Annotated in this window: 50 protein-coding genes, 1 rRNA gene and 1 pseudogene (1 of these 52 cut by a window edge); 29 read left to right on the top strand and 23 right to left on the bottom strand. The window is 69.8% G+C overall.

All coding sequences use genetic code 11. From position 1 onward, the window contains the following. The 3 genes from JGU66_29590 to JGU66_29580 form a co-directional block, all read right to left on the bottom strand. Positions 1-142, bottom strand: partial view of an aminopeptidase P family protein gene (locus JGU66_29590; GenBank protein MBJ6764937.1) — the beginning only. 1,295 nt of this gene lie to the left of the window's left edge; 142 of the gene's 1,437 nt are visible here — the first part of the coding sequence; the start codon lies at positions 140-142; its stop codon lies off the left edge, out of view. Between the two features lie 204 nt (positions 143-346). Then, entirely contained in the window at positions 347-1,564 is a 1,218-nt protein-coding gene (locus tag JGU66_29585; protein ID MBJ6764936.1) for a galactose oxidase, read from the bottom strand. A gap of 150 nt (positions 1,565-1,714) precedes the next feature. Beyond that, entirely contained in the window at positions 1,715-2,032 is a 318-nt protein-coding gene (locus tag JGU66_29580) for a DUF2171 domain-containing protein (GenBank protein ID MBJ6764935.1), read from the bottom strand. A gap of 280 nt (positions 2,033-2,312) precedes the next feature. Between JGU66_29580 and JGU66_29575 the strand changes: the two genes are divergently transcribed. Then, positions 2,313-2,510: a hypothetical protein gene (locus JGU66_29575; protein MBJ6764934.1), complete on the top strand. Its 198-nt coding sequence runs from the start codon at positions 2,313-2,315 to the stop codon at positions 2,508-2,510. A 15-nt stretch (positions 2,511-2,525) separates the two neighbouring features. On the opposite strand, the gene JGU66_29570 is transcribed toward JGU66_29575, so the two are convergent. After that, the gene (locus JGU66_29570) at positions 2,526-2,819 is read right to left on the bottom strand and encodes a hypothetical protein (protein ID MBJ6764933.1); all 294 of its coding nucleotides are present in this window, start codon (positions 2,817-2,819) and stop codon (positions 2,526-2,528) included. A gap of 162 nt (positions 2,820-2,981) precedes the next feature. On the opposite strand from JGU66_29570, the gene JGU66_29565 reads away from it, so the two are divergent. The 4 genes and pseudogenes from JGU66_29565 to JGU66_29550 all read left to right on the top strand — a co-directional run bounded on the left by JGU66_29565 (position 2,982) and on the right by JGU66_29550 (position 8,330). Then, positions 2,982-4,031 (top strand): NAD(P)-dependent alcohol dehydrogenase, encoded by a 1,050-nt coding sequence (locus JGU66_29565; GenBank protein MBJ6764932.1) that lies wholly within the window; start codon positions 2,982-2,984, stop codon positions 4,029-4,031. A gap of 52 nt (positions 4,032-4,083) precedes the next feature. Next, on the top strand, positions 4,084-5,010 hold the full coding sequence (locus JGU66_29560; GenBank protein ID MBJ6764931.1) for a LysR family transcriptional regulator: 927 nt from the start codon (positions 4,084-4,086) through the stop codon (positions 5,008-5,010). Between the two features lie 100 nt (positions 5,011-5,110). After that, positions 5,111-5,341: pseudogene (locus JGU66_29555) on the top strand (ATPase). An 82-nt stretch (positions 5,342-5,423) separates the two neighbouring features. Then, entirely contained in the window at positions 5,424-8,330 is a 2,907-nt protein-coding gene (locus JGU66_29550; protein ID MBJ6764930.1) for a HEAT repeat domain-containing protein, read from the top strand. Position 8,331: 1 nt separating this feature from the next. Here JGU66_29550 and JGU66_29545 read toward each other — a convergent pair whose 3' ends face one another. From JGU66_29545 to JGU66_29525, 5 genes are all read right to left on the bottom strand, one after another. Further along, positions 8,332-8,616: a DUF427 domain-containing protein gene (locus tag JGU66_29545; protein ID MBJ6764929.1), complete on the bottom strand. Its 285-nt coding sequence runs from the start codon at positions 8,614-8,616 to the stop codon at positions 8,332-8,334. Between the two features lie 122 nt (positions 8,617-8,738). Next, positions 8,739-9,218 carry a hypothetical protein gene (locus tag JGU66_29540; GenBank protein ID MBJ6764928.1) on the bottom strand — a complete coding sequence of 160 codons (480 nt, stop codon included), beginning with the start codon at positions 9,216-9,218 and terminating at the stop codon, positions 8,739-8,741. Positions 9,219-9,291: 73 nt separating this feature from the next. Further along, on the bottom strand, positions 9,292-10,392 hold the full coding sequence (locus JGU66_29535) for a phosphotransferase family protein (protein ID MBJ6764927.1): 1,101 nt from the start codon (positions 10,390-10,392) through the stop codon (positions 9,292-9,294). A gap of 68 nt (positions 10,393-10,460) precedes the next feature. Beyond that, positions 10,461-11,168, bottom strand: coding sequence for a histidine phosphatase family protein (locus JGU66_29530; protein MBJ6764926.1), 708 nt, complete (start codon positions 11,166-11,168; stop codon positions 10,461-10,463). Positions 11,169-11,221: 53 nt separating this feature from the next. Next, complete coding sequence (locus tag JGU66_29525; GenBank protein ID MBJ6764925.1) at positions 11,222-12,049, bottom strand: alpha/beta fold hydrolase; 828 nt, start codon at positions 12,047-12,049, stop codon at positions 11,222-11,224. 126 nt (positions 12,050-12,175) lie between these two features. Here JGU66_29525 and JGU66_29520 point away from each other — a divergent pair, with 126 nt between their 5' ends. The 11 genes from JGU66_29520 to JGU66_29470 all read left to right on the top strand — a co-directional run bounded on the left by JGU66_29520 (position 12,176) and on the right by JGU66_29470 (position 27,719). Continuing rightward, positions 12,176-12,769 (top strand): hypothetical protein, encoded by a 594-nt coding sequence (locus JGU66_29520; GenBank protein MBJ6764924.1) that lies wholly within the window; start codon positions 12,176-12,178, stop codon positions 12,767-12,769. 74 nt (positions 12,770-12,843) lie between these two features. After that, positions 12,844-14,907 (top strand): HEAT repeat domain-containing protein, encoded by a 2,064-nt coding sequence (locus tag JGU66_29515; protein MBJ6764923.1) that lies wholly within the window; start codon positions 12,844-12,846, stop codon positions 14,905-14,907. Between the two features lie 136 nt (positions 14,908-15,043). After that, positions 15,044-16,552: a TolC family protein gene (locus JGU66_29510; GenBank protein ID MBJ6764922.1), complete on the top strand. Its 1,509-nt coding sequence runs from the start codon at positions 15,044-15,046 to the stop codon at positions 16,550-16,552. Continuing rightward, positions 16,540-17,682, top strand: coding sequence for an efflux RND transporter periplasmic adaptor subunit (locus JGU66_29505; GenBank protein ID MBJ6764921.1), 1,143 nt, complete (start codon positions 16,540-16,542; stop codon positions 17,680-17,682). Before JGU66_29510 ends, JGU66_29505 begins: the two co-directional genes overlap by 13 nt. A 9-nt stretch (positions 17,683-17,691) precedes the next feature. After that, positions 17,692-20,862, top strand: a complete 3,171-nt coding sequence (locus tag JGU66_29500; GenBank protein MBJ6764920.1) for a multidrug efflux RND transporter permease subunit — start codon at positions 17,692-17,694, stop codon at positions 20,860-20,862. A 74-nt stretch (positions 20,863-20,936) separates the two neighbouring features. Next, entirely contained in the window at positions 20,937-22,886 is a 1,950-nt protein-coding gene (locus JGU66_29495) for a patatin-like phospholipase family protein (GenBank protein ID MBJ6764919.1), read from the top strand. Continuing rightward, positions 22,883-23,851, top strand: a complete 969-nt coding sequence (locus JGU66_29490; protein MBJ6764918.1) for a ketoacyl-ACP synthase III — start codon at positions 22,883-22,885, stop codon at positions 23,849-23,851. The genes JGU66_29495 and JGU66_29490 overlap by 4 nt, the downstream gene beginning before the upstream one ends. Beyond that, a complete protein-coding gene (locus tag JGU66_29485; protein MBJ6764917.1) occupies positions 23,848-24,621 on the top strand; it encodes an acyltransferase family protein in 774 nt (257 codons plus the stop codon). The genes JGU66_29490 and JGU66_29485 overlap by 4 nt, the downstream gene beginning before the upstream one ends. After that, a complete protein-coding gene (locus tag JGU66_29480) occupies positions 24,618-25,442 on the top strand; it encodes an SDR family oxidoreductase (GenBank protein ID MBJ6764916.1) in 825 nt (274 codons plus the stop codon). The genes JGU66_29485 and JGU66_29480 overlap by 4 nt, the downstream gene beginning before the upstream one ends. A 555-nt stretch (positions 25,443-25,997) precedes the next feature. Then, the gene (locus JGU66_29475; GenBank protein ID MBJ6764915.1) at positions 25,998-26,480 is read left to right on the top strand and encodes a hypothetical protein; all 483 of its coding nucleotides are present in this window, start codon (positions 25,998-26,000) and stop codon (positions 26,478-26,480) included. A 492-nt stretch (positions 26,481-26,972) separates the two neighbouring features. After that, a complete protein-coding gene (locus JGU66_29470) occupies positions 26,973-27,719 on the top strand; it encodes a hypothetical protein (protein ID MBJ6764914.1) in 747 nt (248 codons plus the stop codon). Positions 27,720-27,745: 26 nt separating this feature from the next. On the opposite strand, the gene JGU66_29465 is transcribed toward JGU66_29470, so the two are convergent. The 5 genes from JGU66_29465 to trxA all read right to left on the bottom strand — a co-directional run bounded on the left by JGU66_29465 (position 27,746) and on the right by trxA (position 36,124). Further along, positions 27,746-30,184 (bottom strand): hypothetical protein, encoded by a 2,439-nt coding sequence (locus JGU66_29465; GenBank protein ID MBJ6764913.1) that lies wholly within the window; start codon positions 30,182-30,184, stop codon positions 27,746-27,748. Positions 30,185-30,222: 38 nt separating this feature from the next. Beyond that, complete coding sequence (locus JGU66_29460; GenBank protein MBJ6764912.1) at positions 30,223-30,672, bottom strand: peptidoglycan-binding protein; 450 nt, start codon at positions 30,670-30,672, stop codon at positions 30,223-30,225. A 206-nt stretch (positions 30,673-30,878) separates the two neighbouring features. Further along, positions 30,879-31,796 (bottom strand): methyltransferase domain-containing protein, encoded by a 918-nt coding sequence (locus tag JGU66_29455; GenBank protein ID MBJ6764911.1) that lies wholly within the window; start codon positions 31,794-31,796, stop codon positions 30,879-30,881. Further along, on the bottom strand, positions 31,793-35,353 hold the full coding sequence (locus JGU66_29450) for an AAA family ATPase (GenBank protein ID MBJ6764910.1): 3,561 nt from the start codon (positions 35,351-35,353) through the stop codon (positions 31,793-31,795). Before JGU66_29450 ends, JGU66_29455 begins: the two co-directional genes overlap by 4 nt. A gap of 444 nt (positions 35,354-35,797) precedes the next feature. Then, positions 35,798-36,124, bottom strand: coding sequence for a thioredoxin (gene trxA, locus JGU66_29445; GenBank protein ID MBJ6764909.1), 327 nt, complete (start codon positions 36,122-36,124; stop codon positions 35,798-35,800). Positions 36,125-36,338: 214 nt separating this feature from the next. Between trxA and JGU66_29440 the strand changes: the two genes are divergently transcribed. After that, positions 36,339-36,992: an SDR family oxidoreductase gene (locus tag JGU66_29440; protein MBJ6764908.1), complete on the top strand. Its 654-nt coding sequence runs from the start codon at positions 36,339-36,341 to the stop codon at positions 36,990-36,992. A 9-nt stretch (positions 36,993-37,001) separates the two neighbouring features. On the opposite strand, the gene JGU66_29435 is transcribed toward JGU66_29440, so the two are convergent. Continuing rightward, positions 37,002-37,940, bottom strand: coding sequence for a DUF4846 domain-containing protein (locus tag JGU66_29435; GenBank protein ID MBJ6764907.1), 939 nt, complete (start codon positions 37,938-37,940; stop codon positions 37,002-37,004). Positions 37,941-38,160: 220 nt separating this feature from the next. On the opposite strand from JGU66_29435, the gene JGU66_29430 reads away from it, so the two are divergent. Beyond that, positions 38,161-38,754 (top strand): CDP-alcohol phosphatidyltransferase family protein, encoded by a 594-nt coding sequence (locus JGU66_29430; GenBank protein ID MBJ6764906.1) that lies wholly within the window; start codon positions 38,161-38,163, stop codon positions 38,752-38,754. A 21-nt stretch (positions 38,755-38,775) separates the two neighbouring features. Here JGU66_29430 and JGU66_29425 read toward each other — a convergent pair whose 3' ends face one another. Both JGU66_29425 and JGU66_29420 read right to left on the bottom strand, forming a co-directional pair. Then, positions 38,776-39,030, bottom strand: coding sequence for a hypothetical protein (locus JGU66_29425; GenBank protein MBJ6764905.1), 255 nt, complete (start codon positions 39,028-39,030; stop codon positions 38,776-38,778). Between the two features lie 32 nt (positions 39,031-39,062). Beyond that, positions 39,063-39,788: a hypothetical protein gene (locus JGU66_29420; protein MBJ6764904.1), complete on the bottom strand. Its 726-nt coding sequence runs from the start codon at positions 39,786-39,788 to the stop codon at positions 39,063-39,065. Positions 39,789-40,008: 220 nt separating this feature from the next. Here JGU66_29420 and JGU66_29415 point away from each other — a divergent pair, with 220 nt between their 5' ends. From JGU66_29415 to JGU66_29405, 3 genes are all read left to right on the top strand, one after another. Further along, positions 40,009-41,322 carry a thioredoxin domain-containing protein gene (locus tag JGU66_29415; GenBank protein ID MBJ6764903.1) on the top strand — a complete coding sequence of 438 codons (1,314 nt, stop codon included), beginning with the start codon at positions 40,009-40,011 and terminating at the stop codon, positions 41,320-41,322. A gap of 75 nt (positions 41,323-41,397) precedes the next feature. After that, the gene (locus JGU66_29410) at positions 41,398-42,015 is read left to right on the top strand and encodes an RNA polymerase sigma factor (GenBank protein ID MBJ6764902.1); all 618 of its coding nucleotides are present in this window, start codon (positions 41,398-41,400) and stop codon (positions 42,013-42,015) included. After that, positions 42,012-42,506 (top strand): zf-HC2 domain-containing protein, encoded by a 495-nt coding sequence (locus tag JGU66_29405; protein MBJ6764901.1) that lies wholly within the window; start codon positions 42,012-42,014, stop codon positions 42,504-42,506. The genes JGU66_29410 and JGU66_29405 overlap by 4 nt, the downstream gene beginning before the upstream one ends. Positions 42,507-42,596: 90 nt before the next feature. Here JGU66_29405 and JGU66_29400 read toward each other — a convergent pair whose 3' ends face one another. Further along, positions 42,597-44,402: a S8 family serine peptidase gene (locus JGU66_29400; protein MBJ6764900.1), complete on the bottom strand. Its 1,806-nt coding sequence runs from the start codon at positions 44,400-44,402 to the stop codon at positions 42,597-42,599. A 227-nt stretch (positions 44,403-44,629) separates the two neighbouring features. Further along, entirely contained in the window at positions 44,630-46,333 is a 1,704-nt protein-coding gene (gene glpD, locus JGU66_29395) for a glycerol-3-phosphate dehydrogenase (GenBank protein ID MBJ6764899.1), read from the bottom strand. Between the two features lie 190 nt (positions 46,334-46,523). On the opposite strand from glpD, the gene JGU66_29390 reads away from it, so the two are divergent. From JGU66_29390 to JGU66_29370, 5 genes are all read left to right on the top strand, one after another. Further along, positions 46,524-46,913, top strand: coding sequence for a hypothetical protein (locus JGU66_29390; protein ID MBJ6764898.1), 390 nt, complete (start codon positions 46,524-46,526; stop codon positions 46,911-46,913). A 202-nt stretch (positions 46,914-47,115) separates the two neighbouring features. Then, positions 47,116-49,329 carry a TonB-dependent receptor gene (locus JGU66_29385; GenBank protein ID MBJ6764897.1) on the top strand — a complete coding sequence of 738 codons (2,214 nt, stop codon included), beginning with the start codon at positions 47,116-47,118 and terminating at the stop codon, positions 49,327-49,329. Beyond that, positions 49,326-50,087 (top strand): hypothetical protein, encoded by a 762-nt coding sequence (locus JGU66_29380; protein MBJ6764896.1) that lies wholly within the window; start codon positions 49,326-49,328, stop codon positions 50,085-50,087. Before JGU66_29385 ends, JGU66_29380 begins: the two co-directional genes overlap by 4 nt. Beyond that, complete coding sequence (locus JGU66_29375) at positions 50,084-50,914, top strand: hypothetical protein (protein MBJ6764895.1); 831 nt, start codon at positions 50,084-50,086, stop codon at positions 50,912-50,914. The genes JGU66_29380 and JGU66_29375 overlap by 4 nt, the downstream gene beginning before the upstream one ends. A gap of 501 nt (positions 50,915-51,415) precedes the next feature. After that, on the top strand, positions 51,416-51,838 hold the full coding sequence (locus JGU66_29370) for a hypothetical protein (GenBank protein ID MBJ6764894.1): 423 nt from the start codon (positions 51,416-51,418) through the stop codon (positions 51,836-51,838). Between the two features lie 18 nt (positions 51,839-51,856). On the opposite strand, the gene JGU66_29365 is transcribed toward JGU66_29370, so the two are convergent. After that, entirely contained in the window at positions 51,857-53,440 is a 1,584-nt protein-coding gene (locus JGU66_29365) for a PAS domain-containing protein (protein ID MBJ6764893.1), read from the bottom strand. A gap of 603 nt (positions 53,441-54,043) precedes the next feature. Between JGU66_29365 and JGU66_29360 the strand changes: the two genes are divergently transcribed. Together JGU66_29360 and JGU66_29355 are read left to right on the top strand one after the other, a co-directional pair. After that, complete coding sequence (locus JGU66_29360; protein ID MBJ6764892.1) at positions 54,044-54,388, top strand: DUF2007 domain-containing protein; 345 nt, start codon at positions 54,044-54,046, stop codon at positions 54,386-54,388. 57 nt (positions 54,389-54,445) lie between these two features. Continuing rightward, positions 54,446-55,411 (top strand): tetratricopeptide repeat protein, encoded by a 966-nt coding sequence (locus tag JGU66_29355; protein MBJ6764891.1) that lies wholly within the window; start codon positions 54,446-54,448, stop codon positions 55,409-55,411. A 51-nt stretch (positions 55,412-55,462) separates the two neighbouring features. On the opposite strand, the gene JGU66_29350 is transcribed toward JGU66_29355, so the two are convergent. Beyond that, on the bottom strand, positions 55,463-55,762 hold the full coding sequence (locus JGU66_29350; protein MBJ6764890.1) for a hypothetical protein: 300 nt from the start codon (positions 55,760-55,762) through the stop codon (positions 55,463-55,465). A gap of 65 nt (positions 55,763-55,827) precedes the next feature. On the opposite strand from JGU66_29350, the gene JGU66_29345 reads away from it, so the two are divergent. Continuing rightward, positions 55,828-56,028: a SlyX family protein gene (locus JGU66_29345; GenBank protein ID MBJ6764889.1), complete on the top strand. Its 201-nt coding sequence runs from the start codon at positions 55,828-55,830 to the stop codon at positions 56,026-56,028. A gap of 11 nt (positions 56,029-56,039) precedes the next feature. Here the strand turns inward: JGU66_29345 and JGU66_29340 are convergent, their stop codons facing one another. Together JGU66_29340 and rrf are read right to left on the bottom strand one after the other, a co-directional pair. Then, on the bottom strand, positions 56,040-56,477 hold the full coding sequence (locus JGU66_29340; protein MBJ6764888.1) for a hypothetical protein: 438 nt from the start codon (positions 56,475-56,477) through the stop codon (positions 56,040-56,042). Between the two features lie 120 nt (positions 56,478-56,597). Next, positions 56,598-56,714: ribosomal RNA gene (gene rrf, locus JGU66_29335) — 5S ribosomal RNA — on the bottom strand. Between the last annotated feature and the right edge of the window lie 143 nt (positions 56,715-56,857).

The raw sequence follows: 56,857 nt of genomic DNA, 5'->3' as shown, positions 1-56,857 counted from the left end.
CGGCGCGGGCAACTGGAGCTGACGCGGCCGGAGCGGCCGTCGGCGCGGGCGAAGCAACGGCCGGCGATGCGGCGGTGTTCGCGGTGGCGCAAGCGGTGGACCAGACAAGCGGAAGGAAGAGGAACCGTTTCCAAGTGCGCATGGCGCGCAGTCTGGCACGCGAGGACTTCGCATGCCGCTGCGATGCAGGGCCTTCGGGGCCGTGGCGCTCTCTCGGCTGGACACCAGTCCCGGAAACTCGGCGCGATGCGCGGACTTCGCGCCGAATCCAAGACCCCGCGCGGCATGGACCGCTTCGCTCCGGCATTGAGTGCCGGAGCAAAGCGACACGCAACGTCTCCGCGCGCTACGGACCGCTGCGCTCCGGCACCGTGCACGGTCCGCAGTCGAGCACGCGCCCGCAGCCGTCCTGCACAGCGCCGCACGTGCCCACTCGCGTCGCGCACGTGGCGGGCACGCAGCTGTCCGGCACGTACGCCTCGCTGAGCGCGAGCGTTCCCAACTCGTTCCAACCGCCCGCCAGGACCACCGTCTCGTCCGGCAGCAGCAACGCGGTGGCGCCCTCTCGCGCGTCGTGGAGCGCGGGCGAGGAGGACCACGTGTCCGTCGTCGGCTCAAAGCGCTCCACCGAGGCGAGCGCGCCCGTGGTGTAGTGCTCTCCGCCCATCACCAGCACCGCGCCCTCGGACGTCACCACCGTGGTGTGGTGGTCACGCGGCACCATGGGCGACGGCAACAACGTCCACGCGCCCGTCACCGGAGAGAACACCTCCGCCGTCTCCGCCGCGCGCTGGGTGATGCCACCCACCACGAGCACGCGCCCGTCTGGCAGCAACGTCACCGTGTGCCCCAGTCGATGCGTGCCCGCCGCGCCGCCCACCAGGCCCGCCTTCTCCCAGTGGCCCGTGGTCGCGTCGTACAGCTCTGACTGGAGACCGCTGGCGAAGAGCGCTCGACCATCACGCAGCAGCACGGCCGTGCGCGCCCCACCTCGCGCGAACGCGGGTGGCTCGGCCGGAGACCACGTGCCCGTCGTCGGATCAAACAGCTCCGCCGAGCGCAACACGCGGCGATCCACGTCCGTGCCGCCCGCCACCAGCACGCGCCCATCCGCCAGCAACACCATCGCCGGATCATTGCGCGGCTCATGCATGGGCGACACCTCCGCCCACGTGCCCGTGGCGGGCGTGAAGACCTCCGCGCTCGCCAGCGCGCCCATCGCCAGACCGTTGGTGCCACCCACCACCAGCACGCGCCCATCCGCGAGCCGCACCGTCGCGTGATTGCGCCGCCCCGTGTGCAGCGCGCCCGTGGCGTGCCACTCGCCGGTCTCGGGCTCGAACACCTCGCACGCCGTCAACGTGCGGTGCCCGTCATGCCCTCCGGCCGCCAACACGCGCCCGTCCTCCAACTGGACGAAGGGCAGCAACCGCCGAGGCGTGAGCAGCGCGCCGGGCACGCCATCAAGCTCCGCCTCCCCCGTGTCCGCGCGCGGACCCGGGCTGCAAGAGAAGACCACCGTGAAGAGCGCCACCGTGACGCAAGAAGCCGAAAGCCGTCGCATGTCCCCCACCTGGACGTCGGGTCGAAGGGCGAGGTCTAACCTGACGGTCTGACATGCCTTGTCGGCTTTACCTGAATGATTTCAGACGGTTGCCCCGCCTGGCAGGTTGGAATTCCCCTCCTTCCCAGCGAGCAGCGCGCGGCGCGTCACTCAGGAGGGTGAGGCAATCCCCGGCGTCTCATTGCTGGGCTCCGCGTCCAGGCTGCCGCTGTTGCGCGGAGGCAAGGCGCCGCCGTCATCGTCGACCTCCAGGGTGAGCAGCGGATGGTCCGCCTGCTTCAAGAAGACCTCGCGCCCGCGCACCACATCCACGTCGCCGTAGTCGATGAGGTAGTCGCGACGCGGGATGGGCACCAGGTGCTTCTCCAGCTCGAAGTGGGTGTCGCCCACGCCCACGACGTGCCCCACCTTGTGTCCATCCGCGGCGCGCACCGTCATACCCTCGCGCACGCTTCCCAGCTTCACCATCGGGAGCCTCCTTCGCGTCATCGGCCATCGGAGTGGCCGGGGCGCCGGGGATTCGTTCGCGCCCCCTGGGCTCAAGATGAAGACGCGGACGCGGCGACGCGGGAAGGAGGCGGGCACGCGGTGCGGCGAACGCTCCCTGGTGGCGCTGAAGCACGGCGCATTCCCGCGCGAGAGCAGGGAGCGGAGGGGGCGCCTGGAGCGCCTCGCGGCCGAGCCCCGGGCGGCCCTCGCGCGGTCTCACGCGAGCGGGTGCCTAACGTTGAGACAGGAGGGCTCCGCCATGCTGCTGGAACTGTCGGACGAGGACGCGCGCGAGCTGAAGCAGGCCCTGGACGCGGCGCTGCGCGTGCTGCTGGAGGAGATTGCTCACGCGGAGCAGCACGCCTACCGGGACATGCTGCGCGAGCGCTACGAGCGCCTGGACCAGGTGAACCGCCGCGTGGCCATGGCTACCGAGAGCGCGGAAATCTACGCGTGACGCGCGCCGCGAGCGCTAGAGCTTGTCGAGCGACTCGCGGCCGATGCCGGGCACCCACGGCAGCAGCTCGTACTGGGCGACACCCGCCTGGGTGAACGGGTCCTCGTCGCGGATGCGCGAGAGCGTGGCGTGTGCGTCCGCGTCCGGAACACGCAGCAGCACCGCGCCACCGCTGCGCGGATCCAACGGGCCCGAGGCCAACACCACCCCGCGCGCGTGCAGCGCGCCCAGGTACGCGCGATGCGCGTCGACGTGGGGCAGCACCTCTTCGAGCGGACGGCGATAACGGACGATGGCGAGCGCGTACATGCCCCCGTCTTAGTCAGCCCGGCGCGCGCGGACAACGCGCGACAGGGCTCCTCGGGGAACGTGAAGTTTTCCTACACGGGCCATGCACACTCCTCGTGTTTCCCGAACGATGGTTCAGGGACATATCTGGGCGCCTTCGACACACCGACTGGAGACCTGGACATGAAGACCTCTGCCTACGCCGCCGCCACGCCCCATGCGCCCCTGGCGCCCACCACCATCGAGCGCCGCGAGCCCGGCGCTCACGACGTGGTGCTCGACGTCCTGTACTGCGGCATCTGCCACTCCGACATCCACCAGGCCCGCGACGAGTGGGGCGGCGGCCTCTTCCCCATGGTCCCGGGGCACGAGATTGTCGGTCGCGTGCAGCGCGTGGGCTCGGGCGTCACGAAGTTCAAGGTGGGAGACCTGGTGGGCGTGGGCTGCACCGTGGACTCGTGCCGGACGTGCGCGCAGTGCCGCGATGGCGCGGAGCAGTTCTGCGAGCAGGGCACCGCGTTCACGTACAACGGCACGGAGCTGGACCGGAAGACGCCCACCTACGGCGGCTACTCGGCGCGGATGGTCGTCACCGAGCACTTCGTGGTGCGCATCCCCGCGGGGCTGGACCCGGCCAAGGCCGCGCCGCTGCTGTGCGCTGGCATCACCACGTACTCGCCCCTGCGTCAGTGGAACTGCAAGCCGGGAGACCGCGTGGGCGTGGTGGGCCTGGGCGGACTGGGCCACATGGCGGTGAAGCTCGCGGCCGCGATGGGCGCCGAGGTGACGCTGCTCAGCACGTCCACGCGCAAGCAGGACGACGCGCGCCGGATGGGTGCCCAGGGCTTCGCCCTCACGACGGACCCCACCACGTTCGCGCGGCTGGCGAACCACTTCGACCTCATCATCGACACCGTCTCGGCCGAGCACGACTACAACGCGTACCTGGGCATGCTGCGCCCGCGCGGCACCATGGTGCTGGTGGGCGCGCCGCCGACGCCGACGCCCGTGGGCGCGTTCTCGCTCATCAACGGGAACAAGCGGCTGGTCGGCTCGATGATTGGCGGCATCGCGGAGACGCAGGAGATGCTCGACTTCTGCGCCGCGCGAGGCATCGCATCCGACGTGGAGATCATCCCCATTCAGCAGGTCAACGCGGCCTACGAGCGGATGATGAAGGGCGACGTGCGCTACCGCTTCGTCATCGACATGGCCAGCCTGCCGCGGGAGTGATGGGCGCTGCCGACTGGCGCGAGCGGAGCGGGGCCGATAGGACAGCGACACGATGGCCACCACTCCGCTCAACGCGCTGAATGCCTTCCTCGCGGTCGCGCGCCGACGCAGCTTCGCGGCGGCCGCGGCGGACCTGGCGCTCTCCCCGTCCGCGCTCAGCCAGGCCGTGCGCCATCTGGAGGCACGGCTGGGCGTCACCCTCCTCACGCGCACCTCGCGCAGCGTAGCGCTCACGGACGCGGGGCGTCGCCTGCTGGAGGACGCGGGGCCCGCGGTGGACCAGGCGATGGAGGCGCTCAAGCTGGCCACCGCCAGGCCCGGCGAGGTGACGGGCCGCGTGCGCCTCACCGTGCCCACCATGGCCGTGCCGGTGTTCCTCGCGCCGCTGCTGCCGGTGTTCCTCGCGCGCCACCCGAAGGTCGAGGTGCACGTGCGCGCCGAGAACCGCATGGTGGACATCGTCGAGGAGGAGTTGGACGCGGGCATCCGCCTGAGCGAATCCATCGAGCGGGACATGGTGCAGCTCCGCCTGTCGACGGAGCGGCGGTTCCTCGTGGTGGGCGCGCCGGCGTATCTGGCGCGACGGGGCACGCCCCAGAAGCCCGAGGACCTCCTGAAACACGATTGCATCTGTATCCAGTCGGAAACCTCTGGCTCGCGCTACGCATGGGAGCTGGAGCGGGGCCGCCGGAACTGGCGCGTCCCGGTGGCCGGGCCAGTGACGACCACCGACAGCGCGCTGATGCTGACGCTGGCCGAAGCAGGCGTGGGGCTGGCGTACGCGTTCGAGCCGTTGGTGGCGACCCAGCTCGCGAACGGCACGCTGCGCGCGGTGCTCGAGCCCTACGCGCCCGTCGTCCCGGGGTTGTTCCTCTACTTCCCCAGCCGCGCGCGAATGTCCCCGGCCCTGCGAGCCTTCGCGGACGTGGCGCGAGAGTTCTCCGGGCTCCAGAAGCGCTCGGGCCCCAAGACCTCCTGAGCTGCCCACGGCTTCACGCTGGGCCTTCGGAACGCGCCCCTCCTCCCTGGGTTTCCTCCCGCATTGCGGGACGTCAGAGGCTCTGGATAGCGTTCGCTGGATGCCGGACATCCGCCTGCCCGCTGAGCCCCAGTACAAGGCCGAGCTGGACGCACTCGCGGCGCATGACGACCGTCCTCGCCCACCGGGTTGGAAGCTGTCTCCGCGCGCGGTGGAGACATCCATCCTGGGCGGTGACACGCCCGTGGGCGGTGTGACGATTTCCCCCAAGGACGTGGGCGACCGGAGCCGCGTGCAGGTGTGCAGCGCCACGCTCGCCTCGGACCGGGCGCCCCTGCCTCAGCTGCACCTGTTCCCGGTGCGCCCCCCAGACCTGACGCCGCGCATGGCGTCCACCGAGCAAGGGGCAACGCGTGGCTGAGGTACGACGGTTCACGGGGGGCACCGCGGCGCTGTCGGCGCTCATCACGGACGCGAGCGAGCTGGCGAAGGGCATGGCGCTGGTCGACAGCGAGCACCTGTCGGAGCTGGCGTGTCACGAGAACCAGCTCCTCGGACGGGCTCAAGGCTCGGGCGCGGCGAAGTACCAGGTCACCGTGACGTTCGGCGAGGACGAGACGGACGTGTCCGGGGTGTGCTCGTGTCCCGCGGCGCGCTCGCGGCCCTTCTGCAAGCACGCGGCGGGGCTGCTCGTCGCCTGGTCCCGGATGCCCGAGGCGTTCGCCACCACGACAGCGCCCACTCCTCCCGCCGACGTGCCCGAGATGAAGCGCGGCGTGAAGAAGGGAACGACAGACTCGGCGGAGCTGCGTCAGGCGGGCGTGGAGCAGGTGCTCTCGCTGGTGAAGGAGCTGTGCTTGTCAGGCGTGGCGTCGCTGGCCTTGGAGCGCCCGGGACAGGTGGGCGAGGTGGCCATGGCCCTGCGAGCCAATGGCCTGCCTCGGATGGCCGAGCGGACCCAGGCGTTGGCGAAGTGCCTGGCGGCCCTCCACTCGAGCAACGGCCCCGTCTTCGAGCCCGCCGAGTTCACCGAACAGCTCGTCCAGATGCACCTCGCGGCGCGCAAGCTCCAGAGGCACCTGGACGGAGAGCCGATGGATGCGCCCCTCGTCGAGGCGCTCATCGACCAAGAGTCGACGAAGACGGAGCAGATGCCGGTCTCCGGGCTGCGCCTGCTGGGGTACGGGTTCCAGTACCACCCCGATGGCGACTCTGCCGACACCTACAGCAGCGAGCGGCGCTACGTGGACGTGGGCTCGGGGAGGCACTACCGCGAACGGGTGCCCGGCAGACCCAATGAGCGGCCGAGGCCCACCGACGAAGGCTATGTGCTGCACGACACGACGGGGAGCCAGTACGCGGGCTTCGCGCCCCACCGCGTGGAGGTGGAGTCGCGCACGCGTCTGGCCGTGGAGCATGAGGACCTGAAAGCGCTGCTGGCGGTGGCACATCCGAACGTGGCCTCGGCGGTGACGGCATTCATCCAACAGCGCCAGACCCCGTTCACTCCGGACGCGCTTCCCGCGGTGGTCCGCGCGCAGACGCTGCGCATTGGAAAGGGCCGCGCGCACCTGACGGACGAGGACGGACAGGCGCTGTTCTTCCCCACGCACGAGAAGCTGGAGGAGCTCCTGCATGTCGCGCTGGAGAGCGTGACGCTCCGGGCGGTCATCGGAGACGTGCGGATGAGAGAAGCGCTGCCCACGCTCCAGCCCCTGGCCCTGGTGGTGGAGACGGCGGACGCGCTGGAGTTCATCCCCCTCGTGAAGGGGGGAATCCTGGAGCCCAGCACGCTGTCCCGGACCGAGCGGACGGACGCGGCGCGGGAGGTGGGAGCGTCCACCGCGGCGCTCGCCTTGGTCGAGACGCGCGACACGCTCGCCGACCTGTTCTCTCATGGCCTGGCCGCGCTGGAGCCTCGCGAGGTGGCGCCGCTGGCCGCGCGGCTGAAGGAGCTCGGCCTGGAGAAGCCAGGGTCGCTGCTGGAGGCGCTGGCCGGGCGCACCGAGCCACTGGAGCGCCTGGACGACTTCATGAAGGTGTTCCAGGGGGTGAGCCTCGCGGTGACGAGGCTCGCCGCGCAGGTACAGGTCGCGCCGGCGGCGCTCGCGCCCGTGGCCACGCGGCCCAGTCTCTGGGCCTATGAACCCGAAATCCTGCTGTCGCCCAAGAAGCGCTGGCGGAAACAAGCGGAGCGGGAGTTGCCCCCGCACCAGGCCGCGGCGCAGGAGGCCTGGTCCGCCGCCCGGCTGAATGCGGAAGCCCTGCTGTGCGGCTACTACCCCCATTGGAGCGACGCCGTGGCGAGCCAGCGGATCCCCGAGCTGCTCGCGTCGCACGGGGAGCGGGCACTCCAGGCGGCCCGAGGCGCGCTCGCCGCCGAGCACAGCCGATTGGTGCGCCACACGGGACTGCGCGTGCTGGGCGCCCTGGGAGGACCGGAGGCTCGGCGCGAGTTGGAGGCCGCGCAGCAGCGGGAGGAGGACTTCTATTTGAAGCGGTTCGCCGCGGCGACGCTCCAGGACCTGCTCGCTCGCGAGGCCGGCGACGCGGAGGTGGCGCGACTGAAGCGCCAGCGCCGGGACGCGGCCGCACATCTGGCCGCGGTGGTGCGCATGCAGCCCGTGAAGCCGTGGCTCATGGAGCCCGACCCCGACTACCCGCGCCCTGGCCCCACGGAAGAAGAACGCCAGCGGGCGATGAATCAACTGGCGGAGCAGAACAACGCCGAGGTGATGCCCGTGCTTCGCCAGGCGGTGAGAAGCGCCGGCTCCCTGGATACGGACACCGCCATGAAGCTCGCGCTGCTGAATGACGGCACGGGCTGCTGGCGACTCCTCTCGCTCGCGCTCTTCGCCGTCCCGACGCCCGGCGTGGCGGACCACCCGGGGACCTATGGCGTGAGTGTGCTGGGCGACATCCACTGCGCCGCGCTGGTGGCGGACGCGTGCCTGGAGGGCAGGCCACCGGACCGGCTCGCGGAGGCCTGGAGCATGTTCAATCTGGCGGGGCTCCACGTCCTGATGGACCTGGCGGAGCACCGCCCCGAGGCCCTGGAGCGAAAATCCCTGCGCGAGCACATGAAGCCCGGTGCGTTCATGGAGCAGTTCGAGCCGGCCATCATCGCCCGTGAGCTCTCCGCGCGGCTCGAAGCGATTCAGCAGGCGTCGGACTTCGCGGAGCGCGCGGAGGGGCTGCTCCGACTGGCGGGACAGATTCCGCTCGCGGCGAAGCAGATCGCCGAGGCGGTCCTGCGCCTCCCCGCCGTGGCGAACCACCCCGTGCTGCAGAAGCAGGCGCAGCAGCTGCGCGCGGCGTGAGTCAGCCTTCGACGGAGACGCCCCGCCAGAAGGCCACGTAGTCCTTGATGTTGGCGGCGGCGTCCTTGGGCGCGGGATAGAACCAGGCGGCGTCCTTGTTGCGCTGCCCGTTCACCACGACGTCGAAGTAGCTCGCGGTGCCCTTCCAGGCGCAGTTCGTCTGCGTCTGGCTCGGCTGGAAGTGCTCGCGGCGGATGGCGTGCGGCGGGAAGTACCAGTTGCCTTCCACCTTCTCGCACTCGTCACTCTCCGCGAGGACGACGCCGTTCCACTTCGCGACGGGCATAGCGGCTCCTTGGCGCGGGCGCCGGCCCGCCGCGCCGACTTAAGACATGGACGTCCAAGGCGCGCAGCCCGCGCGCGCCCCAGACGTCCACCACTCCACGAATGCCCGTCCAGGCACTCGGCCTACTTGCAGTTCGCCGGCTCGTTGCAGGAGTACGTCACGGAGAGCGACTGGCGGAAGCCATCCGTGCGGCTCGGGCCGACCGGCACGCACTCAGGAATCGTCAGCTCGGAGCGGTTGCAGGCCCCCGCCGGGCACTTCACGAGGAGCGCCGCGTTGAGCTGCGACAGGGCCTGCTGGAAGGCCAGGCCGCACGTGGTCGCCTGGGCGGCGCGCGCGGTCGTGTACCGCGTGGTGCCGCAGGTACACGCGGGCGGGCAGTAGGTGCGCGCACCGTCACACTCCACCCAGCCACCGTTGTCCGCGCCGGAGGTGCACACGCCGCTCGCGGACGAGCACGTCACGCGCACCCCGTTCGCACAGTCCTGGAACACGTCACAGGACAGCGCGGACTCGGACGTGCCGAGCGCGGCGTCCTCGCCCTCCACGCCGCCCGCGCACGCGGACAGCGCCAGGACCATGACCGCCAACACACCTCGCATCGCACCGCTCTTGAGTGGGTTCATCCCATGAAGACTAGAACTCACAGCGAAACGCGCAAACGCGGACATTTCACTACAGACTGGCGGGGGGCTTCACGCCACCGCTCTCGATGGCCTTGGCCGCCAGTCGTCCCAACACTGCGACGGCGAAGATGAGGCCGGCGAAGCGCTCGTCCTTCGTGTAGCCGCGCTTGAAGCGCGCGTAGATCTGCTGGGCAATCACCGCGACCTTGAACAGCGCGAGCACGAAGTAGAACGAGAGGTGGTGCACGCGGCGCCCGCTCTTCTCTTCGTAGCGAGCCACCAACTCCTCGCGGCTGAGGTTGCCGGGCTGGGACGTCAGGCCAATGCCCAACGAGCGCAGCACCTCCGGGTCATTGGGCTCAATCCAATACGCCAGCGCCATGCCCAGGTCCGACAGCGGATCCGCCACCGTGGCCATCTCCCAGTCGAGCACCGCGCGGATGCGCGAGAGGTCGTCGGGGTCCAACACCAGGTTGTCGTATTTGTAGTCGTTGTGGATGAACGTGGCGCCCGCGCCCGTGTCCGGCGGGAGGTTCGCCGCGAGCCACGTCGCCACCTCCTCCATCTCCGGCAAATCATCCGTCTTCGACTTCTGGTAGCGCTCGGTCCAGCCCTGCACCTGCCGCCCCAGATAGCCCTCGGGCTTGCCGAGCGAGGCCAACCCGGAGGCCTGAAGGTCCACCGCGTGCAGCGCCACGAGGTTGTCCACGAAGGACTCGGACAGGCGGCGGTAGTCCGCTTCGCCCAGCGACAGGCCCTTGGGGGGACGGCCTCGGAGGATGACGCCGCGCACGCGCTCCATCACGTAGAAGGGCGCGCCGAGCGGAGAGCCGTCCTCGGGACAGAACACCAGCGGCTTGGGCACGCGCGGGAATACGGGCATCAAGTGGGACAGGATGCGGTACTCGCGCTCCATGTCGTGCCCGGCCTTGATGTTCTTCGCGCCGAAGGGCGGACGGCGCAGGACCATCTCGCGCTCGCCCACGCGCAAGAGGTACGTGAGATTCGAGTGGCCGCCGGGGAACTGCTCCACCCCGAGCGGGCCGCTCAGCTCCGGCAGCTTCTCCTTGAGGAAGCGCTCCAGCCACGCCGCGTCGAGCTCCTCGCCCTGCCGCACCTCGCGCGTCTTGTCCTGCCATTCCGCCGTCATCGCCGCTGTCCTCCGTCGCGTGGCGCCGCGGCCACGCCTGGAAATGGTCGCCGCGCCGGGCAGCTGCGTCAGCGCAACGTGCGGGCCTCGCCCGTCAGATGAGCCACGTCATTGAAGCCCTGGAGCGACAGCCGATCCCCCGCGAAGAGGAAGTCCGTGCAGGACACGTTGCGCACGGACAGGCTCAGCGTGAAGACGCGCTCGCCCGTCGCGCCCAGCGACCATCCCGTGGCCACCGCCGTGGGCCCCGCCGAGGTGAACGCCGCCACCGTGGCGCCTCGCCCCGCGTCGCGCAGGATGCGCAGGAGCGCGCCCTCCACTCGCGCGACAAACTCGCCCCAGCGCTCCACCGAGGCGTGGGTCAGCTCATCCCGCGCCCACCCCAGGCCCAGCGGCTCCAACAGGCGGAACAACAGCCGCTCACCGTCGTCGCCTTCGGCGCGCTGCTCCAGCAGGGCGCGTGCGCGCGCATCGCGCTGAGCCAGCTCCGGCAGCAGCACGCGGAAGAGGCGCTCCGCGGGGTACTCGTCCAGGCCGGGCAGCTCCACCGGCGTGGGGAAGGACAGGCCCGCCTCGCGATACGCGGTGCCCACCGCGTCGCACGTCTGGTGGTGTCGCCGCGCGGGACCCACGAAGACGTGGGTGAGCGCGCGGCGCTCGGCGGCCCAGACACGGCCGAGCTGCGCGGCCTGTTCGTGTCCCAGCGGGGACAACCGGTCCCTGTCCTCCAACGGGCCGGTCGTTTGCCCGTGGCGAACGATGGTGAGCTGGCTCACGCGACACCTCCCGTCATGCGCACGGAAGCGGGCCTATCACGTCCGAGCACCGCTCACACGGCCGACGCGCCCGCCCGCGCGCCCTGCCCGTCCAGGAAGGGAAGCAGCACCGCGTTCACGAGCGCGGGCTCCTCCACCGTGGAGGAGTGTCCACCACGCGGCAGTCGCACCAACCGCGAGCCCGCGATGCCCGCGTGAATGGCTTCAGCCTTCGCCGGCACGGTGGCCATGTCCTCCTCGCCCACGACAACCAGCGTGGGCACGCGGATGCGCGCGAGTTCATCCAGCACACCCGCGCGATAGATGACGCCGTTGACGGCGCGCCAGATGTCGCAGCGGTTGCCCACGAGCCGCGAGCGCCACAGCGCGCGGTCCGCCTCGCGCTCCGGCGCGGTGAGGAACGTGCGGCCGAACATGATGCGCATCACCACGCCGGCCACGGGCCGCAGGCCCACGAAGCGCGCGATGAGGTTGAGCAGCTTGTAGCGGGGCGCGTTCTCCGGAGGCTCGATGTCCGCGCTCGTCTCCAGCAGCGTGAGGGAGCGCAGCAGGTCCGGCCGGCGCGACGCCAACCGCATCCCCACGAAGCCGCCCATGGACAGCCCGACGAAGTGGCAGGGCCCCACGCCGAGCTGCTCGATGAGCGCCACCGCGTCCGCGTACACGGTCTCCATGTCGATGACGTCCGTGGCCGGCACCGCGCTCTGGCCCTGTCCACGGTGGTCATACGCGATGCAGCGGTAGCGCGAGCGCAGCGCCTCCACCTGCGGATCAAACAGCCGCGTGCTCCACAACAGGCCGTGGCTGAAGACGACGGGCTCGCCCGTGCCCCCGGTGTCCTCGTAGTAGAGCGTGGTCCCATTCACAGACAGCATCGGCATGGTGAGTCCCCCGAAAGTCCCAGCCTAGCGCGCCGCGCGCGGAGGGGGTCGAGCCCGGAGGAAGGGAGTGTCAGAGTGGGCGCTCGGGAGCGGGCGGCGGGACGAAGCCCGGACGAGGGACACGCGATGAAACGCTCGGAGCTGGTGGCGCTGGTGGACATGGACGGGACGCTCTGTGACTACGAGGGCGCCATGCAGCGCGACCTGGAGCGGCTGCGCTCACCCGCCGAGCCGGTGCCCTCCCCCGCCGACGCGGATGCGCCGTGGCTGCGCGCGCGCCGAGACCTCATCCGGAGCCAACCCGGATGGTGGGCCCGGCTGGAGCCGCGCAAGCTCGGCTTCGACGTGCTGGAGCTGCTGCGCGCCCTGGAGTTCGAGGTGCACATCCTCACCAAGGGCCCCACGGCCTCGCACGCCCCCGCGTGGTCCGAGAAGCTCCAGTGGTGTCAGCAGTACGTCCCCGACACGCGCGTCACCGTCACCATGGACAAGGGGCTCGTCTACGGGAAGGTGCTCGTGGACGACTGGCCCGAGTACATCCTCCGCTGGCTCACCTGGCGCCCGCGCGGGCTCGTCATCGTCCCGGCCAACCCCTGGAACGAGGGCTTCTCCCACCCCAACGCCATCCGCTACGACGGCACCAACCTGGACGCCGTCCGGGAGCGCCTGCGCGCCGTCAAGGCCGCCGCGGCGACCACCCCCGCCGCTCCCCTGGAATAGCAGCGGACACAGGACTTCACGGGAGGGCGGCTTGTGCTGGAGCTGCGTCCGGGGGAGCATGGCGCCACCTTCGGATGCGCCCCTCTCGTCCTGTCCTGCTCTCCCTCGCGGCCCTCGTTGCAGTCGGGGCGGCCGTGGGAATCGTGACCTCGCAGCGCGCGTCCCCGTCCGCGCCGCCGCCCGCCGTGTCGCCGCCGCCCGCGCCCGTCGCGGCGGCCGTGCCGGACGCGGGGACCGTCACTGCCGCCGTCGCGCCCGAGAAGCCCGGGGCGAGCGCGCTGCCGCCGGCGAATGCCTTCGCGGGCTCGGCCGTGTGCGCGGACTGCCACGAGGACGAGCACACCGCGTGGCACAAGGACTGGCACGCGCGCGCCCTGTCCCCCGCCACGAAGGAGTACGTGGTCGGCACCTTCGCCAACGCCCACTTCAAGGGCGAGTCGAGCGAGGCGTGGATGCACCACGACGGCGCGCAGTACCTGATGCGCACACAGGGCCGCGACGGACAGCTCGGGGAGTGGCCCGTGCAGTGGCTCGTGGGCGGCAAGCGCATGCAGGACCCCGTCACGGTGCTGAGCGACGGCCGCTGGCAGGTGCTGCCCATCTACTTCCACGTCACGGGCAAGGGCGCGTGGGTGGACTACTCGGAGGCCAAGCAGGGCGCGCTGACGCCGGACCATCCCTTCTTCTGGGCCAACTTCGCGCGCAGCGCCCAGCACGCGTGCCTGGACTGCCACGTCACCGGATTGGACGCGCGCTACGACCGCGCCAATCACCAGTGGAGCACGCGCTTCATCGACCCGGGCGTCGCGTGTGAGTCCTGCCACGGCCCCGGCGCGCGCCATGCGGAGACGCAGGACCCCGCGGACATCGTCCAGCCGCGCAAGCTGGCCAAGGACGCGCAGCTCGCCGTGTGCACGCAGTGCCATGGGCCGCGCCGCACGCTCTTCCCCATGCTCGACGCGGCCCACCGCTTCCAGCCCGGCCAGCGCTACGAGGACCACTATCAGCCCATGGTGCTGATGGTGGGCGGAGAGCGCTCGGGGGACTTCTTCTCCGATGGTCGGCCCAGCACCTCCAGCTTCGAGTACCAGGCGCTCATCCAGTCGCGCTGCCACACCCAGGGCGGCGCCACCTGCCTGACGTGCCACACCGCGCCGCACGAGCCCCATGCGGCGGACGAACTCCAGAAGCCCAAGGTCAAGGCCGCGTCCGTGGGCGCCGCCACCTGCCAGGGCTGCCACGCGGACATCGTCGCCGAGGGCGCCAAGCACACGCACCACCAGGCCGCCGCCGCGCAGGACTGCATCGCGTGCCACATGCCGTCCGTCGTCTCGGGCGTGCTGGACAAGTTCGCGGACCACGCCATCGACGTGCCCGCGCCGCAGAACACCGCGCGCCACGACATCCCCAACGCGTGCGGCACCTGCCACGCGAAGCAGTCCCCCGAGTCGCTGGGCCAGTCGCTGGCGAAGTGGTGGCCCCAGGCCGAGCAGCGCCAGCAGCGCCGCCTGCGCCTCGCCGACGCGTTCGACGAGAAGGGCGCCGAGGGAAGTGCCCCCGCGCTGGAGGCCGTGCTGCGCGACACCTCGGAGGCGCCCTCGCTGCGAGGCGCCGCCGCGGAGCTGCTCTCGCGCCGTTTCAAGAAGGCCGCCATCCCCACCCTGCGCGCCGTGTTGAAGGACAGCACGGATGACCTCCTGCGCTGCAACCTCATCGACGGGCTGGCCAGCGTGGGCGCGAAGGAAGCGGCGGATGACCTGCTGCCGCTCTTGAACGACCGCTCGCTGTGGGTGCGGCAGACGGCGGCCATCACCCTGGGCAGCTTCGGCGACGTGCGCGCCTTGCCCGCGCTCCAGGCGCTGGCGACGCAGCCCGAGACGAGCGGGCTCGTGCAGCCCCACGTCCTGCTCGGCCAGCTCGCCATCCGTCGGCGCGACGCGGCCACCGCCACGCGCGAGTTCGAGCGGGCGCTGGACCTCCAGCCCTACAACGCGGAGGTGCTGGTGCGCCTGGCGGACCTGTACGTCGTCCAGGGAAACCCCACGCACGGCAAGGAGCTGCTGGAAGAGGCGCTGCGGTTCGATCCGCAGAGCCGCGGCGCCAAGCAGCGCCTGTCCATGCTCCAGTCGGGCCGCTGAGCGACTTCAACGCGCGACGCGCGCGCACCATTCACTGGTGAGCAGCCACCCGCCTCGCTGTGTTGGCCAGCGGGACCGCGACGCGGCGGGCAGTGGCACCGCGCGGCGATGACTCCTACCTGGGAGGGCATCGCCTATGACGCCCCTCCTGCTCGCAGCCTGGCTGTCGCGCGCTGGACTCATTGTCGCGCTGCCGCCCCCGGTCACCCCGGGCCCCGAGCGCCCGGTGCAGTCCTCCGCCCAGACGGTGCCGCCCTCGGAGCCCGCGCGCCCGCCCGGGCCACCTCACACGCCCTCGCCCGAGGACGTGCCGGAGGTCCCGCCGCCCTTCAAACCCCAGGTGTCGGATCCGCTGCTGACACCGGTGCCCCCCGCGCCCCTCCAGGTGAAGACCTGGAGCGAGGCGTTGGATTTGTTACGCCAGCGCTCCACGGACCTGCGCGGCGCGCTGGCGCAAGTGGAGGTGGCCGCGGGCCAGTGGCGCATCGCGCTCGCCAACCTGCTGCCCACCATCAACGGCACCATCGCCACGCAGCTCCCCAAGGACTCCAGCCTGATTGGCGGCGGCATCAGCGGCGGCATCAGCGGGGGCGGCAGCGGCGTGGAGGGCTCGAACACCGGCGCCAAGCGCCCCACCCAGCCGCTCGTGGTGGGGCTGCTCACCGGCTCCATGCCGCTGGTGGACATGGCGAGCATCTACGGCGTGGGCACCGCGAAGGAGTCGCGCCGCACCGCCACGCTGTCCCTCGCGGAGACGAAGCGGCAGCTCACGCTGGGACTCGCCCAGGCGCTGGTGGCGGCCTCGTCCGCCGAGCGGCTGGCGGAGGTGAACCGCGTCAACCTGCGCACGGCGCTGGAGCGGGAGTCGCTGGCGCAGCGCCGCTTCGACCTGGGCGCCGGCACGCGGCTGGACGTGGTGCGCGTGGCGCAGGACACGGAGATCGCCCGCACGGCGGTGGTGACGGGGGACGAGGACCTGCGCAAGGCGCGCGAGTCGCTCGGGCTGGTGCTGGGCATCGCCGCGCAAGTGGGCCCGGCCAACGGCGTGGGGCTGGAGCAACTGCTGGACCAGAACCACCACGACTGTCGGGCCCTGAGTGACGTGAACGAGCGCACGGACCTCGAGGTGGCGCGCTCGCGCCTCAAGGTGGCCGAGCGCGCGGTGACGGGAGTGAAGTGGAAGTACGCGCCCACGCTGGACCTGTCCGCCACGGCGGTGGCCATCACCGTGGACCCGGGCTTCGCGGAGGTGCCGGCCTGGGGCGTGGGCGTGTCCCTCAACCTCCCCTTCTGGGATGGCGGCGCGCGCGAGGGCAGCCTGCGGCAGACGCGCGCGCAAGCGGAGCAGGCGCGCCAGGACGTGGTGTCCCAGGAGCGCTCGGTCTCGGTGGAGGTGGTGCGGGCGCGCCGCCAGGTGGAGGTGGCGAAGTCCACGCGCGACATCGCGGCCCGCGAGCGCGCCCTGGCGGAAGAGAGCGACCGGCTCACCCGCCGCAGCTTCGAGGTGGGCACGGGGACGAGCCTCGAGCTGGTGCAGTCCGCCGGAGACCTGCGACGCGCCGAGCTGGAGCTGGTGGTGCGCGAGTTCCAGTACCAGCAAGCACAAGTGGACGCGTTCCTCGCGGAGGCAGCATGCGATTGGTGAGCGGCTGGGGGCGATGGGGCATGGTGCTGGCCCTCGTGGCGGGGTGCCACGACAAGGACGCGAGCAAGCAGCAGGGCGCGGCGGCGGGCAAGGCGCTCCCCGTGCAGGTGCTGTCGGTGAAGCCGGGCCCGGTGCTCGACTCCGTCGAGTACGTGGGCACGCTCATCTCCCGGCGCAGCATCACCGTCTTCCCGCAGGTGGCCGGCTACGTCGAGACCATCCCCGTGCGCCCCGGGGACACGGTGAAGCAAGGCCAGGTGCTCCTGGTGGTGGATCCGCGGCAGGTGAAGGCCAACCTGCGCGCCATCGAGGCCCAGCGCGCGTCCGCCATCGCCAACCGCGAGTACGCGCGCCGCACGCGCCAGCGCAGCGAGCAGCTCCTCAAGGAGGGCCTCACCAGCCGCCAGGACTATGACCAGGCCGTGGCGCAGGCCGAGCAGGCCGAGGCCCAGGCCCGCTCCTCCGAGGCGCAGATTCAAGCCCAGCAGGTGCAACTGGGTTTCTACAACGTGAGCGCGCCCTTCTCGGGCACGGTGGGCGACATCCCGGTGAAGATTGGCGACTACGTCACGCCGCAGTCGGTGCTGACGCGGGTGGACCAGAGCCTGGCGCTGGAGCTGTCGGTGCAGGTGCCGGTGGAGCGCGCCGCCCACGTGGAGGTGGGCAAGACGCCCATGGAGGTGCTGGACGGAGAGGGCAAGCCGGTGGTGCGCGCGCCCGTCTTCTTCGTCGCGCCCACGCCCAACACCGGCACGCAACTGGTGGAGGTGAAGGCCGCCTTCGACAACACGGCCAAGCTGCGCGCGGGCCAGCTCGTGCGCGCGCAGATCATCTACTCCGCGCGCGACGCGCTGAAGATGCCCACCGCCGCGGTCACCCACCAAGGCACCGAGTCCTTCGCCATGGTGGTGGCGCAGGGGGACGGCGGCACCATCGTGAAGCGCACGCCCGTGGACCTGGGCCGCATCCAAGGCAACGACTACGAAATCCTCGGAGGCTTGGACGCGGGCACGCAGGTGGTGGTGAGCAGCCTGCAACTGCTGCGAGACGGCATGCCCATCCAGCCCAAGGAAGCGCCCCCACCATCCGAGCGAACCGGAACCGGCGGCGGCGCGGACGCGGGTCAGTGAGGGGGACGCATGTTCACCGACTTCTTCATCAACCGCCCCGTCTTCGCCAGCGTGCTCTCCATCCTCATCACGCTGGTGGGAGCCATCTCCATCCCCGCGCTGTCCATCGAGCAATACCCCGACCTGGCGCTGCCCCAGGTGCAGGTGACGGCCACGTACATCGGCGCGGCGGCGGAGACGGTGGAGAGCGCCGTCACCACCGTGCTGGAGCGCCAGCTCAACGGCGTGGAGGGCATGCGCTACATGTCCTCGTCCAGCACCAACGACGGCGCCAGCAGCATCATCGTCACGTTCGATCCGGAGCGGAACATCGACCTGGCCGCGGTGGACGTGCAGAACCGCGTATCCACGGCGACGCCGCAGTTGCCCGCGGCCGTCAACTCGCTGGGCGTCACGGTGGCCAAGGCGCAGACGCAGCTGCTCATGGCCTTCGGCATCTATGACAAGAACGGCCGCTACGACACGGAGTTCCTCAGCAACTACGCGGACGTCTACATCCGCGACGCGCTCTTGCGCGTGAAGGGCGTGGGCGACGTGCGCATCTTCGGCGAGCGCCGACTGGCCATGCGCCTGTGGCTGGACCCCACCCAGCTGGCGCGGCGCAAGCTGACCGCGTCGGACGTGGTGGCGGCGCTGCGCGAGCAGAACGTGCAGGTGGGCGGCGGCAAGGTGGGCCAACCCCCCGCCCCCGAGGGCCAGACGTACCAGCTCACCTTGCGCGTGGCGGGACAGCTCACCTCGGCGGAGCAGTTCGGCGAGCTGGTGGTGCAGCGCGGCCAGGACGGCTCGCTGGTGCGCTTGAAGGACGTGGGCCGCGCGGAGCTGGGCGCGGAGAACTACCAGCAGCTCTTGCGCTTCAACGGCCAGGAGGCGGTGGGCCTGGGCATCTTCCAGCTCCCCGGCTCCAACGCGCTCCAGGTGCGCGACGGCGTGGTGAAGGAGCTGGAGCGGCTGAAGGCGACCTTCCCGCCCGGGCTCACGTACCAGGCCGCCTTTGACACCACGCTCGCGGTGCAGGCCTCCATCGAGGAGGTGGTCAAGGCGCTGTGCGAGGCCATCGCGCTGGTGGTGCTCGTCATCTTCATCTTCCTGCATGGCTGGCGCAGCGTGCTGGTGGCCGTGACGACGCTGCCGGTGTCGCTGGTGGGCACCTTCGCGTTCGTGAACGTGTTCGGGTTCTCGCTCAACACGCTGACCCTCCTGGGCCTCACGCTGGCCACGGGCCTCGTGGTGGATGACGCCATCGTCGTCATCGAGAACGTCGAGCGCGTGATGGGCGTGGACAACGTGGGCCCGCGCGAGGCCACGCACCGAGGCATGCGCCAGGTGGCCGGCGTGGTGGTGGCCACGGCGCTGGTGCTGTCCGCCGTGTTCGTCCCCGTGTCCTTCTTCCCCGGCACCACGGGCGCCATCTACAAGCAGTTCGCCCTCACCATCGCCTTCTCCATCAGCCTCTCCGCGCTGGTGGCCCTCACCCTCTCCCCCGCGCTGTGCGCGCGGCTCCTGCGCCCGCACGAGGGGCAGAAGGTGAAGCTGGCGCGCCAGTTCGACGCGGCGCTCATGCGCTTCCAGCGCGGCTACGGCAAGCTCTTGGGGCTGCTGCTGGGCAAGTGGCGCTGGCCCGTGGTGGGCGTCTTCCTCCTCCTCATCTTCGCCACGGGCTTCCTGTACGCGCGCACGCCCAGCGGCTTCATCCCGGACGAGGACCAGGGCTACATCATCGTCGCGGTGCAGGGCCCGGAGGGCACGTCGCTCGACTACACGCGACAGGTGCTGCTGCAGACGGAGGCCGTGCTGAAGAAGGAGCCGGAGGTCGCGGACATCTTCACCGTGGGCGGCTTCTCGCTGCTGGGCACGGGCTCCAACTACGGCACCCTCTTCGTCAACCTCCACCCGTGGGAGGACCGCAAGAAGAAGAGCCAGAGCGTCTCCGGGTTGATTGACCGGCTCCGCATGCCGCTGCTCGCCATCGGCGGCGCGCGCGTGCTGCCCTTCCAGCCTCCCGCCATCCGCGGCGTGGGCAGCGTGGGCGGCTTCGAGTTCGTGCTGGAGGATCAGCTCGGCGGGCGCTCGCTCGACGAGCTGGCCCAGGCGACCCAGACGCTGGTGGGCCGCGCCTCGCAGGACAAGCAGCTCACGGGCATCTTCTCGTCGTACACCGCGAACACGCCGCTGCTGGACGTGAAGGTGGACCGCGAGAAGGCCAAGTCGCTGGGCGTGCCGCTGGACTCCCTCTTCTCCACGCTCCAGGTCTATCTGGGCAGCCAGTACGTCAACGACTTCACCTTCGCCAACCGCGTGTACCGGGTGTACGTGCAGGCGGCCATGCCGTTCCGCAGCGAGCCCCGGGACATCGGCTCCTTCTACGTGCGCGCGCAGTCCGGACAGATGGTGCCGCTGGAGGCGCTGGTGAAGGTGACGCCCGTCACGAGCGCGCAGAACATCTCGCACTACAACCTGTTCCGCTCGGCCACCATCAACGGCCAGGGCGCGCCCGGCGTCAGCACCGGCACGGCCCTCACGCAGATGGAGTCCGTGGCCCAGCAGGCCCTGCCCGCCGGCTACTCGTTTGAGTGGACGGGCCTGTCCGCCGAGCAAAAGGCGGCGGGTGGCAAGGTCCTCATCATCTTCGCGCTGGGCATCGTCTTCGTGTTCCTGGTGCTGTCCGCGCAGTACGAGAGCTTCTCCCTGCCCTTCGTGGTGATGCTCGCGGTGCCCGTGGCCATCCTGGGTGCGCTGCTCTTGCAGAACGCGCGTTCTCTGGTGAACGACGTCTTCTGCCAGGTGGGGCTGGTGATGCTGGTGGGCCTGGCCAGCAAGAACGCCATCCTCATCGTCGAGTTCGGTGAGCAACTGCGCGCGCAGGGGCAGGGCGTGGTGGAGTCCGCCGTCAACGCCGCCGAGACGCGCCTGCGGCCCATCCTGATGACGTCCTTCGCGTTCCTCTTCGGCGTGGTGCCGCTCATGGTGGCCTCGGGGGCGGGCGCGGCGTCGCGCAAGTCGATGGGCACCGCGGTGTTCGGTGGAATGCTCTTCTCCACCTTCGTCAACCTCATCTTCATCCCGGTGCTGTACGCCATCGTCGAGGGCGCCCGCTCTCGCCTGCTCAAGCGCCGCGAGCACGCCGGCCCCGGAGAGGGCTCGCCGCCCGCCGAGCCGCCTCGCCCGCAGCCTGTGTAACGCGCCGAGCTCCCAGAGAAGACCCGCCGTGCTGTTCGCGGCGGCGAAGGGGTTGGCTAATCTCGCGGCCCCTCATGGACACTCTCCCCTCTCTGTCCGAAACGCGGCAGCGCCTGTTCGCCCTGAAGCAAGCGGGCCCGCTGCGCTACACCAGCAACTCCGTCCTCCTCCAGCTCCTGGAGTCCGCGCAGGAACTCACGTGGGAGGAAGGCCACCAGGTCTGCCAGGAGGGCCAGCCCTTCGAGGGCTTCTTCCTCCTGCGCGACGGCGTGCTGGAGGCGCGGCGCGACGGGCTGGTGCTCCTCCAACTACGGCCGGGCCAGGTGCTGGGCGTCGAGTCGGTGGTGCGCGGCATCGCGTCCGCCACGGTGACGGCGCTCGCCCGTTCACGCGCGCTGTTCTTCCCGCGCGAGGCGGTGCTGAGCCTCGCGGAGGCCCGGGCCGGACTGCGCCAGGACCTCGGGTTGGACCTGCTCGGGAACGACGGGGGACGACAGCACGCGGTGGACCAGCGCGCGGAGGTGGTCGCGTTCTCCACCGCGCCCGAGCTGCGCGGCGTGCCCTTGTCGCTGCTGGTGGGCCTGCTGGCCAAGGTGCAGGTGCGCGACTTCGGAGACCGGGTGCTCCTCCTGAAGCAGGGCACCCCGGCCGCCATGCCCGTCCTCGGCGCGGACGGCGTCTACTACGCGACAGTTCCCACGGACGTGACGGAGCAGCAGGTGCGTGAGTTCGTGCTGTCGCACAGCGGCGAGGCGCGCTTCGACTACGTGTTCCTGGACGGCTTCGAGCCACCGGGGCTGGAGCAGGACAAGACGGTGCGGCTGGTGGATCGCCCGCCCCCCACCCAGGTGCCCACGGCGCGGGTGCTCCCGCTGCTGCGCTCCGTGGCGCACCGCACGCTGCCCACGGTGCTCATCCACCCGAGGCGCCCACCCGAGGAGCAGGAGCTGTGCGGCCGTCAGCTCCGCAACGACGGGGACGCGGGGCGCGAGCCCGACTCGCTGGCGCCCGTCTGGGTGCGGCTGGACTGGGACGAACTGGAACGCAAGGCGCCCGTGGGCGACGCGCCGCTGGAGGCCCTGGGGCTGAACGCGGGGACGTTGGACAGCCTGGCGCGCTGGGCGCGAGCGGTGACGCACCGGCGCGTGGGCGTGGCGCTGAGCGGTGGCGGCGTATGGGGCTTCTACCACGTGCACGTGCTGCGCTGGATGGTGCAGCGAGGCATCCCCATCGACATGGTGAGCAGCGCCAGCATGGGCTCGGCGGTAGGCGGCTACTTCTGCGGCACCGCGCTGGATGGGGCGGATGGGCTCGGCGGTCTGGACCTGCTGGTGGAGCAGGCCATGAGTCGCCGCATCACGGTGGCGGCGCTGGCCTCGGTCATCAGCACCTGGGCGCTGCAGTGGCGCGTGGAGCGAGACCTGGGGAACGTGGCGTTGGGCTCCTTGACGACGCGCTTCCTGCCGGTGGCCAGTGACCTGACCACGGGCCTGTGCACGGCGATGGAGGAGGGTCCGCTGGCGCTGGCGGTGCGCGCGAGCAGCTCGGCGCCCGGCATCTGGGCGCCCACGCTGCGCCCCCCCGCGCGCTACGTGGACGGCGCCTTCACGAGCAACGTCCCGGCCGAGGCGCTGCTGCGCGCCGGCGCCGACCTCACCTTCGCGGGCAACATCTTCCCCTTCGGACACAGCTCGCGGCAGCCGCTGCTCCCCGGCACGATTGGCCGCTTCATCGCCGCGCTCAATCCCTTGGAGCGCATGCTGGACCTCGTCGCCAGCGGCGTCCTCCTCCTGCACAACAGCGGGGAGGTCGGCACGCAGCAGGCGGACGTGGGCTACGACATCCTCTCGCGCAACGAGCCGCTGCTGACCGCCATGGAGTTCACGCGCGCGCAGGACATCATCAAGCAGGCGGAGCAAGACCCGTCACTGCAGGCGAAGCTGGAGGCGCTGGCGGACCACTGGGAGAAGCTCAAGCGGCGCAGCAAGCGCCCCGAGGGCGCGGCGGGAAGGAGGGCGGCGTGATTCCGGTCCGCATCCTGGGCACGGGCGGCGTGCTGCCCGGCCGCGCCGTGACGACGGAGGAGGTCTGCGCCCAGGTGGGGCGAGACCCCGAGGAGGTGAAGCGCAAGACGGGCATCCACGTGCGCTACCACTCGCCGCCCGGCACGCAGGCCTCTGATTTGGCCGCGCAGGCGCTGGAGAAGGCGCTGGAGCGCGCCGAGCTTCCGGCGCGAGCGCTGCGGCGGATCATCTACGTGAGCAGCATTGGCGGAGACGTGACGGCGCCCGCCACCGCGAACCGCATCGCGGCGCGGCTGGGACTCGCGGGCGAGTGCGACGCGATGGACCTCAACAACGCGTGCATGGGCTTCCTCACCGCGTTCGACCTGGCGGCGCGCTCGGTGGCCACGGGGCTGGGGCCGGTGGGCATCGTCTCGGTGGAGCTGAGCACGCGGGCGATGACGCCGGAGGACCCTCGGCCGTACCTCGTGTTCGGAGACGCGGCGGCGGCGGCGGTGCTGGGCGAGGCACGGCCGGGCGAGGGCGTGTTGGGCTCGGCGTTCGGCAACAACGGGACGCTGCCGCCCGACGTGATGATGCAGAACCCGCAGCTCACCGGGCAGCGCGAGTGGATGCGCTTCCTCACGCACAGCAAGGAGATGACGCGGGTGGCGCTGGACGCGGTGCTGACGGCCACGCGGGCGGCGCTGACGCAGGCGCAGATGTCGCTGCGGGACGTGGAGTGGGTGCTGCCGCATCAACCCAACGGGAGCATGTTGGACACGATGCTTCAGGTGCTGGAGGTTCCGGCCGAGCGCAGCATCCGCGTGGTGCACAAGACGGGGAGCGTCGGCTCGGCGTCGCTGGGCACCAGCCTGGATGAGTTGATGCGCTCGGGGCGCGTGCGTCCGGGCGAGCGGGTGTTGCTGGTGGGCGTGGGCGCGGGCGTCTCGTATGGCGCGGTGCTGTACCGGGTGGGCGGGTGAACGCGGCGGGAGGGCTGCCGCTGACGGCGTGGCTGGGCACGTTCGGGATGCTGCGCCGCTATCACCGCTACGAAGTCGTGAACCTGGAGCCGCTGCTGCGGCCGGGCGCGAAGCTCATCGTGGGCTATCACGGACGGCCGCTCGCGCTGGACCTGTGCATGCTGACGGTGACGCTGCACGAGCGACTCGGATATCTGCCGCACGGCATCGCGCACGGTGCGTTCGGCGCGCTGCCAGGGATGCAGCGCGTGGCGGACGGGCTGGGGTTCGTCACCGGGGATGATCCACGGCTGGCGGAGGCAGTGGCGCGAGGCGAGCACGTGCTGGTGCAGCCCGGAGGCACGCGAGAGGGATGCAGGAGTTTCCGGCATCGCTATCGCGTGGACTGGGGCGAGCGAGTGGGCTACCTGCGGCTGGCGCTGCGGTATCGGCTGCCGATTGTTCCAGTGGGGGGCTCGGGGATGGATGACTTCTACGTGGGCTTGAACGACGGGGCTGCGCTGGGCAAGCGCTGGGGCCTGCCGGGGAAGCTGCCGCTGTGGCTGGGCGTGGGCGCGACGGGCCTGTGGCCGCTGGCGCTGCCCTTCCCGGTGAAGGTGACGCAGTGGGTGGGTGAGCCCCTGGAGCGACACCTGGGCACGGGCTTCGACGCGAGCGACCCCGAGGCCCTGCGCGGCATGCATCGCGAAGTGATGGGCGCGGTGCAGACACTGCTGGACCGAGCGCGCGGGGTGGAACGGAACACGAACGAGGAGCGGGTCGCGGTATGAGCGGTCGGGAAGTCGGGGACGGGACGTGGGCGGTCATCCTGGGGGCGTCGTCGGGGACAGGCGCGGCGATCGCGGAGGCGGTGGCGCGGAGGCCGGGCCTGAACGTGTTCGGGGTGCACCGCGGGAGATACGCGGAGCAGGCGGCGGAGGTGGAGCGCCGCGTCCAGGAGCAAGGGCGCGCCGTGGTGTTGCGGCAGGCGGACGCATCCACGCCAGAAGGGGCGGAGGCGGGAGCGGATGCGCTGTTGGCGAGCGCGGGGCCGCGGAGCGTGAAGCTGTTCGTGCACTCCATCGCGGGGGCGTCAGTGGGGCACTTCCTGTCGGAGGGAGAGGACCGACTGCACCCGCGCCGCATCCAGCGCACGTTCGACTGCATGGCGCACTCGTTCGTGTATTGGGCGCAGGCGCTGGTGGCGAGGGACCTGCTGGCTCCGGAGGCACGCCTGTTGGGATTGCAGAACCCGCTGGATGAAACGCACCTGGGAAACACCGGGCTCATCAGCGCGGCGAAGGCTTCGCTGGAGATGTACGTGCGTCACCTGGCGATAGAGCTGGGGCCGAAGGGCCACCGGGTCAACCTGCTCAAGTTCGGGACGGTGATGACACCCGCGCTACGGCACGTGTACTCACCGGAGGCCCTGGCGAGGCTGGAGGAGGCGCACGCGAAGATGAATCCCGCGGGGCGCATCTGCACGGTCGAAGAAGTGGCCCGCTTCGTCACGGTGCTGGCGGGCGAGGACGCCGCCTGGTTCAACGGAGCGACCATCGACTTCAGCGGAGGCATGACGCTGCGCCTGTTGGACCTGCTGCTCAATCCCTGACGTGACCCTCGAGCCAGCGAGTATGTCCACGAGCAATGATTCGAGCAGACACCGGGTAGGCCAATCCGTTCGAGTCACTTCGCTCCCTTCATGGCTCGAACAACTGCCACGGGAATCCAGACAGCTGTTCATCGCCAGCCTGGGAGGCGAGTTCATCGTCGAAGAGATCGAGCCAGATGGCGTCCTGGTCCTCGATGTCCCCGGAGTCGGCGTGCCCCTTCTCGGGGGGCCATCGTCACATCCTCATGGTGGATCCGCGCGACGTAGAGCCGGTTTGACCTGGGCTCTGGCCAAAGGGGCGGCGTCACGCGAGGAGTAGAGAACCGAACACATGCCACGCGGAGGAGCCGAATCCGGCCACGGAACACCGGACTCGCCACAGGATGAATCATCGCGAGACGCATTCAGCCCCTCGGAGCCACCGTGCGCAGACCCCAGCTCATCCATCCACTTTGCGAGCCGTCGGCGTTCCTCTCCAGCTTCCAACGGTCTGTTGATGTGGAGCGTCACGACTTCTCGTCAAATCGGGATACCACTCAGTGGTTCGAGAGACGGATGCAGTACATGGCAGGCAAGGCAAAGCTCCACTGCTACAACAGAGGCGGGGCAAGCTCTTTTGAAGTCATGAATGTCGATCATGTCTTCATCGAGAGCGACGCCTACGACAAATTCCCCCTCATCGCAGTCGAACATGAGAACGGCAGAGTGGGCTCCAAAGCGGGAGAACTGCCAGACCCCAACAGTGGCGAGTACATCGAGTGGGCCATCTGGAAGGCACTGGCGCTGCGAGCCGAACTCGCGGTCGTGGTCGCATATCCCTATTTCGACGAGCGCCAGCGACTCGAATCAGTCGTCGCGAAGATGCTGCGCGGATGGCAACAGCACTTTCAGCGAACGGCCCCCCTTCTCTTCCTCGCCGGATGGTGGGATGGGCGCCGGCCCCAACCGACCGAATCCTCCAAGGCTGACCCCGAACTCTACGAAGTATTGGTGCCCTCGGAGCAAGGGACGCTGAGCAGGAAGGGCTTCATCAGGTAGGGGACGACCTACGTGAGCCGACCGTCCGTTTGAATCACCACGGGGGCCCGCCGTAGGTTCTCTGGAATGCCGCGCGCCGCCTCGACATCCCCGGGTCCTCAGTCGCGACCGACGTGCGGCATCCTGCTCGCGGGACTCCTCGCAGTAGGAAGCGCGAGAGCGTCCGCGCCTCCACCAGAGAAAGTGTCCTTCAGCGGCGGTGTCACGGCCTACGTCCACGCATCCTCCACGCTGAAGTCCAAGACGCCCGGGCGCTATGCCGCGAGGAACGCTTTCGACGGAGACCCCACCACCGCCTGGGTCGAGGGCGCACGAGGCCCCGGAGACGGCGAATCCCTCCTCCTGAAGTTCTCGCTCCCCATCCAACTCGATGGATTCGCCCTGTGGCCGGGATACGCTCGATCGCTGACGACGCTCGTCGACAACGCCATTCCTCAGCGATTGGACCTTCGCGATGCGTCAGAGGACCTCGCCGAGCCGGGGCGGAGCGTGATGTCCATCGAGCTCCGTTACCGACTGAGCGTGGAGAAGGGTCGTGATGGAACGGCGCGCTGTTCGAGCCTGGCGAAGGACTCCATCAATCTGAGCCCGAAGCTCATCGTGCGCACGTCGCAGCCACCGCGCGTTCAGACGCTTCGCCTCGAAATGACGGCGTTGCCGCAGACACTGCATCGGCCCAAGTACTCGGACCAATCGCTCTCCGACTGGATGCCGTTCTTCCACATCGCGGACACGGCGAGCGACGAACTCACCGACGTCCCCTCTCCACTTCCATCCCCTCTGCGTGAAGTGGCTGAACTGCTGCGCCAGAACATGATGCACTGGCCACAGGCTCCCGAAGAGGTTCCACTCGCTCCCGGCGTCACCGTTCCTTCATTGTTCGAACTTGCCCCCCAAGAGCTCCCCACCTGGGCGCGTGACGAGCTTCACCATCAACTCCATCTCCCGGAATCACTCCCCGCGGACAGCCCGGTTTCCCAGCTGGGCAAGCTCATCGCCACCAAGTTCATCGGGCCGGCGGTCACAGTGACGCCACTTCGCACTGGTGAAGTCGTGCTGTTGGGGGAGCCCTATGAGCTTCATCGCGAAGGCACCACCGCTACTCCCAACCCCGAAGCCATCTCGGTCTTCCCCGTGGTGACCCTGGATTCATCATTCCGAATCAAGCGCGTGGAGCTACGAACCTCTGGGCTTCGTGGGGCGGGGTGTGAACAGTCTCTTCCATCCGTAGAACCCTGAGACGGGCTCACTCCTGGGCACTGAGTTCACGGGTCGCCGTCCTCCATCACGAACTGTCCTGACCAAGGCGTGTTGCGCGCATCGCCAAAGAGCTGTCGCAGGGCAGCCATTCGAGCCGCGTCGACCTCGATGAGCGTGTAGGGGAATCGCACCTTGCAGGTGCCCTGAAGATCGCAGGTACGCAAAAAGTCCGCCCGAAACGTCTGCGTCCGCTCACGAAGAAAGTCGCGCTTCTGCTGGAGTATGGGGCGAGTCACTCGCAGGGCCGTGTTTCGCTCGGCCAACTCGGACTCAAGGTTCTGCTTCTTTCGAAGATCCGCATCGCACTCTGCTCTGAGCCCGCGCAATGACGCCTCCCGCTTTCGACGAAGCGCCACCGCCATGGGCTTCTCTCCTTGAGCGGGCACAGCACACAGGGCGGCTTCAAGCACACTGATCGCGGACTGCCGCGACTGAGCATCTTGTTCGGCAGCAGCGATCTCCCCTGGAAGCTCGGCGAGCCGGGCATCATTCAAGGCTGCGGTGGAGGCATCACTCAGCACTTCCCGCCGCGCAGTCAGCTCCCGGATCTCCACATCGAGCTGGCTGAGACGACCCGCCACCTCGGGAGTCTTCGACGATGCGTCCTTGCGAGCAAGTCTCGCCAGGAGCGATGACTCGCTCTCGTTGAGAGGACTGGCCGACTTGCCCGCACGCCCTGAATCGCGCGGAGGACGAGAAGACAGCTCCTGCATCTTCTCCTGCTCTTCATCGGTCAGCGCCAACTCCGCCCGCTCAGCCTGAGCTCTCTGCAAGCGACGATTCAGCGCCTCCGCATCCTTGAGGCAATCCGCCGAGAGCGCCCTCAAGATGAACGCATTTCCAAATCGACTGAGCAGGCTCCGCTCCCCCAGCGTCAGGTCTGCCTCAGACGAAACGCGCCGTCCCGGCCCCGCGACAAGGCGCCTGCAGGACTCCGCGCCGACGCATGAAGGCTCGCGCTCAGAGCAGAGCCATCGCTTGCTGACAGCGCAGAGGCGAATGAGCCCGTTGAACTCATAGAAGTCCGCGAACGTCTGACAGCCCTCGGACCATCCGTTGACCTCCAGTCCATCCCGAGCCTCGCGCCCGTCCAACCTCCAGCCGTCCTCGGACAAAGAAACGGGATGAGCCCGATGAATGTTGGTGCCACGAATCGCGGCCACCACGACCACACGCGTGTCCATGGGGAGCTGAGTTCTCTTCTTGTCGGCCGCCAACTCCAGGAAAGCATCTCGCTCGGGCTCCCCATCAGCCACGGCTGTCCGCTCCACCAACACCAGGGACGCTTGCCCCAAGGCATAGCGACGAACAGCCCCATCGGAGGGCCAGAGCTGGAGAATCGCATTGGGGAGATAGGTCACCTCCCCATGATTTCGCTCGACGAACTCGGGGTTCAGCATCCGCTCGGGCGCCGTGCACAAGTACTTCACGGAGTAGACCCGCGTGCCGGCCTCGATGGCGGGCACGGCCAGCGCCACGGTCGCTCGCGGGAAGCCCTCGGGAGTGCCGGCCTTGTGCAGATAGAACCGGTACGCGTCCGGGTAGTGTCCCACGGGCAAGATGGCTCGCCCCTGCTCCACCCAGCCCTTGTGGTACTGGAAGGTTGGGAGGTGGCCCTTTCGCGCCTCGTTCTCCTCGACCTTCTTCGCGAGCGCCGCCTCCGTGCGCTCCACCCACGACGGATGCGTGCGCTGAACCTCCCGCGCGGCACGCAACTCCCCCAGCCGCTGTTCCACGGCCCGGAGGAACGCATCGAGAGACAGGCGATCTCGCGTCGGCGCGGCAATCTCTCCCACCGCCTCGGGCAATACGGGGGCTGCCGGCACCATTCCCTTCTTCACTTTCGTCAGCAGTGCCGTACGCGCAGCCCGCGCCTCGGCTCGGGCCCGCGTGAGCGCTGGCTCCTCCGCCCCGAGCCGCTTTGCCTTCGCCTCGGCATCCGCGAGCGCGTGCTGATACTTCGCCCGCTGCGCCTCCAAGGCCTCGGGGGAGTCCTCGAAGCCCGGGTCGGTCGTGACGGTGAACAACCCCACGACCCACAATCCCTGCTGGCTGCAGGCCACGGTGCGAAAGCGCCCGTTCGCCGAGCGAGCCATCTCCTCCACGCGCGCAGCCATGTCCGCCCGCAACTCCTCTTCGACCGCGGCCTCGAAAGCGGCTCGCGCTGACGACGGCAAGAGCTGGAAGAAGACCACCATCACGTCATCGAAGCGGTTGCTCAGGGAATCCTCCGAGCGCACGCCCACGAGGTTGAGCTGCAGCGGTGTCGTCGAGAACGTCGCGCCCGCGGTCGTGGGCGAAGCCGCCACCCTCGCGCGCAGCCAACACACCAGACACGGCGCCTTCACACAGCGAGGCTCCTGCACCACGAAGGGCGTGTTGGGCGGCGCGGCGATTTCAACCGCATCCGACACAGCCCGCGCGGGCGCGACGAGGTCCGTCATCGGAGATACCTCCTCGAAGCTCAGGGAGAATCCAGCGACTAACAACCGTGCGCATGGACGAGCGCATCGCGCGTCCGCGGCGAGAGCGTCCCTGTGACAGGGAGCCCATGACGCGCCTCGAACGCACAAATCGCCTGCCGCGTCCGGACGCCGAGAACTCCTTCCGAGTCCCCAGCCTCGAAGCCCAGATTGCGCAGACGCGCTTGGGCTCCGGAGACGCCCTCGTCCTCCGTGTCCGCGAGCGGATTCAGGCCCGCCAGTCGAAGCACGTACACCATGCCGCCAACCGACAACCGTGCGTGGGGCAGCCGCACAGGGATGCACTCACGGAGCGCGCCCTCCGCGTCCGTCATCCCCTCCACGGTGTCCGGGCCCACGTCCAGCCAGTACGGCTCCTCCGCGAGGGGAGCCCCATCCGCGTCGCGCACGGTGAGCAGCAGCTCACGGCACGGCTGCTTCGCCGTGAAGACGTGGGTCCTGCCACTCATCGCGCGGCAAGACTTCGCCTCTCGCTCCGGAATGAAGAGCGCGTCCCCGGGATGCAGAATGTGAGGGAATGGACGTTTGCGGCGAAGCGATGCGTTGCCAGGATGCTCGTAGAGGCGCTTCCAGTCCTGAAAGCCATAACGAAGCGCAATGGCGATCAGACACTCGCCTTGCGCCACCGTATGCCACGGCATGTCCCCCTCGCTTTCTACCCACGCTCCAGATAGCCAGCCGAGGATGTACCATCTCGTCCTGACAGGGTTCGCACGCTGGGGGAATCCACGCGAAATGTCAGACAGTAATAGAAAGGCGCCACCTGCTCTTCCACGACGCCCGTGGCGCCCAGCGGCAGCAGCTCGCGGGGGCAGTGCGGGTTCCGGTCGTAGAAGGTGATGGCTCGAAAGGCGAGCCGCTGGAGCAGGTTCGGTCGCGCCGTTCGGTCGAGCTGCTCGTCCACCACCACCAGCGGCGTACCGGGCCGAGCCACGCGCGCCATCTCCTCCAGCGCCACGCGAGGCTGGCGGTACCCTCCAATGCCTCCCACGTGCAGCACGCGATCGAACATCGCACTCGGGAATGGCAGCGCATGCGCATCCGCCATCAACAAGCGCGTGCGCGGCAGCTCCCCCGAGGCGAGCCGCCTGCGACACTGCGTCAGCATCCCCTCGCTCAGGTCCACGCCCCACACTTCCACGTCGAGCCCGCGCGGCAGGTCGCGGTGGATGAGCGGCAGGTTCGCGCCCGTCCCCACGCCCACTTCCAGGATGCGCGTGGGCTGCCCATCCGGACGCGGACGCAGCGCGCCCAACTCCACGCGCCGCATGTACCGGTCCCTCGCCTCGGGCTCGGAGACGGACTGGAGCAGCGGCGTGAGCACCGCCGTCAGCGGATCATGCAGCGCGGGCAGCCCGTCGTAGATGACGCGCATCAGGCGATCCGTGCCGCGCACCTCGCCCTCGCGGTACAGCCGAGCCAGGCCCCGAGACACCTTCCAGGCCTCGCCACACCCGCCGCAGCGCAACGCCCCATGCCGGAGGTGCTCTCGCTCCGTCAGCTGCCCATGGAACACCAGCCGGCCGCCACACGACGGGCACGCCAGCCACTCCACATCACCGTGGTCCATCATCCCCCGCCTCGGGCCAGCTCGTCCCTCGCGCGCGCCACGTCCAGCGCCGCGCCCAGAGGCGACAACAGCTCCACGGCCCGAGTCAAATGCACTCGCCGCGCGCCATCCGTCTCCGGAAGGTGCCGGCCCAACTCCAGACACGCGCGCCCCTCGTCATAGGGAAGCGCCAGCTGCTGCGCCTCCCGGATGGCGCGCTCCCAGCCCGCCCGAGCCTTCGCGGCCTGGCCCGACAACCCCTGCTCCGTCGCACGCCACCGCGACGCCGCGGACTGGCTGAACGGAAACACCTTGGCGAAGGCCGCCATCACCTTGCACGCGGAGCGAGCGCTGCGCGCCAACGCGGCCCGCTCGGCCGGGGGCGCACCCTCGGACTTCTCCCACAGCGTCAAGAAGACCTCGGCCACGGCCGTGGCACCCAGCTGAGCGAAGTGCGCCACGGGCTTGCCCGCCGCCAACCGGACCAGCGACTTCTCCGCGGCCTGCCGCGCGCCCGTCAGGTCGCCCACGTGGAGACACGCCAGCGCGAACGCCGCGTTCACCACCACCACGTCCACGGCGCTGCCCTCCTGGTCCGTCCAGGCGAGCGTCGGCTGCAGCATGGAGAGGACTTCCGCGTCGCGCCCCAGCCGCACGAAGCAGTGCGCGCGAATCTGCGGCACCCACTGCTGCGTCTGCACGGCGCCTCGGCGGCGCGCGGACGCCTCCATCCAATCCAGCAACGGAAGGCCGGGGGCGAAGTGGCCCTGGTAGCAGAGCGACACCACGCGCAGCGCGCGGCACTCCTCCGCGAGGCGGAAGTCCCCCACGGAATCGACGAGCGTCATCGCTCGCTCCAGCGAGGCCTCCACGTCAGCCCAGCGCGCCATGTACGCGCCGTACACGGCATTGCGATTGAGCACGTAGGCCAGGTCGGAGGGCTCGCCCACGCGCTCGGCCACCTCACGCGCGCGCTTCGCCCACGCATCCGCCACCACGCGCACCGGCACCGTGCCGGCCACCACCGCCATGTTCGTGTAGCCGCGCGCCAGCTCGGGCGTGGGGCCCGCGGGCTCGCACAGGTTCAATGTGCGCAGGCCCGTCCACAGCACCGGCAGCGCCTCCTGCGCGTAGATGAACGCATCCGTCAGCCGCATGAGCAGACGCCCCGCCACGCGGCGCACCTCGCGGCGCTCGTCCGAGTCGTCCACGAAGACATCCGGCCGCGCGCTCTGCGCCAGCCGCGACACCACCTGTCCCAACGTGCTCAGTCCCCAGCCCAACCGGCTCGACGGCACGGGCCACCCGAAGTGGCGCAGGGCCCGCTCGGCATGCGCGCGGAACGCCTCCATCTCGCCGAGCTGGAAGCGCGCCTCCGCCTGCAGCGCCTCCACGAGCCCCAGTCGGGTCGCGTCGCTCCCATGCAAGATGGCCACGCACTCGCCGGCTCGCGCCAGGAACGGAAGCGCCTCGCGACACGCGCCGACCTTGAGCGCCTCTTCTCCCGCCCGCTGCGAGTACACCGCCTCGCGAGCGAGGTCCCCCGCGGCGCCCCAGTGATGCGCGAGCGCGGCCGTCCACTCGGAGCCCTCGGGGTGCGCGCACTCCAGCGCCATGGCGGCGCGGCGGTGGAGCGAGGGCCGCTCCTCGCGAGGCAGGTCCTCCAGCACGCGCTCCCGCAGCTTGTCGTGCGCGAAGCGCCACCGACCATCCGCCACGTCGAGCACCGACGCGGCCGCGCAGTCCGTCAGCCACCGCTCCACGTCCAGCCCCGGCGAGGCCTCTCGCAGCAGCGCCACGTCGAGCTGCCGCCCGATGATGGCGGCCACGTTGAGCAGGTCGCGCGCCTCGGGGGGCACCTTCTCCAACCGGCGCCGCACCAGCCGCCCCATGCCTCCCGCGGACACGCGCGCGGGCAGCGTCATGGAGCCCAGCCGGTCCAACCCGCCCGCCTCCTCCGCGAGCGTCCGCACCACCTCCACGAGGAAGAACGGATTGCCCTCCGTCTCGCGCAGCAGCAGCGACACCACGTTCGGCTCGCGGCCCGCGGGACCAATCATGGACTCGCCCAGCATCGCGATGTCCTGCGCCTCCAACCGAGGCAGGCGAAGCACCTGCATGCCGGGCAGCGTGGCGGGGAGCTGCCGAGCCTCGTCGTCGCGGAAGCTGCCCAAGAGCAGCAGCGGCAGCCGCGTGGCTCGCGCCGTCAATCGCGCGAGCAGGTGCAGCGACTCCGCGCGCGCCTGATGCAGGTCCTCGAGGATGACGACGGTGGGCTGCTCCAGCCGCGCGAACACGTCCTCCAACACCTGGAGGAGTCGAGCCTGGGCCATCTCCGCGCCCAGCTCGGCGGGGCGCGACACCGGCCTCCCGAGCAGCACGTCGATGTCCGGCACCAACGGACTGAGGACGCTGGCCTCGCGATCCGTCAGCTCGGTGAGGATGGGCAGCCAGCGCAGCACCGCGCGCCATTCCTGATAGGGACCGCCGCCCGCGCCCACCGCCTGCCCGCGCAGCACCACGGCGCCGCGCACCAACGCCAGCGCCCGCAGCTCCTCCAGCAAGCGCGACTTGCCCACGCCGCTCTCGCCCGCCACCAGCCACCCGGCGCCCTTGCCCTTCAGCGCCCCCGTGAGGACCTCGGCGAGCCGCCCCTGCTCGCGCTCTCGGCCCACGTAGCGCGCGGCCTGGAGGAAGCTCTCGCGCATCGCGGCGGACTCGGAGGGCTCTGGCTCTCCCGTGGCGGCGCACAGCGCGGCGATGACCTCGGACGCGTTGCGCGGACGGCGCTGGGCATCCGGTGACACCAGCCGCTCCAGCACGGCCTTGAGGCCAGGAGGAAAGTCCGCGGGCGCGGGCACCTGCCCCGCGAAAGGGAGCCGCCCGAAGAACATCTGGCAGGCCATGGCGCCGAAGCCGAAGAGGTCCGTCACTTCGGAGGGAGGCTGTCCCTCGAACAGCTCCGGCGCGAGATAGCCGGGCGTGCCCGCGGGCGCGGCCTGGAGCGCATGCTCGCGCGCGACGGCGAGACCGAAGTCCAACACCTTCACCTGCCCGCGCACCACCAGGACGTTCCCGGGCTTGAGGTCGCGGTGGATGATGCCGCGCCGGTGCAGGTACGCGAGCGCCTGGAGCGTCTGCACCAACAACCCGACCTGCACCTCCAGCGGCTGCGACGTGCCCGCGCTCACCAGCGTGCTCGCGTCCTCCAGCAGGTCCATCGTGAGGTAGGGCCTGCGCTCGGCGTCGAAGCCGTAGTCCAGCACGCTGATGACGTGCGGATGCCGCAGCGACGCGAGCGTCTGGAACTCATGCGCCAAGGTCAGCGCGAGTCCCTGCGTCGCGGACGAGCCCGGCGTCCCCTCTCCCGGCTTGCGCGCCAGGTCCGTCACTGTCTGGTGCAGGCGCTTGATGGCCACCGGGCCCGCGAGCAGGTCCTGCGCGCGCCACACAGTGCCGGCGCCACCACGGCCCAGGAAGTCGAGGACTCGGTAGCGCCGACCGACCACGTCCGCGTCGGCGGACGGACCAACACCCAGGTCTTCCACCCGGGGCTGTGTTTCAAGGGAGCTGGGACGCATGGAGGAGGGGGGGCCGCCCGCCGGGATGATAGCGGGAGCAGGGAAACGCGGGGGCCCGGAAACACAAACTCAGCAAGTCTCGCTTTCACTGACGACACCAAGGAACTTGATTACCCCGCAGGGCAAGCGAGTCACGGTGCGCGAGAGGAACCATCAGGTGGTTCACCCGGAGCGTGGCTTACAGGGCGACTCAAAGCCCATCATCATCCGAGACATCGAGAAGCGCTCGGACCGCGAGTCACGGTGCGGACGCGAACTGCACACGATGCATGTGACGGTGCAGGTCGACTGCGTGACACCGGCGAGTCTCGCCGGCGGCGGGCGCCTCGACGCGACGGGGGCCCTCCACCCCCATGACGAAGGCGCGCCTTGCACACCGGGCGCTCGCCGCAACAAAGCCGCGCGACGGACCGAGCAGGTGTCACTCGGCCCGCCGCGAGGGCTTCACAGAATCTCGCGCAGCGTCTGCTCGATTCGCGTGCGCGGCACCGCGCCGACAATCTGCCCCGCCACCTTGCCGTCCTTGAAGAACAGGAGCGTGGGCATCGCGCGAATGCCGAACTGCTGCGGTGTGGCCTGGTGGTCGTCCACGTTCAGCTTCGCCACCTTCAGCTTGCCCTCGTAGTCCTTGGCCACGGATTCGATGACTGGAGCGAGGACCCGGCACGGCGGGCACCACGTGGCGGTGAAGTCCACCAGCACCGGCTCCTTCGACTCGAGCACCTCGCGCGCGAACTCCGCGTCTCCCAGCTCGATGACACTCCCTGACATGGCGACGTCCTCCTTGCTTGTGAGGCCCCGCTCGGGCCTCGTGAGCCCGCTCGGGCCTCGGGTGGTACGTCGGGATGTAACCGCCGGCTCCGTTCCGAACGAGAGCCCGTGGGACAACGCTCCGTTCCGCCAGGGCCCCTTTCCACGGGTCTCCCTCTGGGCAGCGCGTCCCGGCTGTGCTGAGAAGCGAGCGTCCCCTTCGCCGCGAGGTCTCATGAGCACGCCTCTTCGTCAGCTGTTCATCGCCGGTGCCACTGGAGCCACGGGCCGCACGGTGATGCGACAGGCGCTCGCGCGCGACGTGCCCGTGGTGGCGCATGTGCGGCCCCAGAGCGCGGACACCGAGCGCGTGCGCGACTGGCCTCGCAAGGCCGTGCTGGAGCTGTCGGACACGCCCGCGCTGGTGGAGGCCATGCGCGGCTGCACCACGGTGCTCCAGCTCATCGGCACCATGCGCAAGCGCTTCTCCACGGGCGACACCTACGAGACCAGCGACATCGGCACCACGCGGCAGCTCGTGACGGCGGCGAAGCAGGCGGGCGTGGACCACTTCGTCCTGCTCAGCGCCATGGGCGCGGGCCGGCCCGTGGGCGCGTACCTCAAGGCCAAGGTGGAGGCCGAGCGACTCGTGCGCGAGAGCGGGCTGGACTACACGGTGCTGCGGCCACCGGCCTTCGAGGGCGAGTACCACCGCCCCATCCCTGGCCTGCGGACCATCACCCGCCTGCCCTTGCTGCGCAGCCTGCGCCCCATCCACCTGGACGAGCTGGCCGCCGTGCTCCTGCGCGTCTCCGAGCGGCGCGCGCCGCTCAACGCGGTCCTGGAAGGACACAGCCTGTGGGCGGAGGTGGATGCCGCTGGACACTGAGCGCGTCGCTCAGGGAGACGGCATCCGCCGCAGCGAGGACCACGGGAACGGCGCCCAGAACGGCGTGGCCACCGTGTCGCCTGACAGGGAGAACCACGGGCCGCCGGGCCCCGGCGAGAGCACCTGGAAGTCCTGCGCGGGAATGAAGCCCTGGCCGAGCAGCGCCACGCGCTCGCCCTTGGCGTTGACCGCCACGTCCAGCACCAACACCGCGTGCCCCGGACTGCCACCGAGGACGAAGAAGTCCCCCGGGCGAACGTCCGCGCGCGAAGGCCGCGCCTTCTCGCCCTGAAGCGACAGCGTGCCCGCGTAGGTGAAGACCAGGTCCAGATACGAACGGAACGTGGAGCGGGACGCATCCGCCGCCGCGCCAGGGACCCACGTCACCTTCGCGCCCGCGACCCGGGCCCGGTCGCCCGCCGCGTACCGAGGCCACGACGCCAGATGTCCACTGGTGAAGCGATAGGCGATCTGCTCCGAGTGGCCCGACGCCCAGCGCCACTCGGCATGAAGGCGGATGATGGAGTCGGCGCACTGCTGGAGGTTCGCGGTGCCCACGTCCAGCTCGGCCACCGCCGCCAGCCGCGCATCATCTCCCGCGAGCACGCGCCCGCCTCGGAAGTCGCGCGCCGGTGTGCCAGCCGGCCGCAAGGGCAACCCTCGCAGCCATGCGCCGAACGAGCCCGGCTCCACCGCCACCCGCGTGTAGCCCTCGGGTGGAGCGATGGCCGCATCCAACGGTCGCACGGCCACGTCGGCGATCAGCCAGGGATAGCGCGCGCGCTCATCTCGAGTCGGCGCGCGGGGCACGACGTCCTCCGCACCGGCATGAGCGGTCGCGCCCGTCGCGCAGAGCACCACGAGTCCAAGACGGGACAGCCGTCGGGCCGCGCCTCGGAGCCAGGGGGCGGACAGCGAAGCGGAACGGCGCGGAGAAGAGAGGGGCACGGACGAAGGCTCCAGGCATCGCGACCAAAGCGGTGCGCGCGGCTGACGCGATGGATTCTGGCGGGCTCGGGTGCCCACGTCGACGGGCGCGATGACAGGAAGCAAGAGTGCGCGCGGCGGCAGCCCCGCTCGGGCGCGGGAATGTCTCGGCGTCCTTCGCTGAACGCTCACGTACGTGCGTACGTGCGCATGGAGCGGCGCGCACTACCTTTTCTGAGTCATGCGCCGACTGGCGAGACTCACGCTCCTCAACACCCTGTCGCTGTCTCGCATCCCGCTCGCGGCGGCGTTCATCGTCACGCAGGATGCGTGGCTGCGCGCGGGGCTCGTCCTCCTCGCCGCCGCCACGGATGTCCTCGACGGCTGGATTGCCCGCAACAAAGGACTCGCCACGCGCTGGGGCGCCATCATCGACCCCGTGGCGGATCGCGCCTTCATGGTGACGGCCCTGGTCGTCTGCCTGCTGGATGGCTTGCTGGAGCCCGTCGAGCTGGCGCTCCTGCTCGTGCGCGACGTGGGCACGGCCGTGGGCTTCCTCGTGGCAACCGTGCGTCCGGACTTGCGAGCGGTGGAGCTGAAGGCCCGCGCGCTCGGCAAGGCCGTCACGGTGCTGCAGATCATCACGCTCTTGTGCGTGCTGCTCTTCCCCCCCGCGGTGCGACCGCTCGTGGCCCTCATCGGGTTGCTGTCGCTTGCCGCGGTGGCGGACTACTCGCGAGCGGTCTGGCTCAAGCGCGGAAGGTCCTCCGCGGTCGCGGCGTCCCCGGGGCTCGGACGGGGACGGTCGACCCCGCTCACCTCGTCACGGAAGTAAGACGGAAGTGAGCAGCCTGCCTCAGTGCTGCGAGGGTGCGAAGGGCTCGGCGCGGGGAGGCAGGGACCCGAGCGCGCGAGCCCGCTCTTCATCGAGCGCCGAGCGCTCCGCTCCGGACATCTCCCACCAGACCTCATCCATCGCGTCCAGCAGGGTGTCCTCCTCGGGAGAGTCACGCCCGGGATGTTGCGCTCGCACGAGCACGAGCTTGCGCAAGAGTGCACGGTACTTGTCATACGCCGTCATGAAGGGATCCTCCGACGCTGGGACGTGCATGAATCGTGCGGCTGACGTGGCGCGCCTGGGACTCACCGCTCCGAGCGCTTCGGCGGAGGGCGAGGCAGGACAGCGATCTCCTCCGTCTGATTGTGCCCGACTAGATTCACCACCGCGCGCACCTGCTCGCCCACTTTCAACTGTTGAACCTCGATGCTCTGGCCACCCCGGAGGATGCGGGTGTCGGGCCACACGCCCATGGGCAAGCGCGTCCCCGCGTCCTCGATGACGACCTCCTGCGCGGACACCGAGCGCACCGTGCCAGTGAAAACTGCCTCCACCACCGCATAGCCGCCGCCGCCAGTGGCGGTGGGCGGGACCGGGGGCAGGGCCGCGGAGCCCGTCCCTGGCTCTGAGGGGGCGGCCTGAGGAGCGCCCGTCGAAGTTCCCTGCTGTGGCGGAGACGCGGGCGGAGTGCCCTGCTCACTTCCCGACGCTGGCGGAGAGCCCGCGCCACCCACGCCCTGCGATGGAGGAGACGCGCTGCCCGCGCGCGACGTCCCCGACGCCCCCAGCGGCGACGGCTCCCCTTGAGTGGCGGGCGAGCCGGACGCGCCAGGAGGCGCGCTTCCAGTCTGCGCGTTCGTGGGAGCCTGAGCGGTGGAGGGCTCCGAGGAGTTCCCTCCCGACTGCGCGAGCGCCAGGCGAGGCACCGCGCGCGGAGCAGGCGACGAGCCGCGGGCTCGCTGCGCACCCGCACACATCATCACGAGCGCGAGCCCCGCGATGCCCAGCCCCGCCCAGATGTTGCGTCGCATGCGTGGCGTCCTCCTTCCAGCCTTTGAAAGCTGCGTGCGCGACGCCCGGGAACCACCGCACTGGGAACCACGGGGTCCGCCGCTCGGAGGGTCACCCTTGCCATCCGGACTTTTTCGAATCGCGATGCACGGCGCGCTGAAACTCCGGCCCCGCGCGAGTCACTCACCGGGCACGACGAGCAACTGTCCACACGCGCCACCGCGCGCACTGGAGGAGTCCGTGTCCAAGCCGAGTGTCTGGGTGAGCCTCATCGTGGGACTGGTGCTGGGAGCCGTGGGTGGCCGGGTCAGCGGCTCGAGCGAGGCCGCCATCGCGGTCGCACCGAAGCCGAGCGCGGCACCGCGTGGCGCGCCGGTGAATCCCACCGTGTTCCGCGTCCCGGTGGAGGGCTCCTTCGTGAAGGGAGACGAGGACGCGCTCGTCACCCTCGTCGAGTTCTCCGACTACCAGTGTCCGTACTGCTCGCGCGCGAACGCGACCGTGCGGCAGCTCCAAGCGCGCTTTGGCCGCGACCTGCGCGTGGTGATGAAGCACCACCCGCTGGAGCTGCACGCGCGCGCCCTGCCCGCGGCCCTCGCGGCGCTCGCCGCGGGAGAGCAGGGCAAGTTCTGGGAGATGCACGAGCGCCTCTTCGATGCGCCGAAGCAGTTGGAGGACGCGGACCTGGAGCGCCACGCGCGCGAGCTGGGCCTGGACGTGGCGCGCTGGAAGCAGGACCTGTCGAGCCCGAAGCTGGCCGAGCGGATCCGCCAGGACTCGGCGCTCGCGCTGAGGCTGGGCGCCCCGGGCACGCCGGGCTTCTTCATCAACGGGCGCTTCCTGTCGGGCGCGCTGCCGCTGGAGCAGTTCTCCGCCCTCGTGGAGGAGGAGCTGGGGAAGGCGCGCGCCCAGGTGAAGGCGGGCACCCGTGCGGAGGACGTGTACGCGAACATCCTCGCGCGAGGACAGGAGGCCGCTCCCGCCCGGGCCTCCCCGCCCCCCGCCCAGGAGTTGCCAGCGCAGAAGGTCGAGGTGGGCACCGCGCCCTCGCGAGGCCCCGCCAACGCCCCTGTCACGCTGGTGGCCTACTCCGACTTCGAGTGCCCCTTCTGCAGCCGGGCCGTGCCCACGCTGAAGACGCTGGAGCAGGAGTACGCGGGCCGGCTGCGCGTGGCCTTCAAGCAGCAGCCGCTGGCCATGCACCCGCACGCGAAGCTGGCCGCCTCCGCCGCGCTGGCCGCGCACGAGCAGGGCAAGTTCTGGGAGATGCACGACCTGCTCTTCAGCAACCAGCGCGCGCTGGACCGAGCCTCGCTGGAGGGCTACGCCCAGAGCCTGGGGCTGGACATGAAGTCCTTCCGCACCGCGCTCGACACAGGCAAGAACGACGCGCGCATCGCGGCGGACATGGCCGAGGGCCTCAAGATTGGCGCTGGCGCCACGCCCACCTTCTTCATCAACGGGCGCCCCGTGGTGGGAGCCGAGCCCATTGACCACTTCCGCCGCATCATCGATGACGAGCTGCGCAAGGCAGGCCTCTCCGCCGCGCGGTAGCGCCAGGAAATCACCCATGGGGAAAGAAAATCGGGGGCCGGTGAAACCACCGGTCCGTTCATGTCACGGTGGGACGTGGCATTCCTTTCCGCGGTGAAGATGGCGATGGTGGGTGTGATTCCGTCCGACACGGACCGGGAATCCACGCTGCTGCGTCGAGCGCGCGCCGGAGACCCCGCCGCCTTTCGAACCCTGTTCGAGCGGCACGCCCCCGCTGTCTGGCGCTTCCTGCGCGACTTGCTGCGCGACGAGGCGGCGGCGGATGAGGCCACGCAAGAGACCTTCGTGAGGGCCCATGGCCGGCTGTCGGCGCTGCGCGATGGGGACCGGTTGGGCGCGTGGCTGTTGGGCATCGCGCGCAACGTGTACCTGGAGGCGCGGCGGCGGCGGGGCGTGACCCACGTGGACGTGGACGACGAGGCCCACGAGGGTCAGGTGGAGGCGATGCTGCCCACGCCCTCGCCGGAGGACCTGCTGCTGGACCGGGAGCTGGAGGGCCTGCTGGCCGAGGCCCTGGGCGCGCTGCGCGAGGAGCGACGCGCGGCGCTGTTGCTGCGCATCGACCATGGCCTGCCCTACGAGGAGATCGCCTCGGTGATGGGCTGGTCGCTGCCCAAGGTGAAGAACGAGATTCACCGCGCGCGCCTGCGACTGCGCGAGCGGCTGGCGGGCCACGTCGGAGGTCATTCATGAGCGCCCCTTGTCCTGAACATCCGCTGGAGGCCCTGCTCGCGGGCGAGCTGCCCTTCGACGAGGCCGAGCGCGTCCAGCGCCATGTGGACGGCTGCGCCGCCTGCACCCAGTCGATGGCCTGGCTGAAGCTGGAGCGCGGGTGGATGGCCCAGCGCGCGCGCCGCACACCGCAACGCCGCGCGCTCGACTTCTCCGCGCTGGAGACCCGGCTCGCATCCGCGCGCGCCCTGCGAGCCCGGACCCAGGGCCGCTGGTCTCACCAAGGCAAGATGGCGCTGGGGGCCATTGCCGCCCTGCTCTTCATCGTCTTCAACGTGACCCAGCAGCTCCCTCAGGCTCCGACCGAGGACGCTTGGGGACTCGATGCCTGGTCCGTCTCCTCCTCGGGGGAGACCTGCGTGGATCCCACGCGTGAGGCCGTGGCTGCCCTTGAGGCGCGCGTGGGGGCATGCCTCGTGGCCACGCCCGTGGCGCTGTCGATTGCGCGCTGAGCACGCCCGGACATGAGAAAGCCCCCGGTCCTGCCTGAGGACCGAGGGCTCTCCTGATGCAAAACCGTGGGGCTTATCACGCCCCTCGGCTCACGGCGTGGAGGCGGGAAGCGCGGCGGCCTTGTTGATGGCGTCGAGCGCCTGGACGAGGCCCCAGCCGAACTTGTCGTCATGCAGGGGAACGCCCGGCGAGTCGTCTCGCTTCGCCGAGTTCTCCAGCACGGTCCGCACCTGCTGCGCGGTGAGGCTCGGGCGCGAACTCCACACCAGCGCGGCCACGCCGGACACGTGCGGGGTGGCCATGGAGGTGCCCGTCTCGCGCTGGTAGTCCACGCCGTTGATGTCCACCGTCACCTGCTGGCCGAAGAGCCCCTTGATGGTCTGGGCCGAGGCGAGCGAGACCGAGGACGTCGGGACCCAGATGCGCGAAGGATTGGTGAGCGTGAAGTTGCCCGCGCCATCATCCCCATCGTTGTTGCCGATGATGACCGCGTGCGCGCCCGCCTGGATGGCATTGCGCGCCTTGTCCTCGAAGAAGACGCCGCCGCCACGGTCCACGTACGCGACGAAGCCATCACAGGTGGCCTCGGTGCCACACGCGTGGATGCTGTCACCCACGCCGCAGTTCACCAGCCGGCCCGTGTACGAGCCCACGCCCGTGTACTCCAGCGGCGTGGACGGGAAGCGCGCGCCGCCGGACGCGATGTCCGCATACGACGCCGAGTCGATGATGACGGAGCTGAGCACGTTGACGCCCGGCCCCACCACGGAGAGCTGCGGGCCGTACTGCGAGAAGCTCGCGTGCTTGCCCGTCATGTCCACCGCGCCCACGGCCATCACCGTGTCATACGCGGCCGGATAGGAGATGGGCTGAGACTGAGCAGGGTCATCCGACCCGGCGTTGCCGCTGGCCGCGATGGACAGCATTCCCTTGCCGCCCTCCCACACCGCCTCGAACACGGCCTTCTCCTTGTCGGACGGCTCGGGCGAGCCCAGCGACAGCGAGGCGATGTTCGCGTGCTGATCATGACACCACTGCACCGCCGCGATGACGTCCGCCGTGCTGCCATTGCCCTTCACATCCAGCACGCGAGCGACGAGCAGGGACACGCCCGGCGCCACGCCCACCACGCCGTTGGGGTCCTGCCCCGGAAGCACGTGTCCGCCCGCGGCGAGCTGCGCCGCGATGGTGCCCGCGACGTGCGTGCCGTGCCCACCGCCCCACGTCACCGTTCCCGTCACGTCCACCTTCTGGTCCAGCGGATTGTCGTCGTTGTCGACGAAGTCCTTGCCGCCCACGTACGCGGCCTGCAGCTCCGGCTGGCGATTGTCCCAGCCGCTGTCGATGACGCACACGGTGATGCCCGCGCCCGTGGGCCGGCCATCATCGAACACGCCGTCATTGTTCGCGTCCCACACCTGAGGGGCCTGCACCATCTTCAGGCCCTCGGTGTACTCGCCCACGTGCCCCACCGAGTTCCGGGTCGTCACGCCCATCAACGAGGTGGGCGGCAGCCCCGGCGACAGTCCCAGCGCGTGCACCGGACGGTTGGGCTCCACCGACTCCACGTCGGGGTTGTTCTTCAGCGCGGCGAGCGCGGCGGGAGTCATGCGCGCGGACACCGTGCGCAGCCGAGGGAAGCGATGTTTGACGATGGCGCCCGAGCGCTCGAGTCCCGCGGCGAAGTCCGTCGTCGCCGCCGCCGCGCTCATCGCGGACGCGCGCGGCTTGAAGGTGACGAGCACGTCCTCGGTGGCCTGGGTGAGTGCCGCCTCCGCGGTGGAAGGCAGGGACTCCTCACTGGTTCCGGGGCAAACCTGCGCCGCCTGCGTGGGGGGAGGCTTGTCTTTGCAAGCGATGAGTCCGAACAACCCGAGCCAAAGCCAACGCTTCATATCGTCGCTTCTCCTTCACGCACGCGCCCAGGCCACGGGTTGCCATGGCCGCCGACCCATGAACGCGGCCGGGGGAACGGATCGCCGACCCTTCCCGTTCCCACCGCGAAGTTAAGCACGGCCGCCCAGAGGCTGCTCGAAGAGCTGTCCGCCTTCCGACTCGTCCGCCCCGCTCGGGTGGGCAGACGTCGGACGTCGGACGTGTGACGTGAGGACGACGTGTGGCGTCAGGTCTCCGCCGGGTCCACACCAAAGACGCGCTGGACATCCGCGTCGTAGACCGCGAGCTGGCGCTCCTGCTCCGCCGCATCCCATCCCAGCAACGGGGCCATGACGCTCGCCGCCACGCGCGCGGCCTGCCGCCCCTGATCCCGCGTCTCGAAGGCAACCTTGAGGCGACGGGTCAACAAGTCGGACAGGGTCAGCACCAGCTCGTGTGACACGCCCCAGGTGACCTCGGCGCATCGATAAGGCAGCCCCTCGGCGAGCGGTCGGGCGAGTGCCTCTTGCGCTCGGGTGAGCGCCCAGACGTGACGCCATGCGCTTCCATAGGCTTGCACGAAGTGCACGGCCGTCGCCGCGTCACCCGTCTCCTGGCGTGCCGCCTCCAGCTCCGCGTCCAGGTCGGCGATGTCACCGCCCGGCAGCGGCAGGGACTCGGTGACGGGCTTGCGGTGCGCCAGGCCCAGATGTCGCTCCACCGCGTTGACCACGTCGCGAGCCATGACCCGGAAGGTGGTGAGCTTGCCGCCACTGATGGCCAGCACGCCCGAGGGGCTCACGTCGATGGCGTGCTCTCGGCTGGCGCTGCCCGCATCGGAGTCGCCCCCGTGATAGCCGCGCGCCACGAGGGGACGGATCCCCGCCCACGCGCTCACCACGTCTTCACGGGTGAGGTGCGCCTCGGGGAAGAAGGCATTCGCCGAGTTCAGCAGGTAGGTCACATCCGCCTCACTCGCGCGCACTTCGGCCGGGTGCGCATGGGTGGACGTCTCGGTCGTGCCGATGATGGCGAAGGGCCCCGCGGGGAGGATGAACATCACCCGCCCATCCACCGGCGAAAGCACCGTGAGCGCGTCGCGATTGCCCAGGCGCTCGCGAGGGACCGCGAGGTGAACGCCCTTGCTGCCACGCACCGTGGCACCGCCCGCGGCCGAGGACTCCAGGCGCCGGACCTCATCGCTCCATGGCCCTGTCGCGTTGACGATGGCCCGCGCGCGCACCGTGAGCTCCTGGCCCGTGAGCGCATCACGCACCACCGCGCCGCGTGCCTTGCCATCCTCCATCACGAGCCGCTGCACGGAGGCATGGTTGACCACCACCGCGCCCGCCGCGCTCGCGCCCAGGGCATTGGCCAGCGTGAGCCGCGCATCGTCCGTGGCCGCGTCGTAGTAGCGCGCTCCACCCTTGAGACCGTCGGTACGCAGCCCGGGCTCGGCCTCCTTCATCTGCGGAAGACTGAGGCGCCGGTAGCCCTTCACGTTCCGGAACAGGGCCAGGGCGTCATAGAGCATCAGCCCCGCGTTGAGCTTCCAGCGCGGAACGCGAGCACCCGCATAGACAGGCCACACGAACGCGAGCGGGCGGACCAGGTGCGGCGCGAGCTTCAAGAGCCGCTGCCGCTCGATGCTCGACTCGAACACGAGCCCCAGGTGGCCGTGCTCCAGGTAGCGCAGGCCGCCGTGGATGAGTCGCGACGAGCGGCTGGACGTTCCACTGGCGAAATCCTCGCGCTCCACCAGGGCCACGCGCAGCCCGCGAAGGGCCGCGTCCCGAGCCGAGCCCGCGCCCACCACGCCGCCCCCGATGATGAGGACATCGAACTCCTGCGCGGCCAGTGCGCGCAGACGCTCCGCGCGAGGAGGGGGAGCAACCGGCACGGCACCTTCGGACAGGGGGGGCTGGAGGAGGGCGGCAGATTCAGAGCGCACGGCGTGAGTTTATGGCGAGAAGTCTGCCAAGACAGTGGAATCCGCTGCGCTGCGTCAAGAGGTCTACGGGGCAAGGGACCCGACGGGGAGTATGGATTGTCCGGCACCCAGGGGATGCAGGGCTTGTGTGTCGAGCGAGGGACAGGCTAGGCACGGCGCCCCTCCCCTTCCCCGACCTGAGTGAGCCGAAGTGCTGGACCCTCGAGACCGACGCGATCTGGCGTGCCTGGGCCTGATGGTCCTGGTGTACGGCCTGTTGGTCGCGCCGGTGGTCCACGCGGTGGTGGGCCACGGGGGCGGATTGGGAGGCGGTGCGGCGCACGTCCACGGGCACGGCCCGGGCGAACACACCCACCCGAACGAGCCTGGCGACGCCACGCCAGGAAAGAAGCGGCCCGCGTCGCACGCGCATCAGCACCCGAGCGGCTCGGTTGAACACCTGTTGGCCGTGGCGACGACTTGGAGCGCGCCGCCCCCGCCCGCGGTGCAGTGGGTCTCCTGGGCTGTCGAGCGCCAGCACGCGCCAGGCCATGCGCCAGGGACGAAGCTGCGTCCCACGGCGATGCCGCAAGGCCCGTAGCCCCCAGCTCGTCCTGACACGTCCCCTGCGTCCACGCGGCCGCGCGAATTGACCTCGCGCGAAGTCGTCGTGGTGCGCCGTCGTGGGCGCGGCTCGCCGTGCGCGTGTGCTTCACGCGCGCGACGGAGGCGCGTCCGAGCCCTCCTGCCGTGGTCCCTCGCCCGTGTCCCTCCTCGTCCTCTCCGTGTCGACGTGTGTCCTCATTGCGCCTGCCATCGCCCCAGAGGGAGCGGCGCCGCCGTCCCAGGTCCTCACGACAGAGGTCGTCGCGACCGGGAGCACAAACGCCACGGCGATACAAAAGCAACCCAGCAACCCAAATCCAGTCACGGCGTTGAGCCCTGGAACGGTCACGGAGCCCGAGCCCGCGACCACGACAACCTCAGACACTGCGACAGAGCGCGTCCAAGCCCCCGTCACCGCAGAAGGCCCAGCACCGAGCAATGCGCCCCCAGAGACACCGCCCACGCAATCCACGGTGGTTCGAGCCACGCGCACCCCACGCAGTGCCTCGGAAGTCACGCTGGAACGGGACGTCCTGGACGCGGCCCCCAGGACGAACGCGGTGGACGTGCTGCGCGTGGTGCCGGGACTCGTCGCCTCGCAGCACAGCGGTGAGGGCAAGGCCCAGCAGTTGTTCCTGCGCGGCTTCGATGCGCTGCACGGCCAAGACGTCGAGCTGAACGTGGCGGGGCTGCCGGTAAACGAAGTCAGTCACATCCACGCGCTCGGCTACGCGGACACGAACTTCATCATCCCGGAAGTGGTGAGGGCGCTGGAGGTGACCGAGGGCTCGTATCGAGCGTTCCAAGGAGACTTCGCGGTCGCCGGAACGGTGAAGCTGGAGCTGGGAGCAAAGGAGCCCGGAGTCTGGTTCGCCGGAACCATGGGGCAGTTCGGCCAGCGACGACTCGTGGCGACGGTGCGCCCAGGTGATGACCCGGGAACCTTCGCCGCGGTGGAGCTGGGCCAGGCCGACGGCTTCGGCCCCCAGCGCAGCCATGGCCGAGCCTCCCTCCTCGCCCAAGCCATCACGAACCTCGGAGCCGGACTCACAGCCCGCGCCGTCGTGGGCAGCTACGTCACGCGCTTCGACTCACCGGGCGTGGTGCGAGAGGACGATTACGAACAAGGCCGCAGCACCTTCTTCGCCGCGTCCACGCCACGGCAGGGCGGCACGGTGTCGCGGCACCAGCTCCTGCTGGGCCTCGAGCTGCCCCGACACGGCACGGCGCGCACGAAGCTGGAGGTGTTCGGAATCCTCTCGGACCTGCGGCTGCGCAACAACTTCACCGGCTTCCGCGTGGATGACCGCGGCGACGGCCTGGAGCAAACCAACGACGGCACCACGTTGGGCGCGAAGGTAGAGCACCGGCGTCCGCTGCAAGTGCTGGGACATCCCGCGTCGTTGGAATTGGGACTCGGGACGCGGCGCGACAGCGTGACCCAAACCCAGCGTCGCTACCGCGAGACAGACGGCACCTTCTTCGAGGACCAGCTCGACGCGCACTTCACCCAGACGGATGTCTGGGGCTACGCCGAGGGGCGACTCTCCGTGGGCCGGTGGGCATTGCGGCTCGGCGGGCGCGCGGACGCGCTGGGCGCGGAGGTCTTCGACGCGCTCGCCTTCCGAGACCCGCGCTTCTATGACGGACAGGGCTATTCGCGCAGCGCCTTCGGCGTGCACGTGGGAGCGAAGGCCGGGCTGGAGTACGCGATCTCGGAGACCTGGGGCCTGTTCGCCAGCTATGGCGATGGGTTCCGCTCCCCCCAAGCGCGCAGCCTCGCCGAGGGAGAACGAGCGCCCTTCGTATCGGTACACGGCGCGGAGCTGGGAGCGCGCCGCGAGGGCGAGCACCTCTCCGTGCAGGCCAGCGCCTTCGGCTCTCAGGTGGCCGATGACTTCTTCTTCGACCACACCGTGGGCACCACGGTCTTCACGGGACAGACCCTGCGCTCGGGAATCTCCGCCGCGCTGCAAGCCCGTCCACTCCCAGGAGTCACCGCCGCGCTCAGCGCCACGGTGGCCCATGCCTACGTCACGAAGACGAAGACCCTGCTGCCCTACTTCGCGCCGTTCGTCGCACGAGCGGATGTGGGCTGGGAGCGGCCCGTCTCGCTGTGGAACGGAACCTTCTTCGCGGGCACGGGGCTGACGTTCCTCGGCCCACGTCCCCTGCCCTTCGACGAGCGCAGTCACTCCGTCTTCCTGGCGGACCTGCTGCTCGCGGTACGGCGTGACGACGTGGGCTTGCGATTGGATGTGAAGAACCTGCTCGACGCGCGGTGGCGAGACGGCGAGTTCGTCTACAGCTCACGCCTCGACCCGAGCGCGCCCGCGAGCCTCGTCCCTTCGAGACATTTCACCGCGGGGGCTCCACGCGAGGCCTCGCTTACCCTGGAGTTGCACCTGTGACGCGATGGCAACAAGCAACGTGCGCGCTGGCCCTCGGGCTGACGAGCCTGGGCTGCGGAAGCGCGGAGGAGCGCCTCACCTTCCCCGTGGAAGTGATGGCGGTCCCGATGACGGGCCCCAACGAGAAGGGCTGGAGCGTCACACCCGAGTCCCTCTTCGTCTCCATGGGCCCCGTCCGGTTCTTCGAGGGTCGAGTCCTCATCTCGCGCCGAGCGCCGCGGTTCGACTGGTACTCGCTCATCGGCGGCACCGCGAACGCGCACCCGGGCCACTACATCGCGGGGGATGCCCTGGGCGAGGTGCTGACCACGCACACGGTGGATCTCCTCTCGGGCCCCGTGGTGCTCGGAGACGCCAACGCGGTGACGGGTGACTACGGCTCCCTGGAGCTGACGCTCACGCCGCCCACCGCATCCACCGATGCCACAGGCGCGCTGACGGGCCACGCCGTGCATGTGCGCGGAACAGCGCGCAACGCGGATGGAGGCAGTGTGCGCTTCGACGCGACAGTGGACCTGCCCAAGGCCATCGAAGGAATCCGCTTCGAGCGCACGATGAAGAAGGAAAGTGGCCGAGTGCGGATCGCGGTGGACCTGAAGACATGGCTGGGCCGCATCGACTTCGCCACCGTGGCCGCTGCGGGCCCGGATGGCCTTTCTCACTTCCCCGCGGAGAGTCAGGCGCAGAATGCGCTGACCCGAGGCGTGGAAGACACCAGCGCCTACGTCGTGACGTGGGTGGAAGGAGCAGCGCAATGAAGCACAAGTGGATGCTGGGTCTGTCGGTCCTGGGGCTCGTGTCGTGCAGCGGCAGCCCGGGCAACGTCTCGTTCACCACCTACGGTGAGGACTTCATCGAGAAGGAGATTCCCTCCTCCGCGTTCTCGGACGGATGGAGCATCCGCTACAGCAAGTTCCTGGTGACGCTCGGGGAGCTGAAGGTCTCGAAGCACGGCGGCGAAGTGGCCGCGGACCGCGCGGATGCGCGCGTGTTCGACGTGCACAAGCCCGGCCCCGTAGAGGTCGCGGCCTTCACGGACCTGCCCTCGGACACCTGGGACGAGGTGCAGTACTCCATCGCGCCCTGGTCGAACGCCACGGCGGCCAACGCCGACCCCGCGGACGTGGCGCAGATGAAGAAGGAAGGCTGGTCCATCTACGTGGAGGGCGTGGCCACCAAGGGCTCGACCACGAAGCGGTTCCGCTGGGGCTTCCCGCTCAACACCATCTACGAGCACTGCGAGAGCCCGGATGTCGGCAAGGGCGTGACGGTGCCCAGCGGTGGCACGGAGACGGTGCAGCTCACCATCCACGGCGACCACCTGTTCTTCGACGACCTCCAGTCGGCGGACGCCAAGATGCGCTTCGACGCCATCGCGGCCGCGGACAAGCTGGGCATCGTGGGACCGGATGGCGAGGTGACGCTGGAGGAACTCGCGGCCGTGGACCTGACGGAGCTGCCCGCCAACCAGTACGGCACGGGCGGCGCGGCCAACGTGCACAACCTGCGGGACTTCGTCAGCGCGCTGGCTCGAACCGTGGGGCACTACCGCGGCGAGGGAGAGTGCGCGCCACGCGCACGCTGAAGCCTGTCGCCCGTACCTGGAGGTGAGGGAAGCCAATGCCTTCCCTCACGCACTCGATGGGAGTCGCGTGTCGCGTCGCCCTCACGAAGGGACGTGCGACGCGCGCTCTGCCTCAGCTCTTGTTGCCACCGTGGCCGCTACCGCCCGGACTCGGGGAGCCGGACCCGCCCGCCCCCGGCGAGTTCGACGGGTGGCGAGGGTTGTTCGGGTTCATTTGATTGCCACGATTCTCTTGTGCCGCCTTCTGCGCTCCATTGTTGGGGTTCTTCGAGTTGGAGCGCTGGTCGTTCGGGCTGGTCGGCTTTCCAGAATCCTTGCTCATCGTCATGACCTCCGGTCCCGAGCGAGACTGCCCGGGAGGTCGGCAACCTAGAAAAGCACCTGGGAGGGCGCACTCGGCCGAGGGGCTCGCCGGACTGTCATGCAACGGTCGCTCGCGCGGAACCCCATGCACAGCCGCGCGAAGCGTGCCTACTTCGTGTCGCGAGGAGGCGCGACCACGTGAGGACGGTGATGTACGAGCGCAGTGGCAAGACGAACACGGGCGCCCAGGCGCTGCGCCTGGAGGGCCTGCGACACCTGCGAGTGCTGGAGCAAGGCGAGTCCCTGGTGGAGCGAGACCTGACCGCGGAGGAGTCGCGCCGCTTGCTGCCCCTCGTGGAGCAGGCAGGTCAAGCCCCCGCGCCCACGCCTCTCGCGCCACCCCCAGGAGAGGCGGACGGGCTGATGGTGACCCTGGCCTTCGAGGACGAGGAACTGCCACGCGTGCGCCTGACCACGGCGCGCCTCCCCGCACGAGGAGCAGGAGCGCCCCTCGATGCCCTGCTCGCGGAACTCGATGCCCTGCTCACGGCGGAGCTGCACACCCGGGCCCCGCGTCACGCGCACGCCGTGCTGCCGCATCAACTCCGCGAAGAAGAGTAAGCGCGGCGGCCTGCCCCATCACACCGAGATGGAAGCCGGAGGACGCAGCGGCAGGTGAACGATGAAGGTGGAGCCCTCGCCAAGCACGCTCTCGACGCGGATGTCTCCATCGAGCGAGCGCGCCAGCTTGCGGGAAATCCACAAGCCAAGCCCGACCCCGCCATAGTCCCGCGCGAACACGGCGCGCTCGAAGCGCTCGAAGATTCGAGCCTGGTGCTCCATGTCGATGCCAATGCCATGGTCTCGCACGATGACTCGGGCCCCGGCATCGTCATGGTCAACGGTGACTTCCACCGGATGGGCCGCGCCGTACTTGAAGGCATTGGAGAGGAGGTTGGTGAGGATCTGCTCCAGCTTCAGCCGATCCCAGAACCCGACCACGCCCGGAGTCACCTGCAGGCGCAGAAGGCATCCCGCGCTGGTGGCGTCCTCCTGGCAGCGAGCCGCCAGATCCGTCACGAGCGCGGAGAGGTCCAACTGCTCGGGCTCGAGCTCCAATCGTCCGGCACGGATGCGCGACAGGTCCAGCAAGGTCGCCACGAGCAGCGCGAGCCGAGCCACCTGCCGCTGCGCCGCACGAACCCGTGCGGGAAGCGCCGAGCCCTCACCCTCGGAAGCGCGCGCCGCCACGGCCCGCGCGAGCAATTGCAGCTGAAGCTGCAAGGACGTGAGCGGCGTCTTCAGCTCATGGCTCGCGATGGACAGGAACTCGTCGCGGGTCTCCAGCTCCGCGCGCAGCGCCTCGGTCTGAACCTCGCTTGCCCGTCGCGCGCGAACCGCATCCGTGGTCTCCACCGCGAGGCACATGACCCCCTGGAGCGCTCGGTGGGCGTCGTGCCAGGGCTGGCAAGTGAGGGCGAAGGAGCGTGACTCCACGCAGCCAGTGCCAGGGGCCGCCAACGCCAGCGTCACCTCGCGAGCCACGAAGGGCTCGCCACTGCGGTAGACGTCGTCGAGACACCGGACCAGCACGGTCTCACCTTCGGGAAGCAGCTCACGCACGGGGCGGCCGAGCACCGAGCGCTCCGAAAGCAGTGCATGCGCCGCGGGGTTGAGGTGTTCGCAGCGATGCTCGGGGCCGCGGAACGTGAAGAGGGCCAGCGGCGCCTGGGTGAGCATCGCCTCCTGACGAGCACACTGCGCTTGGGCCTCCCGCAGCAGCGCATGCTCGCGGGCAAGCCATCGGGCCCGCTCGGCCTCCAGCCAATGACGACCCGAGGCATCCCGTATCAACAGAAGCCAGCCGCCCTGAATCGCGCCAGTCCGGGTCGGAGCTGGGGAGAGGTTCACTTCGACGGAGAGGACGGATCCATCCATGCGCTCCAGCACACAGGGCTGCACCGACACACTGTCGCCCATTGAACACACCGAGGCACCGAGCAGATCAGCCAAGGGCTCGCGGGTGTCCTGCCGCATGAGGCGGAGAACGCGAGGGAGCGGCTGCCCCAAGGCATTGGACACGGACCAGCCCGTGAGTCGGGAGGCCGCGGGGTTGAAGGCACACACCCGGCCATCCAGGTCGGTCGCCACGAACGCATCCGGCAGGGCATGCAGGAGCGACGCGGACCAGGACGCCGCCCGTGCACTGAACTCCGCGGCCAAGGGTCGCCTCTCCGGGCAGTGGACGATCAACGCACAGAGGAGGAGAAAGAGACCGGCCCCCACTTCGGTGTGCGACTGCGCTGTGGCGGGCTCCTGGATGGTGAGGACCAGTGACAGGAGCGCGGACACCCCCGTCGCGAGCCAGGCGGGCCCGGTGCCCGCCCATCGGCGCGTGAGGGAGACCGCGACCAGGAAGAGCAAGAAGGGCGGAGAGACACGGGTAGCTGCGAGCCCCCACTGCACACCCAAGGCAGCTCCAGTGAGCGCCAAGGCAAGGCCGTGTGAGAGCCAGCGAGCGCGACCTGGGGGAGCAACGCGAACAGAGCGAGCAGGCGCGGACATAGAGAGCGTCAGGCCTCCATGAACAAACCCTATACAAATAGCACCAGGGCAGACGCGGTGGAGGATCGCGGCGGTGGGTGCGGGGGAGCCGGAATCTTATCGACAAGCTGATTTAGCGGTGAATCCAGCGATTGAATTCGATCCGGGATGTGCGCCAGGCGACGATAGACAAACCACGGACACGATGAGCGATTAGGCAGACCGTGGGTGACGAGGTGGGTGATGGTTGCTGGGGACCCGCGCATCTGAGACACAGGGGCGATGAAGCGCGCGCAGCTCGCCGTGTACCGCACCGTGGGAGAGGCGAGGTTGATCGCCAGCGCGCTGGAATCGGCCGGGGTGGCGGTCGAGCTGCGCGGCGAGGCGCTGGCCCCACTGGTAGGCGAGATTCCAAGCACCGAGGCATGGGTGGAGCTGTGGGTGTGGCCCCATGAAGTCGACACGGCCCGGCAGGTCCTCGAGGACTTGCGCGAGAACGAGGCCGCGGCGCAACGCGTGGTCGCATGCCCGAAGTGCCGCGAGGAGAACCCGGGGAACTTCGAGGTGTGCTGGAGCTGTGGCCTGGAGCTGCCCTCGGGGCTGCGAGCCCAGCTGAGAGCGGTATAGCGCCGTCCGCGAAGCGAGACGCGCGAAGAGCAGGAGGAGTTCGTGGGTGATGGACCGATGACGCGTGGCGAGACGGGAACTGGGCAGCGGCGGAGCTGGAGAGACCCAGGGCTGCCAGGAGTACTGGCGCTCAGCGGGGTGGCCGTGCTGATCCACATCATCCCGCTCCTGCTGCCTCGGAACATGCCCGAGCAGGAGCTGGCCATCGCCCGAGCGACCCCGGACCCCGCCCACCGCGTGAGGTTCCTGCTCCCGCTCAAGAACAACGAGAAGTCGACGCCCGCCAACCTGCGAGAGGCCGCGGAGCTGCTGCTGAGCGGAGCGCCGGCCGAGGCGCATGAACTCGTCGAGGAAGCGGACCGCCGTCATCCGGGCGACCTGGAGACGCTGCTCTTGATGGCGCGAGTCTGCGATGTCGAGCGGATGGAGCGCTGCGTGAATCAGTCACTGGAGCGAGCCGAGAAGGCCGCGCCGACGGATCCCCGCCCCCTGCTTCTGCGTGCGGACCTGCGAGAGCAGAACGGCGACGTGCAGGGTGCCGTGGAGGCGCTCCAGCGAGCGCATGACCAGGCCCCCACCGACACCTTCCTCGCGCTCCGCTACGGTCGGTTGCTGAGCCGCACGGGCAAGCCCGAAGAGGCGATGGCCGTGTTCCGAGCATTGGACGGCAAGCTCACCCACGCACGGCTCCTGGTGGAGCAAGGCATGGTTCGAGCGAAGGAAGGGCGTGATCGTGACGCCGTGAAGCTGCTGCAAGAAGCCGTGCAGAGCGACCCCAGGCTCGCCGAGGGCCACTTCGAGTTGGGCCTGGCCTGGTTCCGACTGGGCAACGAGATCGCGGCCGAAGACGCGCTTCGCCAGGCGGACCGCTTGGACATCTCCAACCAGGAGCCGCTGGCCACGCTCTGCGCCATTCAGTTGAAGACCGGGCAGATCGAGGCAGCGCGCACGTCTCGCATGGACCTGGAGCGGCGATTCCCCCAGCGAATGGACACCATTCGGGCGAGCTGCACGCTGCCGTGACGTAAACCGGCTGCCGCCTCTGCATCTCCATGGCGGCAACCGGAGTCGTGGTCAGTCCGGGTCAACGCCACGCATCTGGCGAAGCATCCGCGCGGCCTCTTTCACCTCGGAGTCGACGGCGCCGTCCACGCGCTCGGTGCGGACCACCGCCTTGAGATAGGGAAGCGCCTCATCATCGCGCTCCTGCTCGAAGAGCAGCGCCCCCAAGTGGAACCGGGCGCGAGTGAGCAGGATGAGGTCCTCCTCGGCAACGGCGGCATCAATGGCATCACTGAGCGCGGACTCCGCCAGGTCCAGGCGCGCTCGCGCTCGCAGCTCCTGCGCACGTTGAATGTGTTGCAAGGCTTTCATGTGTCACCACGCGCGCAAGGAGGAAGAGGACGACAGGGGTGGCTTGGGTGTATGGGGATGCTCCCATGGACGAGAACCGCATCGTCGAGCTTGAGATTCGGTACACCCAGCAGCAGGAGACCCTGCAGGAGCTGAGTGACGTTCTCTATGCCCAGCAGCGGCTCATCGACAGCCTCCGGGCGGAAGTCGATATCTTGAAGCGCAAGCTGGAGGCGGAGCCGGGGCTGGTGGACGCACGCGCCAACGAGCGTCCACCGCACTACTGAGCCCAGCACAGCTAGAAGCGGTAGCCGAGCTTCAAGCCGATGGTCGGCTTGGGATCGAGATAGCCCACCTCGACCCCAATGCTCGCGGCCTTGCCCTGGAGACCAAATCCAAACGCGCCGTGCGCGCGAAACGTGTCTCCTTCGAAGAAGATCCACGGCCCGGCGAGGCCCTCGAGGTAGACGCGATCAATGGTCGCGCGAAGATAGACATCCAAGGGGACGCCCACCGTGTTGCCGTCCGTTACGAGGACCGCGCCAACACGCCCGCCCACGGACAGAGGCCCCGCGACATGGCCCTCAACGCCCAGGGTGAAACTGAAGAGCGCGCTCGTGTCGATCCAATAGTCGGCGCCAAGTCCTACCCGCACCGCCGAGGCCTCGGATGAGCCCGGAGCCAGAGCAAGGATGAGCGTGAACAGTGCACCAACGCAGGGACGCAGCAGCTTCATGCGAGGGACTCCCGGTTCAGGGTGGAAGTGCCACTCAAGCAAAAGCCTGCTGTGAGAATCCAGGGGTAGAAAAGGAAAAGCCCCCGGCGCCATGAAGGCGACGAGGGCTTCTCAAAAAGAATCCGGCAGCGACCTACTCTCCCACGCGGTTTCCCGCGGAGTACCATCGGCTCTGGAGGGCTTAACTTCCGTGTTCGGGATGGGAACGGGTGTGACCCCTCCGACATTGCCACCGGAAAAGCTAAAGACAGTGCATACGAAGGGTAAGTTGCAGGTTTCCGCTAAGGGAAGCCTCTATGTTGTAGAGTTGAAAGCTGTCCTTCAGGGCGACGCCTGCTATTCGCAGCGTCGCGGCCTCGGCCTTGGCCCCGAGTCCCTTA

This window comes from Myxococcaceae bacterium JPH2, assembly GCA_016458225.1.
In the GTDB taxonomy this organism is placed as follows: domain Bacteria; phylum Myxococcota; class Myxococcia; order Myxococcales; family Myxococcaceae; genus Citreicoccus.
The sequence above is the reverse complement of the archived record's forward strand: the minus strand, read 5'-3'. Positions and strand labels throughout refer to the sequence as shown.

Excerpts from the sequence above, each read along its gene's own strand:
- JGU66_29450 (MBJ6764910.1), bottom strand. The coding sequence starts at position 35,353 with ATGCGTCCCAGCTCCCTTGAAACACAGCCCCGGGTGGAAGACCTGGGT.
- JGU66_29345 (MBJ6764889.1), top strand. The coding sequence starts at position 55,828 with ATGGACGAGAACCGCATCGTCGAGCTTGAGATTCGGTACACCCAGCAG.
- JGU66_29425 (MBJ6764905.1), bottom strand. The coding sequence starts at position 39,030 with ATGCACGTCCCAGCGTCGGAGGATCCCTTCATGACGGCGTATGACAAG.
- JGU66_29540 (MBJ6764928.1), bottom strand. The coding sequence starts at position 9,218 with ATGCGAGGTGTGTTGGCGGTCATGGTCCTGGCGCTGTCCGCGTGCGCG.
- trxA (MBJ6764909.1), bottom strand. The coding sequence starts at position 36,124 with ATGTCAGGGAGTGTCATCGAGCTGGGAGACGCGGAGTTCGCGCGCGAG.
- JGU66_29520 (MBJ6764924.1), top strand. The coding sequence starts at position 12,176 with ATGAAACGCTCGGAGCTGGTGGCGCTGGTGGACATGGACGGGACGCTC.
- JGU66_29460 (MBJ6764912.1), bottom strand. The coding sequence starts at position 30,672 with ATGAGTGGCAGGACCCACGTCTTCACGGCGAAGCAGCCGTGCCGTGAG.
- JGU66_29505 (MBJ6764921.1), top strand. The coding sequence starts at position 16,540 with ATGCGATTGGTGAGCGGCTGGGGGCGATGGGGCATGGTGCTGGCCCTC.
- JGU66_29545 (MBJ6764929.1), bottom strand. The coding sequence starts at position 8,616 with ATGCCCGTCGCGAAGTGGAACGGCGTCGTCCTCGCGGAGAGTGACGAG.
- JGU66_29480 (MBJ6764916.1), top strand. The coding sequence starts at position 24,618 with ATGAGCGGTCGGGAAGTCGGGGACGGGACGTGGGCGGTCATCCTGGGG.
- JGU66_29535 (MBJ6764927.1), bottom strand. The coding sequence starts at position 10,392 with ATGACGGCGGAATGGCAGGACAAGACGCGCGAGGTGCGGCAGGGCGAG.
- JGU66_29580 (MBJ6764935.1), bottom strand. The coding sequence starts at position 2,032 with ATGGTGAAGCTGGGAAGCGTGCGCGAGGGTATGACGGTGCGCGCCGCG.
- JGU66_29575 (MBJ6764934.1), top strand. The coding sequence starts at position 2,313 with ATGCTGCTGGAACTGTCGGACGAGGACGCGCGCGAGCTGAAGCAGGCC.
- JGU66_29455 (MBJ6764911.1), bottom strand. The coding sequence starts at position 31,796 with ATGATGGACCACGGTGATGTGGAGTGGCTGGCGTGCCCGTCGTGTGGC.
- JGU66_29510 (MBJ6764922.1), top strand. The coding sequence starts at position 15,044 with ATGACGCCCCTCCTGCTCGCAGCCTGGCTGTCGCGCGCTGGACTCATT.
- JGU66_29420 (MBJ6764904.1), bottom strand. The coding sequence starts at position 39,788 with ATGCGACGCAACATCTGGGCGGGGCTGGGCATCGCGGGGCTCGCGCTC.
- JGU66_29375 (MBJ6764895.1), top strand. The coding sequence starts at position 50,084 with ATGAAGCACAAGTGGATGCTGGGTCTGTCGGTCCTGGGGCTCGTGTCG.
- JGU66_29470 (MBJ6764914.1), top strand. The coding sequence starts at position 26,973 with ATGTCCATCGAGCTCCGTTACCGACTGAGCGTGGAGAAGGGTCGTGAT.
- JGU66_29560 (MBJ6764931.1), top strand. The coding sequence starts at position 4,084 with ATGGCCACCACTCCGCTCAACGCGCTGAATGCCTTCCTCGCGGTCGCG.
- JGU66_29430 (MBJ6764906.1), top strand. The coding sequence starts at position 38,161 with ATGCGCCGACTGGCGAGACTCACGCTCCTCAACACCCTGTCGCTGTCT.
- JGU66_29500 (MBJ6764920.1), top strand. The coding sequence starts at position 17,692 with ATGTTCACCGACTTCTTCATCAACCGCCCCGTCTTCGCCAGCGTGCTC.
- JGU66_29585 (MBJ6764936.1), bottom strand. The coding sequence starts at position 1,564 with ATGCGACGGCTTTCGGCTTCTTGCGTCACGGTGGCGCTCTTCACGGTG.
- JGU66_29495 (MBJ6764919.1), top strand. The coding sequence starts at position 20,937 with ATGGACACTCTCCCCTCTCTGTCCGAAACGCGGCAGCGCCTGTTCGCC.
- JGU66_29405 (MBJ6764901.1), top strand. The coding sequence starts at position 42,012 with ATGAGCGCCCCTTGTCCTGAACATCCGCTGGAGGCCCTGCTCGCGGGC.
- JGU66_29475 (MBJ6764915.1), top strand. The coding sequence starts at position 25,998 with ATGCAGTACATGGCAGGCAAGGCAAAGCTCCACTGCTACAACAGAGGC.
- JGU66_29525 (MBJ6764925.1), bottom strand. The coding sequence starts at position 12,049 with ATGCCGATGCTGTCTGTGAATGGGACCACGCTCTACTACGAGGACACC.
- JGU66_29340 (MBJ6764888.1), bottom strand. The coding sequence starts at position 56,477 with ATGAAGCTGCTGCGTCCCTGCGTTGGTGCACTGTTCACGCTCATCCTT.
- JGU66_29400 (MBJ6764900.1), bottom strand. The coding sequence starts at position 44,402 with ATGAAGCGTTGGCTTTGGCTCGGGTTGTTCGGACTCATCGCTTGCAAA.
- JGU66_29350 (MBJ6764890.1), bottom strand. The coding sequence starts at position 55,762 with ATGAAAGCCTTGCAACACATTCAACGTGCGCAGGAGCTGCGAGCGCGA.
- JGU66_29465 (MBJ6764913.1), bottom strand. The coding sequence starts at position 30,184 with ATGACGGACCTCGTCGCGCCCGCGCGGGCTGTGTCGGATGCGGTTGAA.
- JGU66_29360 (MBJ6764892.1), top strand. The coding sequence starts at position 54,044 with ATGAAGCGCGCGCAGCTCGCCGTGTACCGCACCGTGGGAGAGGCGAGG.
- JGU66_29515 (MBJ6764923.1), top strand. The coding sequence starts at position 12,844 with ATGCGCCCCTCTCGTCCTGTCCTGCTCTCCCTCGCGGCCCTCGTTGCA.
- JGU66_29355 (MBJ6764891.1), top strand. The coding sequence starts at position 54,446 with ATGACGCGTGGCGAGACGGGAACTGGGCAGCGGCGGAGCTGGAGAGAC.
- JGU66_29570 (MBJ6764933.1), bottom strand. The coding sequence starts at position 2,819 with ATGTACGCGCTCGCCATCGTCCGTTATCGCCGTCCGCTCGAAGAGGTG.
- JGU66_29565 (MBJ6764932.1), top strand. The coding sequence starts at position 2,982 with ATGAAGACCTCTGCCTACGCCGCCGCCACGCCCCATGCGCCCCTGGCG.
- JGU66_29440 (MBJ6764908.1), top strand. The coding sequence starts at position 36,339 with ATGAGCACGCCTCTTCGTCAGCTGTTCATCGCCGGTGCCACTGGAGCC.